Origin of the sequence: Duganella sp. 3397, from assembly GCF_031456625.1 — a bacterium.
In the GTDB taxonomy this organism is placed as follows: Bacteria; Pseudomonadota; Gammaproteobacteria; order Burkholderiales; family Burkholderiaceae_D; genus Rugamonas; species Rugamonas phyllosphaerae.
In genome coordinates, this window is record NZ_JAVDVB010000005.1 from 1 (window position 1) to 55,574 (window position 55,574).

Annotated in this window: 56 protein-coding genes and 2 pseudogenes (1 of these 58 running past the window's edge); 31 read left to right on the plus strand and 27 right to left on the minus strand. The window is 62.6% G+C overall.

From position 1 onward, the window contains the following. The 5 genes from J2X54_RS16385 to J2X54_RS16405 all read right to left on the minus strand — a co-directional run. Positions 1 to 443, minus strand: a 443-nt coding sequence (locus J2X54_RS16385) for a hypothetical protein (RefSeq protein WP_310182098.1), incomplete at its 3' end; no start/stop codon positions are given. Position 444: 1 nt separating this feature from the next. After that, positions 445 to 867, minus strand: coding sequence for a helix-turn-helix domain-containing protein (locus tag J2X54_RS16390; RefSeq protein ID WP_310182099.1), 423 nt, complete (start codon positions 865 to 867; stop codon positions 445 to 447). Positions 868 to 1,188: 321 nt separating this feature from the next. Continuing rightward, complete coding sequence (locus J2X54_RS16395) at positions 1,189 to 2,088, minus strand: hypothetical protein (RefSeq protein ID WP_310182100.1); 900 nt, start codon at positions 2,086 to 2,088, stop codon at positions 1,189 to 1,191. A gap of 39 nt (positions 2,089 to 2,127) precedes the next feature. After that, on the minus strand, positions 2,128 to 3,375 hold the full coding sequence (locus J2X54_RS16400; RefSeq protein ID WP_310182102.1) for a phage integrase central domain-containing protein: 1,248 nt from the start codon (positions 3,373 to 3,375) through the stop codon (positions 2,128 to 2,130). 639 nt (positions 3,376 to 4,014) lie between these two features. After that, positions 4,015 to 4,233 carry a hypothetical protein gene (locus J2X54_RS16405; protein ID WP_310182104.1) on the minus strand — a complete coding sequence of 73 codons (219 nt, stop codon included), beginning with the start codon at positions 4,231 to 4,233 and terminating at the stop codon, positions 4,015 to 4,017. Between the two features lie 61 nt (positions 4,234 to 4,294). Here J2X54_RS16405 and J2X54_RS16410 point away from each other — a divergent pair, with 61 nt between their 5' ends. After that, positions 4,295 to 4,420 carry a hypothetical protein gene (locus J2X54_RS16410; RefSeq protein WP_310182105.1) on the plus strand — a complete coding sequence of 42 codons (126 nt, stop codon included), beginning with the start codon at positions 4,295 to 4,297 and terminating at the stop codon, positions 4,418 to 4,420. A gap of 38 nt (positions 4,421 to 4,458) precedes the next feature. On the opposite strand, the gene J2X54_RS16415 is transcribed toward J2X54_RS16410, so the two are convergent. Continuing rightward, a complete protein-coding gene (locus tag J2X54_RS16415) occupies positions 4,459 to 5,343 on the minus strand; it encodes a hypothetical protein (RefSeq protein ID WP_310182106.1) in 885 nt (294 codons plus the stop codon). 79 nt (positions 5,344 to 5,422) lie between these two features. Here J2X54_RS16415 and J2X54_RS16420 point away from each other — a divergent pair, with 79 nt between their 5' ends. Together J2X54_RS16420 and J2X54_RS16425 are read left to right on the plus strand one after the other, a co-directional pair. Further along, a complete protein-coding gene (locus tag J2X54_RS16420; protein WP_310182107.1) occupies positions 5,423 to 5,620 on the plus strand; it encodes a hypothetical protein in 198 nt (65 codons plus the stop codon). 139 nt (positions 5,621 to 5,759) lie between these two features. After that, entirely contained in the window at positions 5,760 to 6,590 is an 831-nt protein-coding gene (locus J2X54_RS16425; RefSeq protein WP_310182108.1) for a hypothetical protein, read from the plus strand. Positions 6,591 to 6,657: 67 nt separating this feature from the next. On the opposite strand, the pseudogene J2X54_RS25750 reads toward J2X54_RS16425, so the two are convergent. Next, positions 6,658 to 6,816 (minus strand): annotated as a pseudogene (locus tag J2X54_RS25750) (hypothetical protein); the annotation flags it as partial. Then, positions 6,771 to 7,196, minus strand: a complete 426-nt coding sequence (locus J2X54_RS16430) for a hypothetical protein (RefSeq protein WP_310182109.1) — start codon at positions 7,194 to 7,196, stop codon at positions 6,771 to 6,773. The pseudogene J2X54_RS25750 and the gene J2X54_RS16430, both read right to left, overlap by 46 nt. On the opposite strand from J2X54_RS16430, the gene J2X54_RS16435 reads away from it, so the two are divergent. From J2X54_RS16435 to J2X54_RS16460, 6 genes are all read left to right on the plus strand, one after another. After that, entirely contained in the window at positions 7,186 to 7,434 is a 249-nt protein-coding gene (locus J2X54_RS16435) for a hypothetical protein (protein WP_310182110.1), read from the plus strand. The two genes, J2X54_RS16430 and J2X54_RS16435, sit on opposite strands and share 11 nt — an antisense overlap. A gap of 63 nt (positions 7,435 to 7,497) precedes the next feature. Then, positions 7,498 to 7,818 carry a hypothetical protein gene (locus J2X54_RS16440; RefSeq protein ID WP_310182111.1) on the plus strand — a complete coding sequence of 107 codons (321 nt, stop codon included), beginning with the start codon at positions 7,498 to 7,500 and terminating at the stop codon, positions 7,816 to 7,818. Then, a complete protein-coding gene (locus J2X54_RS16445) occupies positions 7,815 to 8,054 on the plus strand; it encodes a hypothetical protein (RefSeq protein ID WP_310182112.1) in 240 nt (79 codons plus the stop codon). Before J2X54_RS16440 ends, J2X54_RS16445 begins: the two co-directional genes overlap by 4 nt. Further along, positions 8,041 to 8,487 (plus strand): glycoside hydrolase family protein, encoded by a 447-nt coding sequence (locus tag J2X54_RS16450; RefSeq protein WP_310182113.1) that lies wholly within the window; start codon positions 8,041 to 8,043, stop codon positions 8,485 to 8,487. The genes J2X54_RS16445 and J2X54_RS16450 overlap by 14 nt, the downstream gene beginning before the upstream one ends. Positions 8,488 to 8,574: 87 nt before the next feature. Next, a complete protein-coding gene (locus J2X54_RS16455) occupies positions 8,575 to 8,904 on the plus strand; it encodes a hypothetical protein (protein WP_310182114.1) in 330 nt (109 codons plus the stop codon). Beyond that, on the plus strand, positions 8,901 to 9,182 hold the full coding sequence (locus J2X54_RS16460; protein WP_310182115.1) for a hypothetical protein: 282 nt from the start codon (positions 8,901 to 8,903) through the stop codon (positions 9,180 to 9,182). The genes J2X54_RS16455 and J2X54_RS16460 overlap by 4 nt, the downstream gene beginning before the upstream one ends. Before the next feature lie 19 nt (positions 9,183 to 9,201). On the opposite strand, the gene J2X54_RS16465 is transcribed toward J2X54_RS16460, so the two are convergent. Further along, entirely contained in the window at positions 9,202 to 9,744 is a 543-nt protein-coding gene (locus J2X54_RS16465) for a hypothetical protein (protein WP_310182116.1), read from the minus strand. Between the two features lie 9 nt (positions 9,745 to 9,753). Beyond that, positions 9,754 to 10,314 carry a hypothetical protein gene (locus J2X54_RS16470; protein WP_310182117.1) on the minus strand — a complete coding sequence of 187 codons (561 nt, stop codon included), beginning with the start codon at positions 10,312 to 10,314 and terminating at the stop codon, positions 9,754 to 9,756. Positions 10,315 to 10,446: 132 nt separating this feature from the next. On the opposite strand from J2X54_RS16470, the gene J2X54_RS16475 reads away from it, so the two are divergent. From J2X54_RS16475 to J2X54_RS16485, 3 genes are all read left to right on the plus strand, one after another. Beyond that, a complete protein-coding gene (locus J2X54_RS16475) occupies positions 10,447 to 11,133 on the plus strand; it encodes a hypothetical protein (protein WP_310182118.1) in 687 nt (228 codons plus the stop codon). 63 nt (positions 11,134 to 11,196) lie between these two features. Continuing rightward, positions 11,197 to 11,982 carry a DNA adenine methylase gene (locus tag J2X54_RS16480; protein WP_310182119.1) on the plus strand — a complete coding sequence of 262 codons (786 nt, stop codon included), beginning with the start codon at positions 11,197 to 11,199 and terminating at the stop codon, positions 11,980 to 11,982. Between the two features lie 215 nt (positions 11,983 to 12,197). Next, a complete protein-coding gene (locus J2X54_RS16485; protein WP_310182121.1) occupies positions 12,198 to 13,085 on the plus strand; it encodes a hypothetical protein in 888 nt (295 codons plus the stop codon). Positions 13,086 to 13,410: 325 nt separating this feature from the next. On the opposite strand, the gene J2X54_RS16490 is transcribed toward J2X54_RS16485, so the two are convergent. The 3 genes from J2X54_RS16490 to J2X54_RS16500 all read right to left on the minus strand — a co-directional run bounded on the left by J2X54_RS16490 (position 13,411) and on the right by J2X54_RS16500 (position 17,703). Then, positions 13,411 to 14,469 (minus strand): NADP-dependent oxidoreductase, encoded by a 1,059-nt coding sequence (locus J2X54_RS16490; RefSeq protein WP_404990927.1) that lies wholly within the window; start codon positions 14,467 to 14,469, stop codon positions 13,411 to 13,413. Positions 14,470 to 14,577: 108 nt separating this feature from the next. Next, entirely contained in the window at positions 14,578 to 16,251 is a 1,674-nt protein-coding gene (locus J2X54_RS16495; protein ID WP_310182124.1) for a phospholipase D-like domain-containing protein, read from the minus strand. A gap of 96 nt (positions 16,252 to 16,347) precedes the next feature. Further along, positions 16,348 to 17,703 carry an MFS transporter gene (locus tag J2X54_RS16500; protein ID WP_404990930.1) on the minus strand — a complete coding sequence of 452 codons (1,356 nt, stop codon included), beginning with the start codon at positions 17,701 to 17,703 and terminating at the stop codon, positions 16,348 to 16,350. Between the two features lie 237 nt (positions 17,704 to 17,940). On the opposite strand from J2X54_RS16500, the gene J2X54_RS16505 reads away from it, so the two are divergent. The 3 genes from J2X54_RS16505 (at position 17,941) to J2X54_RS16515 (ending at position 21,000) form a co-directional block, all read left to right on the plus strand. Further along, the gene (locus J2X54_RS16505) at positions 17,941 to 18,894 is read left to right on the plus strand and encodes a 2-hydroxyacid dehydrogenase (RefSeq protein WP_070247083.1); all 954 of its coding nucleotides are present in this window, start codon (positions 17,941 to 17,943) and stop codon (positions 18,892 to 18,894) included. 84 nt (positions 18,895 to 18,978) lie between these two features. Continuing rightward, complete coding sequence (locus J2X54_RS16510) at positions 18,979 to 19,896, plus strand: LysR family transcriptional regulator (protein ID WP_310182128.1); 918 nt, start codon at positions 18,979 to 18,981, stop codon at positions 19,894 to 19,896. 9 nt (positions 19,897 to 19,905) lie between these two features. After that, complete coding sequence (locus tag J2X54_RS16515) at positions 19,906 to 21,000, plus strand: porin (protein WP_310182130.1); 1,095 nt, start codon at positions 19,906 to 19,908, stop codon at positions 20,998 to 21,000. A 7-nt stretch (positions 21,001 to 21,007) separates the two neighbouring features. Here the strand turns inward: J2X54_RS16515 and J2X54_RS16520 are convergent, their stop codons facing one another. Both J2X54_RS16520 and J2X54_RS16525 read right to left on the minus strand, forming a co-directional pair. After that, entirely contained in the window at positions 21,008 to 22,855 is a 1,848-nt protein-coding gene (locus tag J2X54_RS16520) for a phytase (protein ID WP_310182131.1), read from the minus strand. A 204-nt stretch (positions 22,856 to 23,059) separates the two neighbouring features. Then, positions 23,060 to 25,639 carry a TonB-dependent receptor gene (locus J2X54_RS16525; protein ID WP_310182132.1) on the minus strand — a complete coding sequence of 860 codons (2,580 nt, stop codon included), beginning with the start codon at positions 25,637 to 25,639 and terminating at the stop codon, positions 23,060 to 23,062. Positions 25,640 to 26,021: 382 nt separating this feature from the next. Here J2X54_RS16525 and J2X54_RS16530 point away from each other — a divergent pair, with 382 nt between their 5' ends. Both J2X54_RS16530 and J2X54_RS16535 read left to right on the plus strand, forming a co-directional pair. Next, positions 26,022 to 26,978, plus strand: coding sequence for a GGDEF domain-containing protein (locus J2X54_RS16530; protein ID WP_310182133.1), 957 nt, complete (start codon positions 26,022 to 26,024; stop codon positions 26,976 to 26,978). Beyond that, positions 26,975 to 27,997, plus strand: coding sequence for an AraC family transcriptional regulator ligand-binding domain-containing protein (locus J2X54_RS16535; RefSeq protein WP_310182134.1), 1,023 nt, complete (start codon positions 26,975 to 26,977; stop codon positions 27,995 to 27,997). Before J2X54_RS16530 ends, J2X54_RS16535 begins: the two co-directional genes overlap by 4 nt. Here J2X54_RS16535 and J2X54_RS16540 read toward each other — a convergent pair. Further along, positions 27,972 to 28,907 carry a hypothetical protein gene (locus J2X54_RS16540; protein ID WP_310182136.1) on the minus strand — a complete coding sequence of 312 codons (936 nt, stop codon included), beginning with the start codon at positions 28,905 to 28,907 and terminating at the stop codon, positions 27,972 to 27,974. The two genes, J2X54_RS16535 and J2X54_RS16540, sit on opposite strands and share 26 nt — an antisense overlap. Positions 28,908 to 28,932: 25 nt before the next feature. After that, positions 28,933 to 30,069, minus strand: coding sequence for an aminotransferase class I/II-fold pyridoxal phosphate-dependent enzyme (locus tag J2X54_RS16545; RefSeq protein WP_310182137.1), 1,137 nt, complete (start codon positions 30,067 to 30,069; stop codon positions 28,933 to 28,935). Between the two features lie 194 nt (positions 30,070 to 30,263). Between J2X54_RS16545 and J2X54_RS16550 the strand changes: the two genes are divergently transcribed. From J2X54_RS16550 to J2X54_RS16565, 4 genes are all read left to right on the plus strand, one after another. Next, a complete protein-coding gene (locus J2X54_RS16550) occupies positions 30,264 to 33,788 on the plus strand; it encodes a DUF748 domain-containing protein (RefSeq protein WP_310182139.1) in 3,525 nt (1,174 codons plus the stop codon). 82 nt (positions 33,789 to 33,870) lie between these two features. After that, positions 33,871 to 34,725, plus strand: a complete 855-nt coding sequence (locus J2X54_RS16555) for an EamA family transporter (RefSeq protein WP_310182140.1) — start codon at positions 33,871 to 33,873, stop codon at positions 34,723 to 34,725. A gap of 85 nt (positions 34,726 to 34,810) precedes the next feature. Then, entirely contained in the window at positions 34,811 to 36,010 is a 1,200-nt protein-coding gene (alaC, locus tag J2X54_RS16560) for an alanine transaminase (protein WP_310182141.1), read from the plus strand. A 96-nt stretch (positions 36,011 to 36,106) separates the two neighbouring features. Beyond that, positions 36,107 to 36,685, plus strand: coding sequence for a hypothetical protein (locus tag J2X54_RS16565; RefSeq protein WP_310182142.1), 579 nt, complete (start codon positions 36,107 to 36,109; stop codon positions 36,683 to 36,685). A gap of 30 nt (positions 36,686 to 36,715) precedes the next feature. Here J2X54_RS16565 and J2X54_RS16570 read toward each other — a convergent pair whose 3' ends face one another. Further along, a complete protein-coding gene (locus J2X54_RS16570) occupies positions 36,716 to 37,762 on the minus strand; it encodes a zinc-binding alcohol dehydrogenase family protein (RefSeq protein WP_310182144.1) in 1,047 nt (348 codons plus the stop codon). An 87-nt stretch (positions 37,763 to 37,849) separates the two neighbouring features. On the opposite strand from J2X54_RS16570, the gene J2X54_RS16575 reads away from it, so the two are divergent. Beyond that, positions 37,850 to 38,770: a LysR family transcriptional regulator gene (locus J2X54_RS16575; RefSeq protein WP_310182146.1), complete on the plus strand. Its 921-nt coding sequence runs from the start codon at positions 37,850 to 37,852 to the stop codon at positions 38,768 to 38,770. A gap of 195 nt (positions 38,771 to 38,965) precedes the next feature. On the opposite strand, the gene J2X54_RS16580 is transcribed toward J2X54_RS16575, so the two are convergent. Beyond that, complete coding sequence (locus J2X54_RS16580; protein WP_070247096.1) at positions 38,966 to 39,184, minus strand: hypothetical protein; 219 nt, start codon at positions 39,182 to 39,184, stop codon at positions 38,966 to 38,968. A gap of 173 nt (positions 39,185 to 39,357) precedes the next feature. On the opposite strand from J2X54_RS16580, the gene J2X54_RS16585 reads away from it, so the two are divergent. The 6 genes and pseudogenes from J2X54_RS16585 to J2X54_RS16610 all read left to right on the plus strand — a co-directional run bounded on the left by J2X54_RS16585 (position 39,358) and on the right by J2X54_RS16610 (position 43,939). Next, positions 39,358 to 40,053: a phosphatase PAP2 family protein gene (locus J2X54_RS16585; RefSeq protein ID WP_310182148.1), complete on the plus strand. Its 696-nt coding sequence runs from the start codon at positions 39,358 to 39,360 to the stop codon at positions 40,051 to 40,053. An 8-nt stretch (positions 40,054 to 40,061) separates the two neighbouring features. Further along, positions 40,062 to 40,973, plus strand: a complete 912-nt coding sequence (locus tag J2X54_RS16590; protein ID WP_070247098.1) for a diacylglycerol kinase family protein — start codon at positions 40,062 to 40,064, stop codon at positions 40,971 to 40,973. 1 nt (position 40,974) lies between these two features. Then, complete coding sequence (locus J2X54_RS16595; RefSeq protein ID WP_070247099.1) at positions 40,975 to 41,793, plus strand: metallophosphoesterase; 819 nt, start codon at positions 40,975 to 40,977, stop codon at positions 41,791 to 41,793. A gap of 141 nt (positions 41,794 to 41,934) precedes the next feature. After that, positions 41,935 to 42,212, plus strand: a pseudogene (locus tag J2X54_RS16600) (SDR family oxidoreductase); the annotation flags it as partial. A gap of 70 nt (positions 42,213 to 42,282) precedes the next feature. Further along, complete coding sequence (locus tag J2X54_RS16605; RefSeq protein WP_070247100.1) at positions 42,283 to 43,437, plus strand: zinc-dependent alcohol dehydrogenase; 1,155 nt, start codon at positions 42,283 to 42,285, stop codon at positions 43,435 to 43,437. 10 nt (positions 43,438 to 43,447) lie between these two features. Then, positions 43,448 to 43,939 carry a hypothetical protein gene (locus tag J2X54_RS16610; protein ID WP_310182149.1) on the plus strand — a complete coding sequence of 164 codons (492 nt, stop codon included), beginning with the start codon at positions 43,448 to 43,450 and terminating at the stop codon, positions 43,937 to 43,939. Between the two features lie 3 nt (positions 43,940 to 43,942). On the opposite strand, the gene cls is transcribed toward J2X54_RS16610, so the two are convergent. The 3 genes from cls to J2X54_RS16625 all read right to left on the minus strand — a co-directional run bounded on the left by cls (position 43,943) and on the right by J2X54_RS16625 (position 48,872). After that, the gene (gene cls / locus J2X54_RS16615; protein ID WP_070247102.1) at positions 43,943 to 45,337 is read right to left on the minus strand and encodes a cardiolipin synthase; all 1,395 of its coding nucleotides are present in this window, start codon (positions 45,335 to 45,337) and stop codon (positions 43,943 to 43,945) included. Then, a complete protein-coding gene (locus tag J2X54_RS16620) occupies positions 45,334 to 47,457 on the minus strand; it encodes a site-specific recombinase (protein ID WP_310182150.1) in 2,124 nt (707 codons plus the stop codon). The genes cls and J2X54_RS16620 overlap by 4 nt, the downstream gene beginning before the upstream one ends. A gap of 113 nt (positions 47,458 to 47,570) precedes the next feature. Beyond that, a complete protein-coding gene (locus tag J2X54_RS16625; protein ID WP_070247104.1) occupies positions 47,571 to 48,872 on the minus strand; it encodes an acetyl-CoA hydrolase/transferase family protein in 1,302 nt (433 codons plus the stop codon). Positions 48,873 to 49,011: 139 nt separating this feature from the next. Here J2X54_RS16625 and J2X54_RS16630 point away from each other — a divergent pair, with 139 nt between their 5' ends. Continuing rightward, positions 49,012 to 50,088 (plus strand): porin, encoded by a 1,077-nt coding sequence (locus J2X54_RS16630; protein WP_310182151.1) that lies wholly within the window; start codon positions 49,012 to 49,014, stop codon positions 50,086 to 50,088. On the opposite strand, the gene J2X54_RS16635 is transcribed toward J2X54_RS16630, so the two are convergent. The 3 genes from J2X54_RS16635 to J2X54_RS16645 form a co-directional block, all read right to left on the minus strand. Then, positions 50,085 to 50,621, minus strand: coding sequence for a DUF3617 domain-containing protein (locus J2X54_RS16635; protein WP_310182152.1), 537 nt, complete (start codon positions 50,619 to 50,621; stop codon positions 50,085 to 50,087). The genes J2X54_RS16630 and J2X54_RS16635 overlap by 4 nt on opposite strands. 76 nt (positions 50,622 to 50,697) lie before the next feature. Next, positions 50,698 to 50,844 carry a lmo0937 family membrane protein gene (locus J2X54_RS16640; protein WP_141749448.1) on the minus strand — a complete coding sequence of 49 codons (147 nt, stop codon included), beginning with the start codon at positions 50,842 to 50,844 and terminating at the stop codon, positions 50,698 to 50,700. A 166-nt stretch (positions 50,845 to 51,010) separates the two neighbouring features. Beyond that, positions 51,011 to 51,679, minus strand: a complete 669-nt coding sequence (locus J2X54_RS16645; protein WP_070247107.1) for a glycine zipper 2TM domain-containing protein — start codon at positions 51,677 to 51,679, stop codon at positions 51,011 to 51,013. Between the two features lie 199 nt (positions 51,680 to 51,878). On the opposite strand from J2X54_RS16645, the gene J2X54_RS16650 reads away from it, so the two are divergent. After that, entirely contained in the window at positions 51,879 to 52,628 is a 750-nt protein-coding gene (locus J2X54_RS16650; RefSeq protein WP_070247108.1) for a Crp/Fnr family transcriptional regulator, read from the plus strand. 73 nt (positions 52,629 to 52,701) lie between these two features. Here the strand turns inward: J2X54_RS16650 and J2X54_RS16655 are convergent, their stop codons facing one another. After that, a complete protein-coding gene (locus J2X54_RS16655) occupies positions 52,702 to 52,926 on the minus strand; it encodes a glycine zipper 2TM domain-containing protein (RefSeq protein ID WP_070247109.1) in 225 nt (74 codons plus the stop codon). Positions 52,927 to 53,051: 125 nt separating this feature from the next. Further along, complete coding sequence (locus J2X54_RS16660; RefSeq protein ID WP_310182153.1) at positions 53,052 to 55,010, minus strand: AsmA family protein; 1,959 nt, start codon at positions 55,008 to 55,010, stop codon at positions 53,052 to 53,054. A 259-nt stretch (positions 55,011 to 55,269) separates the two neighbouring features. Here J2X54_RS16660 and J2X54_RS16665 point away from each other — a divergent pair, with 259 nt between their 5' ends. Continuing rightward, positions 55,270 to 55,574: the 5' portion of a DUF4398 domain-containing protein gene (locus tag J2X54_RS16665; RefSeq protein WP_070247111.1), read on the plus strand. Its footprint extends 82 nt past the window's final position; only the first 305 of its 387 coding nucleotides appear in the window; the start codon lies at positions 55,270 to 55,272; its stop codon lies beyond the right edge, outside the window.

Here is a 55,574-nt window from a genome sequence, read left to right on the forward strand (position 1 = left end):
GGGAAAATGTACGTCTTTGCTTGCTCATCAAACACCTCTCCATGGCGAGCATTCTCGCCTAAATTGGTGTCCGGGTACATTAAACCACTACAATCAGACTTCTCACCAATTCGCACGAAGCACCCAGCCAGTCGAGCGCCGGGGATCACTACGTCTTCAAAATTGCCTTGGCTATCGATCACCATTGCCAATACATTGACTGGTTCTTTGGCAGAGTCGTAGATAATCGCCGCTACCGAGTGATCGCAATGCGTTGGACCTACATTGGCTCTGTCAGCGAGGACCTGTACCATCACACCATCCAGTGCGTGTGCAGCCAGATATTTGTGGTTTGCACCGCTGGACGTCATGCCCAGAATGAGCTCGTCCAAAGAGCACTGCGCTGCATCGACCTGCCAGTTGTTGTGGATCAAATGCGACTGGCTGTGGTTGGGCTTATACATTTTAATGGCCCTCCATCGCAGCGGCTGTAACTTGCAGCGCGGGACCAGCGCCGGTTTGGTCGCGTTGAGCAGCTAAGTCCATTACGTACTGATGAATTTCGTGCTCGAAGAAGCGAATTGCGGCGCGACGACCGCTCCCGAATTTCAGTGGCTGGGGCATTGTCTTAGCAGCCACGTGCTCGGTCACAAAAGTACGTTTCACATTCAGGATTTCTTGCACCTCGCTAGAAGTGAGGAGCTGGATGCGTGGCTTACTCAAAACGGTTTGACCTGGCAGTGACGACAAGGTCGCAGTATCAGGGCTTGGGCTGAGTGTTTTGGCGCGCTGGACAGCTGCGCCAGTGGCCATTGGACGTTCCAGTTCCTCGATACGTGAACGAATCGCAGATTTCTGTTTTGCCGGAGTACGTTTAGTAGTGTCCATAAATGATCCTTATCTTTTGCACTTGCGGATGCGAGTGCTCTGGATTCAAATCATATAAAACGAGTGGCTCTCAATTTCCGGAAAATTAATGGCTTTATTTCCAGGATTTGCGGTGTAAGCGAGTTGCGCGTCTACGGTAGTCACTTTTTAAAAGGGTTTTCCGGCTGCGTGATGGGTCGTCTGGATTTTTTTTCATAAAAAAATCCAGATTCTGCTCAACGCCGGATTTTAGTCTGCCCCGATGCGTGCGAGACCGATGCAAGAGATATTTTGAATTTTTACATAAGTGTTGTTTTTTGCGACCTGCGACCTTGCCGATGCTCACACTTGATCGTCGGACTTCAAGTCGATCCACGGCCAAGGATCAAACGCTAGGAGTTGTAAATACTCTCGACAGTAGACGTAGCTGAATGCGCGATCTAACAAATCTCCAACATGGCCCTCGCGTGACTTTTTGGACAATTTCTTATCCGCCAATTGGAGTTCATGTATTGATTTGTACTTTTTGAAGTACGTTTCCGTCACTTCCCCAACCCTCCTTCGGTCCTGGCAAGAAAAGAGGTCGACAATGCGGAGCAAATTCCGGAGTTTTCCACGGCTGGGAGTGCTCGGACGTTTTGCTACGAGATTTCCTTGCATGGCCGCAAGTGCAACAAGGCGCTCTCTGGCAATCTCTAACTGAAGGTCTATGGCCGCAATGCCCGGCGCTAAAGACACGAGATCAAAGATTATCGAAACTTGACTCTCTTGATACTCTAGCCCCGCTGATTGACGCGGTAAATTTTTGGGAAGTGTAAGTCTAGAGAGCATTTCAGTAGCAATCTCCCACTGGACGACTGCGGGCTTGCCGGGCCATTTTTTTTCCACTGTTTCACTTATGTAGTCGCGCGAATAGTGGATCGCATTGGACAAACCTGTTGTGGGTAAACGGTCCTGGCTCGGTTGAAATCCCCATTCAATATCGTCATCCCGATCGTGGCGGCGACGGTTTATTCCATCTTGCTGGCGCTGAAAAAAGCGGTTACGCCGTAAGAATTCCCAAGCGTAATGCCGAAATGGTGTCTCATCTGTGAGTATGCCGTAGCGGCTCGCGTCGCCTGGCTCATTCGGCAAAAAAGCATGTAGCGGAAACTGGTCGGCCACCTCATGGGGGTGAAATTCAGATCGCGGTCGAACATAGACCTTCGTTGAAGAGTGGGGCATGGTGGCTAGTTTTGGCATGTAATTTTTCAATACCTTAGCAGTAATGTCATCCCGAAGTCATGACAGAAGAGGCGGACGGGGCGACGTGCAATAAGCTTCCCAATCGCGCATTAATGCGAAGCGCTTGTCGTATAGGTCGCCCCGCGCGTATGCTGCCACAGTCTGATCCCGCAGACCGTGCGCAAGTGCGGCCTCGGCAACCAAAAATTCGTGCGTGGTGGTCTCGCCGACCCAGTCCCGGAATGTGGAGCGAAACCCATGAACAGTGATCTTATCGTACCCCATGCGACGCAACAGCATTGCCATTCCCATATTCGATAACGGCTTGTTCTTGGTCCCACCGGGAAAAACGAATTGACCTTTGGCGAGCGGTTGGACGTTTTTCAATACGGTTAGCGCACGCTCAGACAGCGGCACTCGATGTTCCTTCCCCGCTTTCATCCGCTCTTTTGGAATGGTCCATAGCTTTTTCTCGTGGTCTATCTCTGCCCACTGAGCTTGGCACACCTCGGTAGTCCGACATGCAGTTAGGATCAAATATTCAAGCGCCCATCTTGTCATCCCTTCCTGAGATTCGAGTGCTCGCATGAATTCCTGAATTTGAGTGTAAGGCAAGGCCGGGTGGTGGCGCTTGACGCGCAAGGATGCCGAGCTTTTAGCCAATAAATGCTCCAAATGGCCTTTCCATCGTGCCGGATTATCGCCGGTTCGCAGGCCATGCACCGTTGCCCAACCGAGGATGGATTCAATTCTTCCTCGAAGGCGAGTCGCTGTTTCGTGCTTGGTGGTCCAGATCGGCGAGAGGATGCGTTTGATATCGGCAACAGTGATGTCTGACGCAGCTTTGTCGCCGATTACTGGCGACGCGTATGTTGAAAGAGTATTTTCCCACTGCTGAGCATGTTTAGCATTTTTCCATTCTGCACGGTGATCCATGATGTATTCGGCGGCGCATTGGTCGAAAGTCTTGACTTCTGACCCCGCCGAGCTTGTGCCGGCAACTAAGGCCTGTTTTTCAGTCGAGGGGTCTCTCCCTTCGGCGCGCTGGGCGCGGTACGCGGCTGCCTTCTCACGTGCTATCCTTAAGGTGACGCCTGGGTATGCGCCAAGGCCAATCGACTTCGGTATGTAGCCGATCTTGTAGCGGAATATCCATGACGCATTCCCACTCGCGCTAATTTGCAGATAGAGTCCGCCTCCATCGCCGACGATCCCGCGTTTTCCAAGGCCACCGCTCGCCGTCTTGCATTGTTTAATTGAACTCTCGATCCGAGTGTCGGACAGCTTATTTGTAGAACCTTGCAAGGCATACTCTCCTTAGGGTGCTTCTGTTTCTGGGAGGGTACACTGACGATAGTGGTTAAGCACACCTGTAATCTCAACATACACCCCTGACACATACCAATATGAAGTATATACGGACGCAGGGGCGCGCAAAGACGATGTAAAAATACACTGGAAGCACGATTGGCGCTATGAGCGCGCACAGCGGCGACCATTGGCGACATCTTGTGTGACTGACACCGCTTCCGCCAGATGAAATGAATAAGCCCTTGATAATCAAGGGCTTTTTTGTTTTCTGACCGCACGCGTCGAGCAGGCCTATGCAGGTGAATTTAACAAATATTTCACAACTTGCGGAAGCGGTTTCCGCAACTCGTGTTATCGGGTGGGCTTGACGCGCTCTCCAACACGGCGATAAACCCGCTTGGTGATGTTCGTGTTGGTGTCCCAGCAGCTTACTGGCGTCATCCAAGCTCTCGATTTCGCTGGCCGCTTTCGGTCGGATGTCACGGAACTGGAATGCCTTGATGCGCTTGGCCAAGTCGGGCGCTCCCGCAGCTTCGGCCTCAGCGGCTGCCGTCGACCGTGCCTTCTCGAAGCGGTCGCGCAGCATCTTTGCGGTGACGTGCGTTCCGCTCGGCGTGCACACTAGGTGGCCACTCATGCACTGCACCGGACGCCCCTTAACTCCTCGATGAACAGGCCGAGATCCGTAAGGCCGGCAGCATTGCGCAGTTGGATGCGCAGCTTCTGGCCGCGCTTGCCTTGCGTTACCATCAACTCGTCGCCGCGCACGTGCTCCTTGCCCATCTTGATGACGTCAGCGGGCCGCTGGCCAGTCAAGTAGTTCAGGTCCATCGCATCATGCAGCTCAATCACGCCGGCGTCGTAGACAGCATCCCTAACGTAGGCCTCCGCGTAGTAGTCGCGCGGAACCTCTTTGTTTTTTCGAACGCCGGTACAGGGGTTTTCGTTCGTCGTGTACACGCCTGGCAAGACCAAGGGCAAGGAAGCCGACGCCCTGCGCATGTTCGACTACCTGATTCGTTCGCCCGGAAATATTTAAGCCTGCCACCTTACGGTCGCGGGCTTTTTTATTTGGTCTCAATCTTTTGGTTTTTCTGATACAGCCACAACTATTTCGCGTATCTCCTCCCAAGCTTCTGCCGCTTCGAAGCGCTGAGGCCCAGGCACGAAGCCAGCCAGAATTTGTTTAAGGATACGACCCTTCTCCAAGTGAAGGTCGGCGTGCAGCTTGGCGAGCCGAAGAAGTACCTGTGGCATGTACTCTGCCACTTGCCGGCATTCTGGACCGGCGCAACTTGGGTCAGGAGGCGCGCCGAGGCGTTGAGTTAAGCTGCACACCTTCGTGTAGGTAGAGAAAATCCGCTCCGCAGTCGAACTATGCGTGGTTGCTAAATCGCTCTGGGGCAATGCGAGCGTTACCCATAGAATCGCAAAAAGAGTGATGGTCCGAACATCTCGGTCGCTAGCGGAGTCTTTATAAAATTGCTGGGCCAACCGGTAGATTACTGCGGTGCTGCATAGATCGGCATCATATTCGGTCGCAAGGCTGAAACGCTGAGAATCTCCAATTTCGATTGAGCATTCATTATGCTTCCTGGAGATGTGCATGTACTCATGCACGAGGCAGAAGGTCAGTGCAAACTGAGGCAGAGGAAGCATTAGATTGTTCGGAAGCTCCAAGGTGCTATGGCAATCTGGAGGTAAAGATATGTCTAGGCATGTGTTTATCAGTCCTTCGCTAAGGTAGATACGACCCGGCATGGCTTCACCATTCGGCGTAAGAGTGCTTCGGATCCAGATCTCCGGAAGCGGATCAGAGGCTCGCTCATAACGGCGGGTCATGTCTAACGCGAGATTTGACACTTCGAACATGGATTTGACTTCTATGCGCCGTGGCATCTCCAATTTCTCTAGATATTCTTCGACGGTGTATCGGTATTGGATATCTGCAAAGCTTATCATCCTGCGTCCCCCTAAAAATTTATTGTGATTATCGCATTTTTTGAAACGCCGGCCATTTTGCGCTTCTGATCGCAAATTTATGAAAAAAATTTACAGAATAGATTTGATCCGCCGTGCTGTCGCAAGCAGCGACGGTGTATTGCTGGACTGTTTGATCGCGCAGTTGGTTGATGCGGAGCGAACGAAAGAGATACTTCGCGTGAAAGATTACGGCACCACCGGCACGTCCGCCAGCGCCATTGCCGCCCAAGTGCCGAACGCACCACGCAAGGATTGATCAATGACCCGCTTACAGACATTCAAGTCTGGACTGTCCAGCCTGCCTGCTCAGCTGAGCACGGTAACCGCTGGCAGCTGGCGTAGCGATAAGAAGAGCAGCACCGCACGCGGCTACGGTTACAAATGGCAACAGGCCCGTGCTGGCTAGCCTTGACGACAAGTTGAAAAAGGCCGAAGAGCGAGTCAAGAAAGCGAAGCTGGCATTTTTTTCGTTCGCTGGGTCGGATGCTGATAAACAGAGCAATCTGGACGCTGCTGAGCGGGACCGCGATAGCCTGCTGAATCAGCGTAAGGTTGCCGCCCTCACTGCCGAGCAAGAAGGTGCAGATCAGCGCCGTAACAAAGCCGCCATCCAGTTTGCCGAACTGGGCGACAAGTACCTGACTCGCCGCCAGCAGATGGAAATGGATATTGCGAAGGCGCGTACCTTGGGCGCGGAAGGAGCGCCGCAGGGTCAGGATCCTGCCGTTACCGAGGAATCGATCCAGAAGCGCATTGCGCAGATCCGCTCCAAATACGTCGACGTCAACAACGCCGGCATGGAGTCGCAAATCGGCGCAGTCGCCCGGCTCGGCGCCATGCAAGAGGAGGTGGCGAAGCGCGCCCGGATCCTACTCGATACTCAGCAGCGGGCTGGGGGCAACCAGGCGCTCGACAAGCGCATCGCCTACGCCGAAGCGATGGCCAAGCTGGACGAGGCCGCGATCCAGCGTGAGAAGTCCGGCGCGCAGCAGCGCTTGGCCATCGCGGGGCGAGAGGCCGTGTCCGAGGACCAGCGCTCTGCTTACCAGGAGAAGCTGGCCGGTCTGCGTGGCCAGATCGCGCTCGCGGACGAGAAGACACTGACCCGGCGCGCTGAGCTGACGAAAGAGCTCTCCTCGGTCGGCGGCACGGCCGCGGGTGCTTCCGTAGCCGGGTGCTCAATAACCTGGCGGTCCCACGTGCGTAGCAGACGAATCCGTAGTTGAACGGATCGAGGCCGTGAGTCGCCATGATCTCGATTGCGCACTGCACGGTTGGGCCGACGTGTTCCCGGGCGTCTGACGACTTCTCGTCAACAGCATCCCGCCAGCGGTAGATCTGCACGGCGCGGGCCAGATCACAGGCCGCCGCGATCTCTGCTGGCGTCAGGTCGCGGAATTGGCATTTCAGTCGGGCATCCGACGTGTTGATGGTGCCGGTGCGTGCGTAGATGGTGCGATACCCTTCGGCACCAACTCGGCCAGAGTCATGGCCAGCTCGGCTGCATGGAACACCTGCGACACGGTGGTCAACACCTTGTAGCCCTTGCTCTGCTCACCGAAGAAGCCAGCGGCAGCGCCGGCCATATCGCCGTAGCTTTGCAGGCGTTCCCGCCCTGCGATCGTATCGAGAATGCTGGCCTCGATCTCTTTGCGTACCGCTGCCTCCTCAACCAAAGTGCGGTTGTAGGCGGCCGCCTGCTCCTTGGTCAGGCCGATCACCGCATTAGCGTCGCGCTGCACCTGTAACTGCTGCTCCAAGGCATCGGCGTCGGCGGTGCGGGCTGAAAGCAATTTGTCCACCGATTCGAATGCAGCGCGATTGCTGTCCACATCCAATTCGGCGAAGCGCGCTGTTCTTGCTAACGACGGATCGATCATCACTCCGGCGGTGTCGGCCGCACCCGGCTGGCCAGCTGTCGAGGTGCGCGACGCCTACACCAAGGTCGTGCGCGAGGCCGGTGACCGCTACGCGTTTCGCTATGCCGAGCTGTCCATGTTCATCGCCGCTGGCCAAGCTGCGCGCCAAGATGCGCTCGAGCAGCGCCTTGCCGCGCTCGAGGCGGCGTAGCAGATCCCCACTCCACCACAACCCGCTCCGGCGGGTTTTTTTACGTCCCACGAAAGGGGAAACATGCCAGCAGATGAGGCAGTAGAAGACGCGCGCCACGCGGACAACCTGCATCGAATCAAGGCGCTCGAGGAAGAGTTGGCAGCGGCAGTAGCGACGATCAATCGCCTCGACGCTCGCGCGCAGGAGACGTTGGACGTGCTGGGCGCCATCAAGGGCCTGATCGGCCAGTTGGACGTTCCGGCGCTGCGCGAGATGGCCGACGCGATGGACACGATGAAGGGCGGTATCCGGGTGCTGGGCTGGCTTGAACGGCCAGCCAAGTGGCTGACGGTAATGGCGGCGCTGGCCGCTTCAATTTATGGACTGTGGAAACTCAAATGAAAAAACTTGAACTGATCGAAGACTGGCGCGCCGTGCTCACGCGCGCGTGGTCCATGAAATTCAGCATCCTCGCTGCCATCCTCGGCGGCCTGGAGGTGGGCGTGCAGCTGGTGCAGCCGGCTGGCATCCCAAACGGCGTGTTCGCTGGCATCGCGTCGGCGGTGTCGCTTTCGGCCGCCGTGGCGCGCCTGGTCGCGCAGCGTGAACTGTCGGGAGGCGCCAATGGCAACGCCTAAGCAACGTACGGCCGCAGCTGCGGCGCTGGCCACCATCATCGCCATCCCTGCCGAGGGCATCCGGCAGTTCGCGTATTACGACCCGCCCGGGATCCTGACCGTGTGCTACGGCCACACCGGCGCTGACGTGGTGGCGAAGCGCAAATACTCGATGGACGAATGCCGCTCGTTGCTGACGACCGACATGCAGAAGGCGGTGGACCACGTCGAGCGGTGCGTACCAGGCGTGCCGGTACCGGTGCCGGCGGCGTTCTCCGACGCCGTGTTCAACCTGGGCCCGGGCCTGGCGTGCAGCCGCGCCACGTCGACGGCAGCGCGCATGCTCTACGCCGGCGACCTGGTCGGCGCGTGCAACCAGCTTCCGCGCTGGGACAAGGCGCGTGCTGGGCGCCATGGTGGCGCTGCCGGGGCTGACCAAGCGCCGCGCCGCTGAGCGCAGCCGGTGCCTGACGGGCGTGCTGTGAGCGCGCTCAGCTTGGCCGGCGGCGCCGTCGTCGCCGGCATCTGGAAAGTCGCGGCCGTGGCGCTAGGCGTCCTGCTGCTGGTGTTGATCACCGGCACGGGCTGGTGGCTGGCGGCGGCAGCGCGCGACAAGGCGCTGGCCAGCCTGGTGGCGGAGCAGGGCGCCAGCGCCGCGCTGCGCGCTTCGATCGGCGTGCAGAACGAGGCGGTGCAGTCCATGCACCGCGCCACCGTGGAGGCCGACGCGCGCGGCCGCGCCGCCCAGGAGCTCGCCGCAGCAAATGGGCGTCGGCTGGGTGCCGCCCAGTCCCGGCTGGCCGGCGCGCGCGCCACCACCTGCGACGAGGCCATGCCGTTCGTGAACCAGCTGTTGGAAAGTGTTCGATGAAACCACAAACCGCACGACAAATCATTTCAAAGATTATTCCGCTGGTGGCCGCCGCACTGCTAGCCGGCTGCGGCACAGCGCCACCGCCAACGCAGACCGTTTACGTGCCGGTGCACACGCCATGCGTGAAGGACAAGCCGCCGGCGCCTGTGTACGAGTTCGACAAGCTGCCGATCGATGCGCTGGCCGGTGCCAAAGTTCTGGCGCTGGCGCGGGACTGGCTGGCAGGGCGGAAATACGAGGGTGCGCTCGAGGCGGCGCTGATCGGTTGTCAATAATCGACGATCGCTTCTCGTTCTAAGATGGTGTTTTGTTTGGAGGGGCGAGCCTGCCGGCTCGCAGATATTTACGGAGATCAGGCAATAGCTTTGCCCAACGTCCCTGTGTGTCGCTAATTGCTTCTTCGCCTACCGCAATACCCATAGCGGTGTAAGCCGCTTTAACATTGTCCCCGTCAATGAAGATAGTATTTGCTGCCATGGGATAACCCACTGCATGTAATGAACCGCTTAGTGCTGTAAAAGACTCCGCGATTTTTTTTCTCAGAACCTCAGTGACTCCGACACAGGACGGTACTTGCTGTTTTAAAACTATCTCTAATATTCCAATGATATTCAAGAATCTTGCATAACCGAAGAGGTGTGTCTTGGGATTGTAATTATTGCTAATGGTGTCGGAATAAATAAGCGAAATAATCATGCCAAAAATATATCTTCTATAATATATTAAACATATTTGTAGGGGGTCGTTTGGTCCGTTGTACTTCTTAACTATCTCAGGCGAAACAACATTCGAAAAATAATCATGAAGAGTGGTTGTTGCGCTAGCGTCAGCATCCATTTCCAATGCTCACTTAGTGCGGTCCACCTCAGCCGGCGTATCGAATTTTCTGAATTCATCCGATTGTTGGAAATCTATATGGCCATGGGCAAAATGAGCGTACTCGTGGGCTATCATGAAAAACAGCGCCGCAAAAGCGCAGTTTAAATCTTCGGCGTAAAATTCGGTTTCAGATAGAATCCAAGAACGCGTGATATCGACAAGACTTGTGGCATTGTAATACTCTTTGATCGGCTGAGTTTTCAAATGTAGAAAATCAGATATGGGGTGCAGGGATTGCAAGTGTGATGCTAATTTGAGTATGTGATAAATTGTCGATTCGGAAATAACTATTATAAATTCTTCCGATGGAGTTTTGAATATCCTCATTGGTTGAAGCATTCTGGCGATGGCAAACGTAGGATTTATTTTATGCGGGAATCGCTCCCTGAGATACAGAAAATATTTATTAATTTCGGGCACTATTCCGAAGCTCTCATCAATTGCTTCTTCGAGAGTTAATATGTAAGCCTTCGGGCCAAACTCTTTGTTTGCCACTTTGATAGTGTCATAGTCCGAATAAGTTTCCAAGTTTTCTCCACTATAGATTTGCGTATGCCTTGACATTAGCAGGTTTGGAAGGTTCTACAAAGGCACGGCGGCCCACCTTCAATTTGCTATACTGTATGCATATACAGTATTGATGGCCAAGGGGGGGGCGGCATGCGGGTTTGGGTTTTGCGCCGACGCGAGGGCGGCGCATATCTGCCGGAGCCGGTCCGGGTAGGCTTTACGCCGGCGCCGTTCGAACTGCTGGTGGTGGAGGTCAAGGACCAGGGCAAGCGGCGGCCGTCGAAGGTCGGCCGCCTCTACGCGCCCGGCACGAAGTCGATCGTGGCCGAGCTGGCCAGCGTGCAGCTGCTGTGGCTGAAAGAATTTGAGTTCGTGCTGTACGGCGTGAACGTCATCGCCAACGAGCGCGGCCCGGTCCACGCGACCCAGTCCTGGATGTGCAAGCTCGACGAACCACTCCACGCGGTCAGCTACCGGATGCGCGGGATCTTCGATCGAGGCCGGCCGCTGCCGCACCGGCAGGTGATGGACCGGCCATCGTACATCAACGAGGGCAAGCTGACGGTCGCCGGGGCACTGGACGAGCGTCTGGGCCGCCACGCCACGCGTGCGGAATTCGGCACGGAATCCCGACTCGCGGGCACGTTGCTCGACTGCGACCTGGAGTGGATGAGCGAAGAGCGATTCCAGCTGTCCGGGTTTGAGCACTACGACGCGTACGGCGACGCACCGGCCCAACTGTTGCGCCAGGGTTGGCTCGTCGAGTTCGACATCAAGACGCCCGAGCAGATCGCCTACGTGCGGTCGTTTGCGAAAGGTCTTCAAGATCGAGGCTGATACCGTATCCGTTCGTCCTCCGCCTTGTTATGCTGTATGTTTATACAGTATTAAGGGTAACTCATGGCAATGCCAATAATTCCATGGATCGGCGGCAAGCGTCGTCTGGCCGATCGCATAGTTCCGCAATTCCCCAAGCACAGCTGCTACGTCGAAGTCTTCGCCGGCGGTGCCGCCCTATACTTCATGCGGCCGCCGGCGGATGTGGAAGTGATTAACGACGTCAACGGCGACCTGGTCAACCTGTATCGGGTGGTGAAAAATCATCTGGAAGAATTCGTGCGCCAGTTCAAATACGCGCTCTCGAGCAGAGACGTTTTTAAGTGGCTCCAAGCTACCCCGCCGCATACGCTCACCGACATCCAGCGCGCCGCGAGATTCTTTTATTTGCAGCAGCAGGCGTTTGGTGGAAAAGTGGACGGGCAGAGCTGGGGGACGGCCACAACCGCGCCGCCAGTGAACCTGCTACGCATCGAAGAGAACCTCTCCGCCGCGCACCTTCGCCTGGCCAGCGCTTATATCGAGAATCTTGACTGGTATGAGTGTATGGAGCGCTATGATAGACCCCATACGCTTTTCTATCTTGATCCCCCATACTGGCAGACGGCCGGCTACGGTGTGGACTTCGAATTCGACCAGTACGAAAAAATGGCCGATTTGATGTCGCGCCTCAAGGGCAAGGCCATTCTTAGCTTGAATGATCACCCTGATATCCGCCGGGTGTTCGCGGCCTTTCAGATGGACACCACCGGCATCAATTACACGGTGGGGGGCGGGAAGGGCGCAGAGCGCAGCGAGCTGATCATCTACAGCTGGGACAGGGACGCTGAGCCCGCTGGTCTGTTCTGACCCGCTGAGGCCGGGTTATTGAGGTAGGTCAAGCATAGTAAAATCAACGATTTACAGAGCAGGTATTCTATGTGAATAACCCATTGTTTGCTCCGCAAGTCTTTGATCTGCAAGGCTAAAGTCTAAAGCGGCTATCTGACTTCTAAGCTGGAAGTCTAATTATCTACTTTACAATTGAATCTTCCTATGCAAGAGTGGTTGCAAAGGAGATACACATGACCGCTGCGGCTGACAAATACGCACTTTATTTTCGAAACTGGAAATTCGTACTTGGCGATTATCCTACGGGCGGTACGCGGGTAACCGCGTCAGAGTACCTCCCAGAAATGGAAGGGCAATTATTTTGTCCTGAGTGCTATGCGCCTCTTTTTCGTTCTCCTAAAAATCGTGATCGTAGCACCGCTGGCAAGGCGGCCTTCTTCGCGCACAGCCGCTCTGTGAGATTGCCTTGCAGCATTCGTACTAAACCGACGGAGGGCCGGCGGTATGAGACTGAAGAGGATGCTCGCAAGGCCATAGAAGATGGGCGCCTTGTCATACTGAGCGAGTTCATGCAGCAGAGACCCGAAGGGACAGGAGTCGAAGCCGGGCAGTATGATCAAGGTCCAGTCGAAGACATTGAAGGACCGCTTGCTTCTGTCCCGATCTCACGCCATCGTGGAGAGTCCTTCTTATTACCGAGCCGTATCTCAACAATCGCCGGCATGTGCCGAAATTTTGACCAGAATTTTGACAAATATTTCGTAATGCCAGGTGCGCAATATGCGGTGCCGCTTAGAGAGCTTCTTTCGAGTGTGCATGAGATAGCTGAACAAAATCCTGTAGCGAGGCTGTATTTTGGAAAGATTGAAGCGTACGACCAATACTGGACGTCAGGAAAGTGGAAAACTACCCTCATGCATAAAGCGCCAGGTGTGGGCGATTTTTGTTTAAAGCTGAGCGGCTCCATGCAGTCTGAGAAGGGCATCTCAAAAGAAAGCATAGGTCGAATTCTGCTGATGTATGGTCCGATATCCATAAATGGGAGTGGACTGTGTCTTGAGAACTTAGGATACGGCGAGTTTGCATTGCTCCCGCAGAAGTATGAGTATTTGCTTGAGTAGGTACCGTTGTAGGTACGGATATGTAGAAGTGGTTCTCGCGTGGCTTGGATGCTGATTATTCGCATTACACCGCTTCCGCCAGATCAGAAAAAAACCGCCATCAGGCGGTAATGCCGTTAAGTTAAGCTCAGCGTGCCCGTCGTACCCGCGAAGGCGGGTACCCAAGTTCTACGAAATTCGTCAAAATGCCCGCCAAATTGGGTCCCCGCCTGCGCGGGGACGACGTTTCGATGCTAAAAAAAATTAAAACTTCAGCTTAACTTAACGGCATTACCATCAGGCGGTTTTTTCTTGTCCGTTGCGTTTTCACGCACAGCCCACTCAATCACTCCCCAATCCGCACCACCAACTTCCCAAAATTCCGCCCCTCCAACAACCCCATGAAAGCCTCCGGCGCCGCATCAAGCCCCTCCACAATATCCTCCCGATACCGAACCTGGCCAGACGAAATCCAGCCTGCCATTTCCTTGTAAAAAGCCGGCCGCTGATCAACAAACTCGCGCTGGATGAAGCCGCGCACGTTCAGGCTGCGACTGAGCACCTCGCGCATGAAGCCAGGAAGACGGTCCGGGCCAGCAGGCGGCGCCGTATCGTTGTATTGCGCGATCAGGCCACACACCGGCACGCGCGCGAATTCGTTCAGCAGCGGGAAAACAGCCTCCCACACGTGGCCACCGACGTTTTCGAAATACACGTCGATACCTTTCGGGCACGCGGCCTTGAGCTGGTCGGCAAAGTCCGGTGCACGGTGATCGACCGCGACATCGAAGCCGAGTTCGTCGCGCAGGAACGCGCACTTGTCGGCGCCGCCGGCGATGCCGACCGCCCGTGCTCCCTTGATCCTGGCAATCTGCCCGACTGCCGAACCCACGGCACCGCTTGCCGCTGCCACCACCACGGTTTCGCCCGGCTTGGGCTGGCCGATCGTCAGCAGGCCCGCGTATGCGGTAAAGCCGGTCATGCCGAGCACGCCGAGCGCGGTGCTGACCGGTGCGACCGACGGGTCGAGCTTGCGCAGGGTGGCGCCGTCGGCGACGGCAAAGTTTTGCCATCCCGAATGTGACAGCACGATATCGCCTTCGGCAAACGCGGGGTCGCGTGACTGGATCACCCGGCCGACCGTGGCGCCTTCCATCACGTCGCCAACTTCCAGCGGCGCGGCATAGGATTTGGCCGCGCTCATGCGGCCGCGCATGTAGGGATCGAGCGAGAGATACAGGATTTTCAGCAGCACCTGGCCGTCGCCCGGCTCGGCTACTGGTACGGTGTCGAACTTGAAATTGTCGGTGGTGGGCTTGCCGTCAGGGCGGCTGGCCAGCAGGATGCGGCGGTTTTGTTCGTTCAAGGTAGGGCCTTTCGATGATGTAGGAGGAATGAAAAGCATCAGCCTTCACGATGAAGGGTACTTGACCTGTGAAGCGGAAAGTTTAACGGTCCCGGCGATTTCAGGTCGCGCGGGACGATGTTGCACGAGATTCGCGGACGGCGTTACCTACACCGCGCTGCGCGAAAAATAGTTGCGCTGCCTGCTGCGAAAGCCGGCGCCGTAGTACGCCTGTGCCCAGCTGCAATCTTCCACCAGCGGGTTGCTGGCAAAGAAGGTGCCGGACGCCATCGCCGAGCGCACCGCGTCGCGGAACGCGTAGTGGGTGTACGACCGCATGAATTCGCCCAGGTAGATGTCGGCCACTTCGTGGTCGCCGGCGATCACCAACATGTTCTCGTCGTTCTGCTTGCTCGATGCCAGGCTGAAATTGGCCGAGCCGCTGATCACCAGCGGCCGCTTGCCCAGCGGGTCGATCAGCATGAACTTGGTGTGGATAAATTGCACGTGTTGGGCCATGGCGTTGCTGCGTTCGAGCAGAAACTGGTCGAGCGCATTGGTGCGCAGGTAGGCGCCCATTGCCACCCGGCCGCTCTCGGTAGCGCGAATGTCCCTGACGATGCGGCCGATCTTTTCCACCTGCTTCTTGTTGCCTTTCAGGCCGTCCATCAGCACGTAGCGCACGCCGCGATGCTCGGGTACGAGCGCTTGCCCCAGCCGGTCGTCGATCGAGAACGCCAGCGTGAGCAGCACCGCCTCCGCGTTATGGATTTCGGCGATGTAGCGGTCGAGCGCATCGCGTTCCTTGCGCGGACTGAAGACCGGCGTGCAACCGTCGGGCCATTGCGCCGGCAACGGGAAAGCGGTGGTGATCGCTGCGCGCAGCGCCACGCTGGCAGGGTCGGCCGCCAGCAATTGCCAGTATGCGAGAAACTGCTGCGCCACCGTGGCGTCCCATACTTCGTGGCCGGTGTTGAGCTGGCCAAAAAAACCGTTTTGCGACCAATTGAGCGAGCCGCCCCACACGGCGTGCGGCGTGCCCTGGGTGGAGAGCACGATAAACTTGTTGTGGGCGATGTAGCCGGGATTTTTCTCGCGCGCGATGCCGATGTCGGCCAGGTGCGCCATGTCGAGCTCGCCGATGTTTTCTTCGCGCGGATAGGCGGGGCTGTCGTCGTCGCCGTTTTCCTTGGCGTCGTAGATGATGCGCACCGCCACGCCGCGTTCGCGCGCCGCGCGCAGGGCGTCGAGCACCGGCGCGTGGCGCGCTTCGTAGATGGCGGCGTGCAGCGCGTCGCCGGCCTGGGCCTGGGCGATAAAGGCGAGCAGGGATTCGAACAGGCCACGGCTGAGCCATTCGAAGGCCTGGTTGTTGGGCACGTCCTCCGGTGCGCGGTTGGCAAAGCGGCGCGCATACTCCTGGGCGGCAATCGCGCCGCGATTGAAGTGGATGGCGTGGCCCGACGCCGTGCGCGTAATCGTGCGCACCGGCACCGCCACCTCGGCCAGCACCGTGAGCGCCGCGGGCGTGCCGCCGAGCGCGACGATGCGGTACGTGTATTCCACGCCGGGGCGCACCGTGTAGTCGGCCCACTGGAAGGTTTGCAGCGGGTGGTTGCGGGTGGAAACGCGCGTGCCTTTACCGGTGCCGGGATCGGTGGTGGCGTAGCGCTTTTGCGCTTCGAGCCAGTCGGCGCGGCCGGTCTCGTGGTCGGTGCGGTGGATGGCGAAGCCTTGCAACTGGCCGGCGCGCGCTTCGGGCCAGTCGAAGCCGAAGAGAATCACGTGGCTACCGGCAATCGCCTGGACATGCAGGCCCCCATCGGTGCGTTGCGCGCGCATGGCTGTCTCCTGACGGATCAGAAAGTGTCAGGTTAGGCCTGCTTGTTCGATGCGGGTTTGGGGTAGCGCACGCTTGGTGCGCCACCCCCGAGGTTGTTACGCTTCCGGCTCCGCCACCGGCTCCACCACGCTGGCCACGAGCACCACGCACAGCAGCGCCGTGCCCACCATGTACATGAACACGCTGCTCCAGCCGAAGTGGTCGAGCAAGATGCCCACCATCAACGGCGCCACTGCGCCGCCGATCTGGCCGAGGAAGTTGACGATGCCGAACGCGGTCGGGTACGTCGATTTGCTCACCAGTCCCATCGCGTACGCCGAATAGCCGGCAAAGCCGATGCCCACCATCAGGCCCGAGATCAGCAGCGTGGCGCCGAGGAACACGGCGCTGTCGGGGGCGTTGATCAGCAGGCACAGCATGAGCGTGGTGCCGATGGCGCCGAGCAGCATCATCGGCTTGCGGCGGCCGTCGAGCAGGCGGTCGGAGATCAGGCCGCCGATCATGTTGCCGGTGACCGCGCCGATGAACGGCGCCGAGGCCAGGAAGCCCATTTTGACCGATTCGAAACCGCGCACCGTCACCAGGTACGTCGGGATCCACGACATGAAGATGTTGGTGATGCCGATCATGCAGCCGTAGCCGAGCGCCACGCCGATGATGTTCCACGACGTGAAGACCTGGCCGATGGTGTGCAGGCGCTCCACGCGGCGGGTGCGGTTGATGGCGTCGAGCAGCGGCATGCTGCGCAGGTGGCGTGGTGCCGGCTTTTTGCCAGCATCGGCTGGCGCGCCTTCGCCACGGATATAGCGCTGCTCGGCTGGCGAGCAGAAACGGCTCTCGCTCGGCGAGTTGGTCACCAGCAGCAGCCATAGAACCGCGAACAGGAAACCGGGCACGGCAAACACGTAGAAAATCTCGCGCCAGCCCCAGATCGCAATCACGATCAGGCACACCGACGGCACCATTAATGGCCCCAGCTTGGAGGCGGCAATCCACAAACCGGTCGCCAGGCCTTTTTCCTGCGGCGGAAACCAGCGGTTGATGACGTTGGTGCAGCCGATGCCGAGCGGTCCTTCGGACAGGCCCAGGCCGATGCGGTACAGCTGGAGCAGCAGCACCGACGTGGTGGTGGCCATCAGCGCGGTAAACAGCGACGTAAACACCATGCACACGGCCAGGAAAATGCCGCTGGCTTTTTCACCGAGGCGGCGGTACAGCATGCCCACCGGAATTTGCACGATGGCGTAGGCGAACGAAAACAGGCTGACGATCAGGCCCGCTTCGGTATTGGTGATATGGAATTCCTTCTTCATGTAGGGCAGGGCGATGCCGAAGTTGGCGCGGTCGGCGCAGGCGATGGCCCAGATGCAGAAAATCAGGCCCATCACCACCCAGCGGTAATTGGTCTTCTTTTCTTCTTGCGGTGCTGCAGTTACAGGTGTTGCCGGCATGCTCGCGGTGGATTGCTGTCGCATAGATGTCTCCAGTGGTGTTTTTTTATTTGGTCACAAATCCTCCCACCCGTACCGAACCGCGTCCAATCTTTTATGGACATGAGGTGATCCGCAAATTGAATCATTCCCGGCCGTGTATCAGTTGATAGCGTTTTGGGATTGGACGCGCAAAAAAAAACATCCCATGATGCGCTCACAACTCGATGCTTGCCATCGCCTAACAGGGAGACCCGATTGAAACCACACGTCCTGCAACTGAACCCGATCCTCGTACCAGCGATTAACGACAAGCTGAACGAACTCTACACCGTACACCGCTTGTTCGAGCAACAGGACAAGACGGCTTACCTGGCCGCGCACGGCGCCAATATCCGGGGCGTGATCACCGGCGGCCACACCGGCATTACCAATGCCATGATCGAGAGCCTGCCGGCGCTGCAAGTGATTGCCGTCAACGGCGTGGGCACCGACGCGGTGGACCTGGAATTTGCCCGCTCACGCAACCTGCCGGTCACCGCCACCTTTGGCGCACTGACCGAAGACGTGGCCGACCTGGCCATCGGCCTGATCCTGGCCTCGTGCCGCGAGATTTGCTCGGGCAATGCGTTTGTGAAGACCGGCAACTGGCAGAAGAACCCGCATCCGGGCGCGATTCCGCTGTCGCGCCGCTTCAGCGGCAAGCGCGTCGGCATCGTTGGCATGGGCAAGGTTGGCCGCGCGATTGCCCAGCGCGCCGCCGCCTTCGACTGCCCGATCTCCTATACCGACCTGCGCCACATCGCCGAGTTGCCATACAACTTCGTGCCCGACCTGCTGCAACTGGCGCGCGACAGCGACATCCTGGTGCTGGCCGCTGCTGCCGACAAGGCGCAGGGCATCATCAACGCCGCCGTGCTCGATGCGCTGGGCAAGGACGGCTACCTGATCAACATCGCCCGCGGCAAGCTGGTGGTGGAAAGCGACCTGGTCGATGCGCTCACGCGCGGCGCCATCGCCGGCGCCGGCCTGGACGTGTTTGTCGATGAACCGAACGTGCCCGAAGCGCTGTTCCCGATGGACCGCGTGGTCTTGCAGGCGCACCGCGCCAGCGCCACCGTCGAGTCGCGCACGGCCATGGGCGAGATGGTGCTGGCCAGCCTGGCAGCGGGCCTGGCAGGGCAGCGTCCGGAAGGCAGCCTGACCACCTGAGACGAAAGGCAGAGGTGGAGCGAACCCGTCCTGGAGCAGTTTCTCGCTATCATGGCTGACTTTTGACGCCATACAGGACACACCATGCTAGACCTGGGACAGGTGCGCTGCTTCGTTGCCGCAGCGACCGAACTGAATTTCCGGCGCGCCGCCGCGCTGCTGAACATGACGCAGCCGCCGCTGTCGCGGCAGATTCAATTGCTCGAACACAGCCTGGGCGTGGAGCTGTTCGACCGGGTGGGGCGCACCGTCAAGCTCACCACTGAAGGCCGGGTATTCCTGGCCGACGCCACCCGCCTGCTGAACCTGGCGGAGCAGGCCGAAACCACGGTGCGCCGCGCCAGCCAGGGCAAGACCGGCAGGGTGCGCATCGGCTTCACCGGCGCGGCCGGCTACGAGCTGATCCCGGGCCTGCTGGCCGCTGCCAAGGTTGCGTTGCCCGAGATCGACGTGGTGTTGTTCGAGCTGATCTCGGTGGCGCAGATCGAGGCGTTTTATGCCAACACCATCGACCTCGGTTTCATGCGCCCGGTGTCGTCGCGCCAGCAGCTGACATTGCAGCTGGTGGAAGAGGAGCCGCTGGTGGTGGCGTTGCCCAAGGGGCACCCGCTGTGCGCGTACGAGCGCATCGCACTCAGGCAGTTGAATGACCAGCCCTTCATCATGCATTCGCCGGTGCAGGGCAAGTATTTTTATGACCGGTTGATGGGCATTTTCTCCAGCAACGATGTGCACGTGCAGATCACGCAGTACATCGACCAGAGCCCGACCATTCTGTCGATGGTGCGGGCCGGGCTGGGGGTGTCGATCTTGCCGGCGTCGGCCCAGCGCTTCCACTACGACAACGTCGAGTTCCGGCATCTCGACAACGTGGTGGCGCAAGCCGAGATGAGCATGGCCTGGCGCGCCGACCAGGAAAACCCCGCCGTCACCGCGTTCCGCCTGCTGGCGATCGAACACTTTGCTGCGCAGCGGCGCGAGGGGGGCGCACACTACAACTAGAGGAGACACATGAATCACAAGCATCTTTCGGCTGCCCTGGCGGTTGCCTCAGCCTTTACTGCAGCCGCACCGGTTCACGCCCAATCGAACGTCACCATTTACGGCATCGCCGATATCGGCATCGTTGGCGAACGCGGCGGCGCCGACGGCAACGTCACCAAGCTCACCAGCGGCCCGGCAGCGGCCTCGCGCATCGGCTTCAAGGGTACCGAAGACCTCGGTGGCGGCCTGTCCGCCTTCTTCATCCTGGAGGCGGGCTACAACCTCGATACTGGCATGCAGGCCTCGAGCACCATGCTGTTCAACCGCCAGGCGCTGGTCGGCCTGAAGAACAGCGCCGGCACCCTGATGCTGGGCCGCCAGACCACGCCTTACCACAACACGCTGGTGGCGGTGGCCGATCCGTTTGCAACCGGCTACGCCGGCTCCATCAAGAACACCTTCCCCGACTGGGGCACCAATGTCCGTACCAACAACACGGTGATGGTTGCGTCGCCCACCGTGCAGGGCTGGAACGGCGACGTTGCCTACAGCTTTGGCGAGCAGGCGGGCAGCGAGTCTGCCGGCCGCCAGGTGGGCACCTCGTTCGGCTACAGCAGCGGCCCGCTGGCCGTGCGCTTTGCCTACAACCACAAGAACAACGACGTGGTGGGCACGCCAACCGCGCCTGCCGTGCTGCGTGGCTCGGCCAGCAACAAGCTGCTGGCGGCCAACTACAACTTCGGTTTCATCAAGCTGTTTGCCGCGGTCGGCATCGACAAGGGTTTTAACGCCGCGCCGCTGGGCAATACGGGCAACCCTTATGGCGGCGTGCCACCGACCGCCTCGACCGATGGCCGCGAAGCGCTGCTCGGCTTTACCATGCCGCTCGCCACCGGCACCGTGATGGCGTCGGTGATGCACAAGGACGACCGCACCGCGTTCAACCAGGACGCCAATACCTGGGGCGTTGGCTATGTGTACCCGGTGTCCAGGCGCACCAGCCTGTACACCGCGTACGGCAGCATTTCCAACCGCAACGGCGCCGGCTACACGGTCGCCAACAACAGCGAATCGGGCAGCGGCGACCGTGCTTACAACCTGGGCTTGCGCCACAATTTTTAACGCGTAATCAGTCGAGCTTGAGCGCCCTGGCGACGTCGTCCCACGCCACCATCTTGAAGTTCTGCGGGCCGTCTGGCAGGCGCTTGTAGCCGTCCTGGATTACCAGCATGCCGTTGCCGTACGGGCCGCCGAAGTTGGCCGAGCTCACTTCCAGGCCGTCGGTCTCCGACGTGCCGTCGATGCCGGCGGCTAGGTTGTAACCGACCCGGAAGCTGCCGCGCACTTTGTAGGGCGCCTTGGCGTCCATCACCAGGTAGCTGTTGTCGCCCTGGCTCGATACCACCAGGTAGTCGGCTTTGGCGCCGTGGTAAATGCCCATGCCTTCCACGTCGGCCACCAGTTGCGGGCCGGCCGGCATGATCATGTCCAGTTTCGCCGGGGCGTCACCGTTGGCCGAAACGGTCCACACGCCGCGCCGCTCTTCGCCGAGGAACAGGCGATGATTGCGGTCGTCGGCCACGCAGCCTTCGGGCTGGGTCTCGACCTTGAAACGGCGCAGCAGCTTGCCACTGACCTTGTCGCCATCGGCCACGATGCGGTATTGCAAAAAAGTGCCGTCCTTGTCGTTGATGAACGCTTCCACGCCGCCATCGGCCGGGCGGTACAAGCACATGCCGTAGATGTTTTTGAGGCCGGTATTGAAGGCGCCGGCGGTGGCCACCGTGCCTTGCGCATCGATGGTGAAGACCATCACGCTGTTGTCGTCGCGCTGGGTGGCCACTGCCACGTCGAGCTGGCGGTTGCCGATCTTGACGTCCTGGCGCACATCGACATTGTTCAGGCGGCCCACTTCCAGCAGTTGCAACTGCTTGCCTTGCAGGTTGTACACCAGCAGGCCCTGCTTCTTGTTGGTGCCGAGGATGCGCGCGCCTTGCGGATCGCTGGCGTTGCGCCAGATGGCCGGATCGTCGGCAGCGTCGCCGGTTCGCGCGACCGGTTCGGTCTGCGCGCGCGGCATGATGATGGCCTTGCCATCGGCCTTGGGCGCGGTGGCGTTCCACGCCGGCGTGCGCACTTGCCAGCCGGCCGCTTCCTCGCCGCCGATGGCCAGTTGCAGCTTGCCGTCGGCGGTCGTGGTGACTGCCAATTGTTCGGCGCCCTTGATGGCGGTGTCGGTGGCGGATACGGCGCTCCACTTGCCGGTCTCGTGGCGCAGCAGGTGCAGCTGCTTGCCCTTGGCGTCGAGCACGGCCACCCCGCCGGGCAGGATGGCCAGTGCGCCCGCGCCTTTTTCCAGCGTGCCGTACGGTTTTTTCAGCAGTACCGCTTCGCGGTGCGGGCCGCCTTCGGCGTCGGCGTTATAGGCCCACAGGCCGGCGCCTTCTTCGCTGATCAGCAGCTGGTGGCTGGTATCGTCCGCGCGGCAGTGCTTGCTGTGTGGCGGCAGGGCCAGCTTGCGCACCGGCAGGCGCTGTTCGCCGTTCATTACCCATTGCTCGGCCTGGCCATCCTTGGCGACCAGGAACAGGTGGTCCAGTTGCTGGGCGTCGCGATACAGGCAGGCGGTTTCGATGCCGAAGGCGGGAGCGGGAAACGGCGCCTGGGCGGTGAGGGTGCCAGCGGCGGTATCGACCAGGATGGGCACGGCTTGCTCGGCGTTGGCATCGACGATCACGGCCAGGGTGTTGTTGCCGAGCGGGCGGGTGTCGAGGTGCTTGGCGCGCACGGTGAGGTGGGCGCGCTCGGTGCCGTCGGCGGCCAGCAGGCGCAGGGCGGTTTTGTCGAGGGCGAGCCAGTTGCCGTTGGGGAGGGCTGCCAGTTCATGGGCGTGGGTGGTGGGGCCGGGGACGGTGGCGGCTTGGGCTGCGGTGGTGAGGGCCAGGGTGATGGCGATTGCGATGAGTGACGGTTTCATTTTTTTGTTGGCGCGTGGGCGCTTGCTCGGTATTGGATCCCCGCCTGCGCAGGGATGACGGCTTTTGGGGCGGCGGCTGGCGGCCGGCGTTGACGGCTGGCGCTGTCCGGCTGCATTGGACTCCCGCTTGCGCGGCGGTCCGCTGTTACGCGATGACGGCTTTACGGTTGGCGGCTCGCGGTGGATTGCGAGCCGCTTCCCGGTTTAGAACAGGCTGACTTTCAAGCTCAGCTTGTAGGTGCGGCCGTATTGTTCGTATTGGGCGTTGTACGCCTTGCTGCCCAGGTAAGTGTAGTACTTTTCGTTGTTCAGGTTGGCCGCTTCCAGGTTCAGTTGCATTTGCCTGGTCAGCTGGTATGACAGCGAAAAATCGACCTGCTTCTGGCTGTCCACGATGCGGTCCTGGCCGGCGTCGAGGATGTCGTCGCCCATTTCCAGCAGGTAAGGCGACTTGTAGTTGACGGCGATGCGGGTGGACAGCGGGCCTTGTTCGTAGCCCAGCATCAGGTTCATCACGCGGTTCGACTGGCCCGGCAGGTGGATGCTGCGTGCACGCATGGCGCCGGCGGCCTGGTCGTAGCGGGCCACGTTGGCTTTCGAGCGGGTCAGGCTGCCGTTGGCGCCGAACACCAGGTTGTTGAATGGCGCCGGCAACATGCGCAGCGGCTGGTTGTACGACAGTTCCAGGCCCCTGACGCTGGCCTGGTCGCCGTTGGCGTAGGTGATCGCCGAAGTGTAGCCGGCCCAGGCGCCGCTGCCGGCCAGGTTGGTGGTGTAGGTGAAGTTCTTGATGTCCTTGTGGAACACATAGGCCGACACCGCGCCATCGTCGCCCAGCACCCGTTCGATGCCGAGGTCGAGATTGGTCGATTTCAGTGGCGCCAGGTCGGGGTTGCCGATGGTCGCTTCGGTGTCGCTCGATTGGCTGATGCCGGGTTTGAGCTGGTCGAAGTTGGCGCGCACTACCGAGTGGGTCCAGGCGCCGCGCACGCTGGTTTTGCCGTCGAGGTCGTAGCGGGCTTGCAGGGTGGGCAGCCAGTCGGTGTACGAGCGCTGGCGCTGCACCGGCGTGAAGCTTTCTTCTTCCTCGTTAACGCTGGTGCCAGCCGCCTTGAAGCGCGTGTGCTCGGCGCGCACGCCGGCCAGCAGGTGCCAGTTGTCGAGGTCGTAGCTGTGTTGCAGGTAGGCGGCGTCGATATCTTCGTGCAGGCCGTAATCGTCCACGGTGGAATCGACCAGCACGCGGGCGTTGGCACGGTTTAAGCCGGCCACCAGTTGGCGGATTGCGCCGGGGTTGATGGCGTTGCCGATGCGGCCCAGTTTGAAGTCAAGCTGGTCGCCGGTAATGTAGCTGGTCAGCGCAGTGCTGGCGCCGCCGATCTGCGAGCTGCTGTACGACCACGCTTCGGTATTGTTGTCCTTTTCGCGGCGGCTCATCTTGGCGCCGAACTTGAACTTGCCGGTGCCTTCGCCGAGGTCGTACTTGCGGCCGAGGTCGAAGCGGAGATGGCGTTCCTTGTCGGTGGCGTCGCCTTGTTTGAGGGCGATCGAGTTGAGCTTGTACTTGCTGGCGTCGTACAGCGACTCAGGGCCGGTCAGGCGGGGGATATCGGTGCCGGTAAAGCCCACGCCGGCAAAGTTGCTGCTGCCACGGAAGCGGGCGTCGTTGATCGACTCGGGCGCGTCGTCGGTGGCGCGGCTGATGCCGCCCGAGACTTCCAGCTTCCAGCGGTCCCACTTCTGCTCGGTACCGACCACGACCGAGCTGATGGTCTGGGTGTACTTGCGCTGGCGCAGGCGGCGTTCGCCACGGGCGGTGGCGGTGGCGCCTTCGGCCACGCTGCCGCCGGCGACATTGCTGATGGTCAGGCGGTCGCGCACTTCGTCGTCGCTGAAGTCGCTGATGAAGCTGCGCAGGAAGTACTTGCTGTGCTCGTCGCCGTGATAGTCGAGATTGATGGCGGCGGCGCGGCGTTCGCGCGTGGGCAGGTAGTCGCGCAGTTCCACGCCGGCCAGTTTACCGGGGTTGTTACCCTCCCAGGCGCCGCCGGTTTCCACGTTGTCGGAACCGAACTCGCGCTTTTCGAAACTGATGCCGCCGGCCACGCCCAGTTTGCCGTCCATGAAGCGGTCGGCGAACAGCACGCTGGCGTTGGGGCTGGTCTTGCCGATGTTCTGGTCGCGGCTGGCGCCGATCGAACCGGACAACAGCTTGCCGGGCAGGTCGAACGCCGACAGGGTTTTCACCTCGACGGTGCCGCCCAGCGAGTTGGCGTCCTGGTCGGGCGTCAAGGTCTTGCTCACTTCCAGCGAACGGATCAGGCCGGCCGGCAGCACGTCCAGCGCCACCGCGCGCCGGCCCGCTTCGGGTGACGGCACCAGCGCGCCGTTGATGGTGACGGCATTCAGGTCGGGACCGAGGCCGCGCACGCTCACGTAGCGGCCTTCGCCCTGGTCGCGCTGCACCGACACGCCCGGCAGGCGCGCCAGTGCTTCGGCGGCATTCTTGTCCGGCAGTCCGCCAATGTCGTCGCTGCTGATCACGCTCACGATATTGTCTGCCTTCTCTTGCGCGGCGATGGCGTTGCGCAAGCTCGAGCGCTGACCGGCGATGACCACGCTGTTGGCGGCGGTTACCAGCGCAGCATTGGCGCCGTTGGCGCCGTCGAGTGGCACGGCGGTCTGGGCGCTGGCGCAGCTCAGGCCGGCCAGCATGGCCAGCACGCCGAGCGTCAGGGCATTCAGGCGGGGAAGGGGGGAGAGGTGAGGAGCAGTGGTTGTCATGGCGTACCGTGGATTGGATTGCGTGGATGAGTGAACGCTGCGGATTCTAGGGATGCTTTATGTCACTTGCATGACAGGCCGCGACGGGCCGGGCGCAAAAGCGCCGCCATGGCGCGCGCGGCGGCGCCGGGTGAGCTCGATTGACCTGCCGCAGATTGCGCTGGTTTGCGCTCGCCGCCTGTCGCAGCCTGCTGATGATGGGTAATCTATCCGTGCGTGCTGCAGGTCTTGGCCCGCGACCTTCGCCATCGGGCAACCGGTGAGCCGTAATGACCTATCCCCGCTGCGGTGTTGTGTATTTGCCCATCTGCAGCCTTGTCACACGGCGGTCATGTGCGGGCGCTAAGCTGCCGCCGCAGTACCCACGTTCCGGTAAAACCCCATGCTGCAATTGCACCGCTCCACCCTGATCGCTTCCTGCCTGGCGCTGGTCGCTTGCCTGGTCCTGTATGCCACCCTGGGCATCGCCAAGCCGTTCTACATGTGGAAGTGGACCGACATCGTCAGCGAAGGCGGCACCGCCGTCATGGCCGGCAGCTGGGTGTTGTTTACCCTGAGCAGCCGCCCCGGCGGCCTGGTCACGCGGTTGCTGGCCGGCGGCCTGGCGATGATCATGGTTGGCTCGTTTGCCGACTGCATGGACGAATTTTTTGCCATCAGCAAGGCGGCCCGGTGGGACCACTGGCTCGAGATGCTGGTGCCGCTGGGCATGCTGGTGCTGACCTGCGGCATGTATTACTGGCGCCACGAGCAGTTCCGCCTCAACGAGCATTTGCAAAAGCGCGAGCGCCTGTTCCGCGACCACCGCGCGTTCGATCGCATCACCCAGCTGGCCAATGCCGACTACCTGCGCCGCCAGATCCGCCTCGAACAGGCGCAGCGGCCAGGCCGGCCCTGCGCGCTGGTGCTGCTCGATATCGACGGCTTCCACCTGATCAACCGTGAATTCGGCCAGCGCGAAGGCGACCGCGTATTGCAGGCGGTGGGCCACATGCTGCTGCTCAACCTGCGCAACGACGACCTGCTGTGCCGCTACGCCGGCGACCGCTTTGCGCTGCTGCTGCCCGACACCGGCGTGGCCGAGGCCGAAGCGATGGCGCGCCACCTGGCGGCGATGGTGGGGCAGATGCGCCACCACGCCAAGGATGGGCAAGTTGCAATCAGCGTGCGCCATGCCTGCGCCAGCGCGGAGGCCGATGCCGACGTGCTGCTGGCGGAACTGGGGCGAATGTTGGCGGCGTCGGCGCAGGCTGTGCCAGCATCGTCGGCGCAGTCCGATCAGTGGCAGCAGTCGCCTCTATCGACACACGCGGCCGCTGTCGCTGGCGCTTCAGCGTGATCGCCTACCGCCAGGTCGGCGAGTCGTTCATCGTCGCGCGCCACCAGCCGGCGCTGCTGCTCGACTACGCGCGCAGCCAGGACCTGGGCGGTGAGCAACTGCTGCGCGGCACCGGCCTGCCCGACGACGACCCGCCGGCCGCGCACGTGCTGCTGGCGCCGCAGCAATACCTGCAATTGCTGGCCAACGTGATGCGCGGCCTGGCCAGCAGCGACACCAGTTTTATGCTGGGCCAGCAAATGCTGCCCGGCCACTACGGTGCGCTCAGCCACGCCTTGCTACAGGCGCAGAACCTGCGCCAGGCACTCGATATCCTGTGCGCCGGCCATGCACGCCTGTGCCCGCTGCTGACGCCGCGCTGGCGCGAACAAAGCAGCATGGCCGTGCTGTACTGGACCGACAGCTTCGGCGCGCCAAGCCAGTTGCCGGCGCTGGTGGAAATGCACATGACCGCCGTCACGGCCATGTGCCGCTGGCTTGGCGGCGAGCGCCTGCCTTGGCGCTACTGCATCAATCGCAGCGCGCCGGCGCACGTGGAACAGCACCAGGCGCACCTGGGCAGCGACCTGCGCTTCAACTGCCAGTTCGACGCCATGCTGATCGATCCGCTGTGGCTCGATCGGCCGTGGCCCCGCGGCAATGCGCTGGCGGCAGCCACGGCGTTGCAGGATGTGGCGGGCGAGGCGCCGGCACTGGTGCCGAGCCTGCTGACGGCGCTGTACGACTACCTGCTCGATAACATTCGGCTGGGGCCGACATTGGAGGGCAGTGCGGCCGCGTTCGGCGTCAGTCCGGCCACCTTCAAGCGCCACTTGGCGCGCCACGGCAGCCACTTCCAGGCCGAGCTGGACCAGGTGCGCGCGCACGTGGCGATCCACCTGTTCCAGGTGCGCGGCTATGACAACGAGGCGGTCGCGCAGTACCTGGGCTTCCACGACGCCACCAACTTCCGCCGCTCGTTCAAGCGCTGGACCGGGTTGGTGCCGAGCTTGCTCAGGGATGCGTTGTTGCGGGGGTGACCTCGCCCTCGAGGTGGTACAGCGCTTCCTGGCTCAGGTCCGGCTCGAGCGACTCGGGCGGCAATGACACCAGGGGGCGGTCCAACGGCATGGGGAACGGTTTTGGCGCTGGCACAGGCCGGGCCGCCACCAGTGGTTTCGGCGCCGGTTCGCCGTTGAGCTCGAACGTGATGAGGGTATCGTCGGGCCACTTGCCGTCGCCGAGCGGGGCGTTGAATTCCAGGTCCTTGCCATTGCCAGCGTTGACCTGCTGGCGCGAGCCGGCCGTGTAGGTGATGCGGTCGTACGGCGCGGGGGCGTCGAACACCTTGCCCTCGTCGCGCTCGCATGGGCCCTTTTCGAACCAGCTCTTGGCGTCGAGCATCAAGCGTTCGCGCAACATGTCTTTTTTCAGGATCCTGACTTGGACTTCGCACGCCAGCCGCAGGTCGCCCAGGCGCAGCACGTTGGGCGGCAGGTCGGGCGTGCGCACGTAGACGATCGGGTGCTGGTACAGGCCTGACGGAAAGCGCCGGCTCATCACCACGTACGCGCCGTCGGACCGGGCGCGCTCGTTCGGTGGCAGCACAAAGCTCAGGTCGGGCGCCAGCGGCAGCGGCACCGACCAGCCCTTGACGGCGATGGCGGCGCTGGAGTCTTCGGTCACGCCATCCTTGACCTTGGGCGGCAGCATGCCCTTGGGCATCTTGTAGCGCATGGTAGCGCCCGGCGCCAGTCGCGAGCTGAGGCGCTCGAACGTGTCGACACCGGCTTCCAGCCCCTTGTAGCTCCAGGCCATCTGGACGGTGCCGGACTGCAGCGGACCGATGACCGTGACGGCGGCGTCGCCGAGCGGGGAGGGGGCTTGCGCGCCGGCGCCCTGGTGTACCAGGAGCAGCGCGGCCAGGGTGATAGTCGTTAGATTATGCATTGTTACGCATTGTTTTTATCAGATTTTAGCGGGCAGCCTGCGCCGCAAACCACGGCTGCAGGCGGGCGATGGTATCGACGATTTGCGGTGTGGACACGGCAAAACTCATGCGGAAGAAATGGCGGCCGTCTACCGGGTCGAAGTCGATGCCCGGGGCGGTGGCCACGCCGGTGTCCTGCAACAGGCGCTGGCAAAAGTCCAGGCTGTCGTCGGTCAGGTGGGCGATGCTGGCATAAATATAGAACGCGCCGTCGGGCGGGGCGATGGCGCGCAGGCCCAGGTCGGGCAGCGCGGCCAGCAGCAGGCGGCGGTTTTCCGCGTACACGTGCAGGTGGCTGTCGAGTTCGGCCAGGTCGTCGAAGGCGGCCAGCTCCGCGTGCTGGCTCAGCGACGGCGCAGTCAGGAACAGGTTGCCGCAGTACGCCTGCGCACGGGCCACGTGGTCCGGCGGCACCAGCAGCCAGCCCAGGCGCCAGCCGGCCATGCTGAAGTACTTGGAAAAACTGCTCACCACCAGCGCCTCCGGCGCATAGGCCAGGATGGTCTGGGCCGGCGCCACGTAGCTCAGGCCGTGGTAGATCTCGTCCGAGATGATGCGGATGCCGCGTTCGCGGCACACCTCGGCAATCGCGGCCAGTTCCTCGGCGGCGATCAGGGTGCCGGTGGGATTGGCCGGGCTGGCGATGATCACGGCGGCGGGCGCCGGTTCGAGCGCGGCCAGCGCGGCGGCGGTGAGCTGGTAGCGCACTTCGGGACCGCAGGCGATTTCCACCGGTTGCAGGTGCAACGCTTTCAGGGCATTGCGGTAGGCCACGTAGCCGGGCCGCGTCAGCGCCACGCGGTCGCCGGGAGAAAACAGCGAATTCAATGCCAGCACCAGTGCCGGCGACGCGCCGCAAGTGAGCACGAAGCGTTCGGCATCGACCGTCACGCCGTAGCGCTCCTGGTAGTGGCGCGCCAGGCGCTGCTTGAGCGGCGCGCTTTCCCAGTAGCCCATGGCGTCGTCGTCCAGCACCGCGTGCGCGCGGGCAATCGCCGCCGGCGGCGCGCCTGTGGACGGCTGGCCGAATTCCATGTGGATAATGGAACGGCCCTGCGCCTTGAGGGCGTGGGCCAGGCGGCTGATGGCGATGGCGTGGAACGGTTCGAGTTGGGCTTGCATACTGTTGCTTTTTACGTCACGAGTCGGCGATTTTCGTATTGTAAGCCCTGCGCGAATTACTTGGCGGACTCGGCGGGCGCTACGGTGCCAGTCATCACGTCGCTCTCGCCCCCCGTGCCAGCGGCCTGCTGGTCGATCGCGCCAGGCAGGGAATATAATGCCGGCTGTTGCAACTTTGTATAGATGAGCGGGCGATGGGCAAAAGGTGGAAGCGGTGGAGCTTGGGCGTGGCTGGCGCGGTGGGGCTGTACGCGGCGGCGGGCGGCTGGGTGCTGCCGCAGGTGCTCAAGGCGCAGTTGCCCAAGCTGGCCGAAAGCCGACTCGAGCGCAAGGCCAGCGTGGGCGCACTGCGTTTCAATCCATTCACCTTGCGCCTCGAAGCGCAGGACCTGGTGCTGACCGAAGCCGATGGCGCGCCGCTGTTCGCGGTGGGTGCGCTGGCGGTGGAGTTGCAATGGCGCTCGCTGCTGCGCCGGGCCTGGACCCTGGCCGAGGTGCGCATCGTGGCGCCTTCGGCGCAACTGGCGATCGACAAGAATGGCTCGTTCAATCTCGCGCGCCTGATCGACACCCTCAACCGCGACCGCACCGAAGAGCCGCCTGCACCAGCGCCGCGCCTGGTGATCGAGCACTTCGTGCTGGAGCAGGGCAAGCTGGCGCTGCACGACCGCCATGCCGGCTACGACGACACTTTCACGCCGATCGCCTTCGAACTGCACAACCTGAGCACGCTGCCGAACCAGCACGGCGACTACACGCTGAGCGCCGATGCCGGGCGCGGCGGCAAGCTGCACTGGCAGGGTCGGGCCAGTCTTGCTCCCTTGAGCGGCAGCGGCGCGCTGGTGCTGCGCAATGTCGCCTTGCCGGGGCTGGCGCCGTATCTGCAAACGTTGGCGGGGGTAACGCTGGCACAGGGGCGGCTGTCGGCTACCTTGCCCTACCACTACGCCTACGCCGACGGCAAGCTCGACGCCCGCCTGCCCGGCGCTTCGATCACGCTTGACCGGGTGGCGCTGGGACTGGCCGGCAGGCCGGCGCTGAAGATGGACGCGCACCGTATCAAGCTGGGCCTTGGCCTGCACGTGCGTACTGCCGCCAGCGGCGTGCAGCTCGACATCGATCAGGCTGGCCTGGTCGTGGAACAGCTGGCGCTGGCCAACGGCGCGGCTGCGCCGGTAACGGTGGCGCGGCTCGGTATCGAGGACGGCGCGCTCGACCTGGCGGCACGGCGCGCCAGCGTCGGACGTTTTTACGCGGAAGGCGGCGAGCTCGATTTGTCGCGGGACGCGGCTGGCAGGTTGCGTTTGCTGGAGGGTTGGCAGACAGACGCCCGTGATACTGGTCGCGGCGATGGCGTCAACCCTGGCAACCCCGCTCATGACGGCGGTGGCAACAGTGTCACTGTCGCCGAGGTTGACGGCGGCAGCAACGTTACCAACGGCAGCAACGGTAGCAACGGCACCAACGGTACCGACCGCCGCAGCGGCAACGGCAGCAGCGGCCACACCGGCGCCAAGACTGGCGTCGCGCGCTCGGCGCCGGCCGGCAAGCCCTGGGCCGCCGTAATCGAGTCGGTGCAAGTGCGGGGTTTCGGCGCGCTGGTCGATGATGCCGCCAGCGGCGTCAAGGTCCACCTGGAAGATTTTTTCCTGAACCTGGCGCACGCCGGCACCGACCTCGAGCGTCCGGTCGTGTTCGACGGCGGCGTTGGCCTGCGCGAGGGCGGCCAGTTGACCGCCAGCGGATCGTTCGTGCCGGCCGGCGCCGTGGTCGATGCCACGCTGGCCTTGAACGGTTTGGCGCTGGCGCCGTTGCAGCCGCTGCTCGACAAACACGTCAAGCTCCAGGTGGCCGATGGCAGCGTGTCGGCCGCCGGCCGCCTGCGCACCGGCGCCAGTGGCGGCAGTGGCCCAAGTGGCCCAAGTGGCCCAAGTGGCGCCGACCAGGTCGCGCCGGCGCTGCGCTACGACGGCTGGCTCGAGGTGGCGCGGCTGGCGCTCAACGAACACGATGGCGATCACTTCGCGCACTGGAAATCGGTGCGCGCCGACCAGGTGGCGTTCACGCTGGGCCCGGACCGGCTCGAAGTGGCCGAGCTGCGCGTGGTCGAACCGAACGCCATCCTGATCATCAACAGCGACCGCAGCCTCAACGCCCAGCGCCTGCTGGTGCAGCGGCCGGTAGTCGCGCCGACGACTTCATCGCCGGCAGCTGGCGTACCAGCCGCCGTCTCAGCAACAGCCGCTGCGCCAACAGCCGCGCCAACAGCCGCGCCAACAGCCGCGCCAGCAGGAGCGGCCACATCGGTGGCTGGTGCTCCGGTGACCGTGCGGCCGGTTGGGTTCCCTGCAACGCGTACCGAAGCCATCGCAGAACCGTTCCCGGTGCGGGTGCGCCGCGTGCGCGTTGAAAACGCCAAGCTCGACTTCACCGACCTCAGCCTGCGACCGCAGTTTGCCGCCACGGTGGTGGAGTTGAACGGCGTCGTCTCCGGCCTGTCCACCCGGCCCGGCGTCCGCGCCCAGATCGAGCTCGACGGCCGGGTGGACGATTACGGCCTGGCGCGCATACGCGGCCAGTTGAATCCCTTTGCGCTGACCGACCACACCGACGTGCAAGTGATGTTCAAGAATCTCGACCTGGTATCGGCCTCGCCATACAGCATGAAGTTTGCCGGCTACAAGATCGCCCAAGGCAAGGTTTCGCTCGATCTCGACTACCAGGTGCGGCATGGCGCGCTGCAAGGCAGCAACCGCATGGTGCTCGACCAGCTGACCCTGGGCGAACGGATCGACAGTCCCGACGCGCTCAAGCTGCCGCTGGAACTGGCGCTGGCGCTGCTCAAGGACGCCGACGGCCGCATCGATCTCGGGGTGCCCGTTTCGGGCAACCTCGACGATCCGCAGTTCAGCTATGGCGCGGTGCTGTGGAAGGCTGTCGGCAACATCATGACGCGGGCGGTGACGGCGCCGTTCAGCGCGCTGGGCCGTTTATTCGGTGTCGATGGCGAGCGTTTGCAGGCAGTGGAGTTCGATGCCGGCAGCGACCGCCTGCTGCCGCCCGAGCGCGAAAAATTGCAGCAGGTGGCGCAACTGCTGGCGAAAAAGCCGGAACTGGCGCTGGCCGTGCCGGCCCGCTACAGCCAAACGGCTGACGGCCTGGCCCTGCGCACCCAGGCGCTGCGCCGCACGGTGCTGGCGCGCGCCGGCGTGCGGGTCGAAGCCGATGAGCAGCCCGGCCCGCTTGACCTCGGCGGCCGCAAGCTGCGCGCCGCCTTGCGCGACCTGTATGCCGAACGCTTTGGCAAGGACGCGCTGGCGCAGCAGAAGCTGGCGGCGGAGCAGGCGGGCGGTGGCGGCGCTGCCGATCGTGGCCCGGTTGCCGGTAACGGGGCGGTCTCTGCTTCTGCCTCTGCCGCTGCCGGCGGCGCATCAGGCAAGCTGCCGCTGCTGCAGCGGCTTGGCAAGCTGGTGCAGGGCGAACCGCAGGTGGCCGATCCGTCCGCCTTCTACGCAGCCTTGCAGGCGCAACTGGTCGAACGGCAGGAGCTGGCGGCAGACGCCTTGCCGCAACTGGCTGCGCGCCGCGCCGCCGCCATCGTCGCCCAGCTCAAGCTGGCTGGTGCCGGTACCGTGGCGGTCAAGGCCGGTGCGCCTGAAGATGTGAAGGTGGCGCCGGGCGGGCCGGTCGCGCTGGCGCTGGAATTGTCGGCCAGATGATGACGATCAATCATGCAACCGGGCCCGCTGCCTCCGGCAGGGCGCGCCTGCACCGCTGGACGCACGCAACAGGCGAAAACCGATGACGACAGAAAAATCCATCACCCCCGGCAGCCCGGTGCTGGCCGGCCTGGCGCTGCTGGCCAGCCAGGTCTCGCTCAACGCCGGCGCGGCCGTGGCCAAGTACCTGTTTCCGCTGGTCGGCGTCGAGGGCGTGACCGCGTACCGGATCGGCTTTGCCGCCGTGCTGATGATGGCGATCTTCCGGCCGTGGCGGGTGCCGCTCACCTGGCGCCAGGCCGGCAACGTCGCAGTGTACGGCAGCGTGATCGGCCTGATGAATTTGCTGATCTACCGGTCGTTCAGCCATATTCCGATGGGCATTGCGGTGGCCATCGAAGTGTCCGGGCCGCTGGCGGTGGCGGTGTGGACCTCGCGCCGGCCGCGCGACCTGGCGGCGGTGGCGCTGGCGGTGCTGGGCCTGTACTTCCTGTTGCCGATCCACGGCAAGGTCGATCAGCTCGACCCGGTCGGCGTGGCGTATGCGGCCGGGGCGGCCGTGTGCTGGGCGCTGTACATTGTGTTCGGCAAGCGCGTGTCGGTGATGCACGGCGGCCAGGCGGTGGCCTGGGGCATGACGGCCGGCGCGCTGTTCATCGTGCCGCTCGGCGCATGGACGTCGGGCGCGGTGCTGCTCACGCCAACCTTCATGGCAGTGGGGCTGGCAATCGCGGTGATGTCGAGCGCCTTGCCGTACACGCTGGAGATGTTGTCGATGCGCAGCCTGTCGTCGCGCACCTTCAGCATGTTCAGCAGCGCGGCGCCGGCGCTCAGCGCACTGGCCGGCATGGTACTGCTGGGCGAGCACCTGACGCCCACCCAGTGGCTGGCGATTGGCAGCATTGTTGCAGCCTCGGCACTGACTACCTTGCGTTGAACTTCAGAATTCGGCTAGTATGGATTCCGGTGCAACATTGCATCGACGTCGCTCGGACGGTTCCGGGCGCTTACGTGAGACTTCCATGACTGACACCCAAACTCCGCGCAAATTTTCGCGCATCGATCGCCTGCCTCCCTATGTTTTCAATGTCACCGCCGAGCTCAAGCTGGCGGCGCGCCGCCGTGGCGAAGACATCATCGACATGTCGATGGGTAATCCTGATGGCGCCACGCCGTCGCACATCGTCGACAAGCTGGTCGATACCGTGCGCCGGCCCGACACCCATGGCTACTCCGCCTCCAAGGGCATTCCGCGCCTGCGCCGGGCGATTACCAGGTGGTACCAGACCCGCTACGCCGTCGAGTTCGATCCCGACTCGGAAGCGATCGTCACCATCGGCTCCAAGGAGGGCCTGGCGCACCTGATGCTGGCCACGCTCGACGCTGGCGACACCGTGCTGGTGCCCAACCCCAGCTACCCGATCCACATCTGGGGCGCGGTGATCGCCGGCGCCAATATCCGCTCGGTGCGCATGACGCCCGGCGTCGATTTCTTCGAGGAGCTCGAGCGCGCGGTGCGCGAGAGCTACCCCAAGCCGAAGATGATGATCCTCGGCTTCCCGTCCAACCCCACCGCGCAGTGCGTGGAACTGGAGTTCTTCGAACGGGTGGTGGCGCTGGCCCGCCAGCACGATATCCTGGTGGTGCACGACCTCGCTTACGCCGACATCACCTACGACGGCTGGCTGGCGCCGTCGATCATGCAGGTGCCGGGCGCACGCGACGTGGCCGTGGAATTTTTCACCATGAGCAAAAGCTACAATATGGCCGGCTGGCGCATCGGCTTCATGGTCGGCAACAAGGAGCTGGTGGCGGCGCTGGCGCGCATCAAGAGCTACCATGACTACGGCAGTTTCACGCCGGTGCAGGTGGCCGCGATTGCCGCGCTCGAAGGCGACCAGGGCTGCGTGGAAGAGATCCGCGCCATGTACCAGGGCCGCCGCGACGTGCTGCACAAGGGCTTGTGCGAGGCGGGGTGGCCGGTGGATAAACCGAAGGCCTCGATGTACATCTGGGCCCGCATACCGGAAGCGTACCGGCACCTGGGCTCGCTGGAATTTTCCAAGCTGCTGCTGGCCGAGGCCAAGGTGTGCGTCTCGCCCGGCATCGGCTTCGGCGAATACGGCGACGACTACGTGCGCTTCGCGCTGATCGAAAACGAGGCGCGCATTCGCCAGGGACTGCGTGGTATCAAAGCCATGTTGCGCAAAAAAGCCATGTAGCTGCCGTGTAAATTTGCGCAAAGTTTAATCGGTATCAAATAGATTGTTTGATCAGACGGCTATGGTGGGGTTTCGTTTGCTATCGGAGCCACAACCATGACCACCGTTCCTGTCGGCGACAGCACCCGCCACCTGATTGCCGCCGTTAAAAAACTCGAACACTCGCTGCACACGTCCGGCCTGCCGCGCTGGATGTCGCGCCTGCCGGTCTGGTGGCTGAGCTGGCACTACTGCCGCATGCTCGACCATAAAATCGCCCGCATGCGGCGCATCGCGCGCAAGTTCGAGTCGTGGCTGCCGGCCATCCGCGCAGCCGACCAGGACTCGCGCACCCGGCTCGAGTTCATCGACCTGGACCACGCCATGCACGACGACATCGACGCCACCCGCCAGACCATGTGGGAGCTGCGTGCCTACTGCATCGACATCGCCACCATGTTCGGCCAGCTGGGCTACCAGTCGGCGCAGCTGAACCGGCGCCAACGCCTGTTCCTGTCGGTGATCGAGCAAACCTGTGTGCAGGCCGCCACCATGCAAGAGACGCTGGTGGCGCACGATACCCGGGTGCTGGCGCTGTTGCAGCAGTCTCAGCAGTCGCGGCCGGAGCAAAGCCCGCACAGCCAACCGGGGTCGGATCCCGCCGGGGTCCGACCCCAAGAGGCGAGGGCGGCTTAACGCCGCCAGTGTGGTTCCGGGCTCAGCCTCTTAAAACCCTTCCAGCACGATCTTGCCCTTGGCGCGGTTGCTCTCGATCAGCGCGTGCGCGCGCTTGAGATTGGCCGCGTTGATGGCGCCGTACCGTTCACCCAGCGTGGTCTTGAGCACGCCCGAATCGACCAGTTGCGCCACGTCGTTCAGCAGTTGATGCTGTTGCGCCATGTCGTCGGTCTGGAACATCGAGCGGGTGAACATGAATTCCCAGTGCAGCGATACGCTTTTGCGCTTGAGCAGGCGCACGTCGATGGCAGCCGGGTCGTCGATCAGCGCTACCTTGCCCTGCGGCGCCACCAGTTCGGCAATCGCCGGCCAGTGGTGGTCGGTCTGGTTCAGGCCGGCTACATAGGTCACCGGCGGCAGGCCCAGGCGGGCGATTTCTTCATTCAGCGGCTTGCTGTGGTCGATCACGTGGTGGGCGCCCAGTTCGGTCACCCACTGCGCCGTGTCGTCGCGCGAAGCGGTGCCGATCACGGTCAGGCCGGTCAGCTGGCGCGCCAGTTGCACCAGGATCGAACCGACCCCGCCGGCCGCGCCGATCACCAGCAGCGATTGGCCGGTGACGCCGGTGACACCCATGACACCTTTGTCCCCGTTGTCACCGTTGCGGCTGACCTGCAGCCGCTCGAACAGCAATTCCCACGCAGTGATGGCGGTCAGCGGCAGCGCGGCCGCCTGTGCAAAGTCGAGCGTGCGCGGCTTGTGGCCGACGATGCGCTCGTCCACCAGGTGCAGTTCGCTGTTGGTGCCGGGGCGGGTGAGGTCGCCTGCGTACCAGACTTCGTCGCCGGGCTTGAACATGGTGACGTCGGGGCCGACCGCCTGCACCACGCCGGCCGCATCCCAGCCGATCACCTTGGCGGCGCCATCGGCAGGCGGGGCGTTGGCGCGGATTTTGACATCTACCGGGTTGACCGAAATGGCCTTGACCGCCACCAGCAGGTCGCGCCCCTGCGCTTGCGGGGCGGGCAGGTCGATATCGAGCAGGGCGTTGGCGTCGGTAATGGGCAGGGACTGGCGGTAGGCGATGGCTTTCATGGGAACTCCGTTGAGATTAAGTCAGCGTATGATCATTTATTTCGCGGACGCGAAAAAGAGCCATTTGGCTGAAACACTTTCAAGGAAATGAAGATAGTGCTGCGACTCGACGATTTGATGGTGTTTGTGCGCACGGCCGAGCGGGGCAGCCTGTCGGCGGCGGCGCGCGAGCTGGAGATTTCGCCGGCGCTGGCCAGCGCAGCGGTCAAACGGCTGGAAGGTGAGCTTGGCATACGCCTGTTCGCCCGCACCACGCGCTCACTGCGCCTGACCGACGAAGGCGAACGCTACCTGCGCCACGCACGCGCAGCGCTGCGCGCGCTGCAGGACGGCCACGATGCTGTCATCGAAGGCAAGGAAACCCTCGGTGGCGTGCTGAAAATCTCGATGCCGTCCGATCTGGGCCGCAATATGCTGGTGGGCTGGCTAGACCAGTTCCAGGCCTTGTATCCCAAGGTGAGTTACCAGCTCAGCGTAGGCGACCGCCTGTCGGATTTGTACCGTCAGCCGGTGGACATCGCCATCCGCTACGGCGTGCAGGACGACTCCAACCTGATCGCGCTGCCGCTGGCGCCCGACAACCGCCGGGTGCTGGTGGCGTCGCCCGACTACGTGCGGCGCCACGGCGCCTTGGCCGACCTGCGCGACCTGTCGCGCCATAACTGCCTGCGCTTCATGCTCGACGACGTGATCCATGACCGCTGGAATTTCTATCCGGCCCACGGCGCGCCCGCCAAGGGGACGCCGGTGGCGGTGCAGGTCCACGGCGACCGCAGTGCCGACGATGCCGACCTGGTGCGGCGCTGGGCCGTGGCCGGGGTGGGCGTCGCCTACAAATCCCGGCTGGACGTGAGCATTGATATCCGCGCCGGGCGGCTGGTGGTGCTGATGCCGGACGTGGCCGGCGAGCCGACGCCGCTGCACATGGTGTGCATGCACCGGTCGCAGGTGTCGCCGACGGTGCTGGCCTTGCGGGATTTTCTGCGTGAACAGTGCGGCAAGGCTTAGAAGACCATTAAGCCGGGGCGAGCTGTACTGTGCTGCGCGGAAAAACAGTTAACATGGATGCAGTGTTTCACTTAGGCGTTTGACGGTGGGCCAGTTGCCAGATCCAGGTGAGGAGCGCCTGGGAGCTGGCGGCATCTGCCGGGCTATCGGGCGACTGGATCGGGCAACTGGTACCGACAACTGCTAGAGCAACCATTAGTGCGCCTTCGACATGATGAGCAGCCAGCGGCGGCACAGCAGGATCTCGAGGTGGCCGGCTTGCACGCCGGTGTCGCACTCGATGACCGGGTTGACCGCATAGAAGCGCTTGCGGAAGTCACGACAGACCAGCAATTCGCGCTTGCCCATGCGAACCGTGAACGAGGTTGGCATGTATTCGAGACCGAAACGGGAGCTGAGGCTGCTGTTGATCATGACATTTCCTTTAGGGCGATGTGTTTAACGAGGAGTTCAGAATAGCATAACTACTGTATGGATAAACAGGTACTGTGTAAATAAACAGTAAATTCGTTGTTTTGTGATTTTTACGCCAACTTCTACGGCGACCCACGCGGAGGCACCAAATTTTTAGCAAACTCTTACGTTTTATGGGGGCAAGACTGACTCCGGGCGGCCAGTTCGGCCTGCACCTGACCCTGGGCGTGCTGATCATGATCGTCTCGGTCGCCATCTTCGGCCAGATCACCGACGAGGTGACTGACCAGGACGCCATCACGGTCTTGGACTTGCAAATCGCCCATTGGTTCAATGCCAACCACGTCGAGCCGTACACCAGCTTCATGCTGTTCATTTCCTTCGTGCACAAGGTGGGCGGCATGATCGTGCTGGTGGGCGCTTTCGGTTATTACCTGTGGCGCCGCCAGCAGCGTTACTGGCTGCTGGCGCTGGGCGTGACTGTTTTGCCGGGCATGATCCTGAACGTGGTGCTCAAGCAGGTGTTCCAGCGCAGCCGGCCGTTCTTCGAGGAGCCGCTGGTCACGCTGTCCACCTACAGCTTCCCCAGCGGACACACGGCGGCGGCCACGCTGTTCTACGGCGTGCTGGCCTGCTACATCATGATCGCTTGCAAGGGCTGGAGTGTGCGTTTGGCAACAGCGGCATTCTGCATGCTGATGATATTCTTGGTGGCATTCAGTCGCGTGTACCTCGGCGCGCACTATTTGAGCGATGTGCTGGCCGCGATGGCAAGCAGCGCAGCCTGGTTGACGATCTGTATTACCGCCATCTCCACGCTGCGCCGCCGTAGCGAAGCGCGTTCGCTTGCAGCCAACGGAATTATGTAAGGAACTGCGTGCTCAATTCGATAGTCGTCATCATCAACGCCAGCGCCGGTCTCGGCTACTGCGGCGGCTGGTCCGCTGCGCTGGCGGAAAAATTCCGTCGCCACGGTGTCGAGCCGGACATCCTGCTGGCCAAGAGCGGTGCGGAGATGATCGAGCGCGCGCGCCGCGCCGTGGCAGACAAGGTGACGGTCGTGGTGGCAGGCGGGGGCGACGGCACCATCAATTGCGTGGCCTCGCAGCTGGTGGGCACCGACACCCACCTGGGCGTGCTGGCGCTCGGCACCCTCAACCATTTCGCCAAGGATCTCGATATCCCGCTCGACCTCGACGAGGCCGTGGCCCACGCGGTCACCGGCAAGCCGTTGCGGGTGGACGTGGGCGAGGTCAATGGCCGCATCTTCCTCAACAATTCCAGCCTTGGCATCTACCCGGACCTGGTGCGCGACCGCGAGGAGCAGCAAAAAAAACTCGGCCGCAGCAAGTGGCACGCATTCGGCCGCGCGCTGTTCGTGGTGCTGCGCCGCTTTCCGTTCATGCGGGTGCGGCTGACCATCAATGGCGAAGAACACCTGCGCCGCACGCCCTTCGTTTTCATCGGCAACAACGAGTACCTGCAAGGCTTCACCATGGGCGCGCGCGAGCGGCTCGACAGCGGCAAGCTGGTCATGTACGTGGCGCAAAAGCCCACCCGGCTGGCGCTGTTTCGCTACGCCATCCACGCGCTGTTCAACCGCCTGTCCGAGGCGCGCGATTTCGACGTGCTGACCGCCACCGAGCTGGAAATCGACACCCGCCACCGCCACCTGCGCGTGGCCACCGACGGCGAAGTCACTGAAATGAAGCCACCGCTCAAGTACCGCTCGCGCGCCGGCGCGCTGAGCGTGATCGCGCCCGGCCGCACCATCACGCGAGGAAATTGATATGCGCACCATCGTTCATTTATCCGACCTGCATTTCGGCCGCGTCGATCAGCAACTGCTGGACCCGTTGCGCACGCTGGTGGCCTCGCTGGCACCGGACGTGCTGGTGGTTTCCGGCGACCTGACCCAGCGCGCCAAGACCGAAGAATTCATCGCCGCGCGGGCCTTTCTCGATACCTTGCCCGGCCCGCAGATCGTCGTGCCCGGCAACCACGACATCCCGCTCTACAACGTCGCCAGCCGTTTTTTAACGCCGCTGCGACGGTACCTGCGCTACGTCACGCTGGACCTGACGCCCGAATATGTCGATGACGAGATCGCCGTACTGGGGCTGAACACGGCGCGCTCGCTCACCATCAAGGACGGCCGCGTCAACCCGGAGCAGGTGGCCTTGATCCGCCAGCGCATGAGCGCGGTGCCGAAGGATGTCACCCGCATCGTCGTTACGCACCACCCGTTCGACCTGCCGCAGACCTTCGACAAGGACGACCTGGTCAACCGCGCGCCGATGGCGATGCGGGCGTTTTCCGAGTGCGGCGTCGACCTGCTGCTGGCCGGCCACTTCCATGCCAGCAGCGCCGGCCTGAGCACCGATCGCTACAAGCTGCCCGGCTATGCCGCGCTGGTGGTGCAGGCCGGCACGGCCACGTCCACCCGGGGCCGCGGCGAGTCGAACTCGTTCAACGTCATCCGCGTGCACAGCGACAAGATCGAAGTGGTGCGCTACAGCTGGGTCGATGGCACGGCCACGTTCGAGCCGGCGCAAACCGAAATTTTCGAGCGCATCGGCGAGGCCTGGCATACCACGGCGGTGGCCTGAGCCTCCAGTGCTGCAAACAATGGCAACACCATTGAGCCCCGGCGTTGCTGCAAACAGCGCGGCGATGAAATCGCTGAACACGGTCGCGCACCGTGGCACCATTCTTTGCATCGGGTACACGGCATTGACCGGCGAGGGCGGGGTTCGTCGGTGATCCTGACCGGCTCGACCGCAGCCAGTGGTGGCACCGAGGCGTTCAGCGTGTATGCGGCGTCCAAGGCAGCCGTGCGCGCCTTCGCCCGCACTGGATCCGCGATCACCTGGCCAGCGTGATTCCGTGCGGCCGCGTGGCGGAGCCGGACGAGATCGCCAAGGCCGCAGTGTTCCTGGCCTTGGACGACGCCAGCTTTGTCAACGGCATCGAACTGTTTGTCGATGGCGGCCAGCGCCAGATCCAGGCAATCGGGCATTCAATGTGAAATGGCTAACAGATGCGGTCACCACGATTGTGAAACCATGGGTCCAATATGTGAACTTTACGGAGGTTCCATGCTGGCCATGAATTATCGCGGTCCCTATCGCATCCGCGCCGCCCACAAGCCCGACCCGGAGATCGAGCACCCCGGTGACGCCATCGTGCGCGTTACCCGGTCCTGCATTTGCGGATCGGACTTGCACCTGTACCACGGCCTGGTGCCCGATACCCGGGTCGGTTCCACCTTCGGCCACGAGTTCGTTGGCGAAGTGGTGGAGATCGGCAGCGCGGTGCGCAAGCTCAAGATCGGCGACCGCGTGCTGGTGCCGTTCAATATCTTTTGCGGCAGCTGCTATTTTTGCGAGCGCGAGCTGTACGGCAATTGCCACAACGTGAACCCGGAAGCGACCGCCGTGGGCGGCATCTACGGCTACTCGCACACCGCCGGCGGCTACGATGGCGGCCAGGCCGAATTCGTGCGCGTGCCCATGGCCGACGTGGGTCCCATGGTAATCCCCGACGACATCGACCATGACGACGCGGTGCTGCTGACCGACGCAGTGCCTACCGGCTACCAGGCTGCCGAGATGGGCGATATCAGCGCCGGCGACACGGTCGTGGTGTTCGGCGCCGGCCCGGTCGGCATCTTTGCCGCCAAGTCTGCCTGGCTGATGGGGGCGGGCAGGGTGATCGTGGTCGATCACGTCGATTACCGGCTCGACTTCGTGCGCCGCTATGCCCAGTGCGAGGTGGTCAATTTCAAGGACGTCAAGGACATGGCCTTGCACATCAAGAAGATGACCGACTGGCTCGGCGCCGATGTGTGCATCGATGCGGTTGGCTGCGAAGCGGCAGGCAACGCCATGCAGTCGCTGACCGGCCGCTACACCATGCTGCAAGCCGGCTCGGCAACGGTGCTGCACTGGGCCATCAACTCGGTGCGCAAGGGCGGCAACGTCTCGATCGTCGGCGTGTATGGTCCCACCTTCAATGCGGTCCCGATCGGCAATGCACTCAACAAGGGGCTGACCTTGCGCATGAACCAGGCCAGCGTCAGGCGCCATCTGCCCCGCTTGCTCGAGCATATCCGCGCCGGTCATCTCGATCCCAAGCAGATCATTACCCACCGGGTGCCGCTGGCCGACGTGGCCGATGCCTACCAGATCTTTTCCAGCAAATTGGACAACTGCATCAAGACGGTCCTGATACCGTCCGGTGCTACCAGCTAAGGAGCGACTCATGCCTGATCAACTTTTGGAAAGTACCGTGATGCGGCGCGATGACATTCCCGGCTGGGGCAGCGACCTCGATCGTGCCAACCGGCCAGCGGTGCCGATGGAACGCATGCCGGCCCGCCTCGACGGCCCGGTGTCACCGCCTGTGCAACAACACGGCGCGACAGAAGTGCTGGTATCGCCCGAACGGCCGGCGATCACCCCGGTGTATGGCACCACTGCGCCGCCACGCGGCGTGAGCGGCGCGATCCGCCGCAGCGCATTCGGCCGCACCGAGAACGACCTGCGGCACTGGCTGCTGTTGTTGCTGGCCGATCGGGTGGATGCCGTGGAAGGCATCGTCGAAGACTTGCGCGACGGTCACGTGCCCAACCTGCTGCGCGAAACGGGCTTGCCGGCGGCATGGCGCCATAATCCGCGCGGCGTGGTGCGCAAGGCCGCAGTCAGCGCGGCGGTGCTGGGGATCGCCTGGTGGTGGCTGAAAAAACGCTCGTAGCGTTTACAGCCAGTAATTGGTCCACTGCGCCGCCCACTCCTGCATGCGGTCGAGCCATGGCCGGTCGCGCCATTTTTCCAGCGTGATCTGCACCGAGTCGCGGATGTCTTCCTGGAACGCGCGCTCCATCTCGTTGCCGAACGCCTCGCCCAGCACCACCACGTTCAATTCGCTGTTGTGCAGGAAGCTGCGGGTATCCATATTGGTCGAACCGACCGTGGACCATTTGCCGTCGATCACCGCTGTCTTGGCGTGCAGCACGGACAGCTTGAGCTGGTAGATCTTCACGCCCGATGCCAGCAGTTCATCGTAAAAACTGCGTCCTGCGTGAAACACCAGGCCGCTGTCCGACACGCCCGGCAGCACCAGCTTGACATCGACGCCGCGCTTGGCGGCAGCCTTGAGCGCTTCGACGGTCTGCTTGTCCGGCACGAAGTAGGCAGACGTGATGTGAATGGTCTTTTTCGCTTCCTGCATCGCCAGGTTGTAGGCCTTGAAAATTTCGAACTGGCCGCCCGGGTCGCTGCCGAGCACGCGCACCACCTTGTCGCCGGCGATGAAGGGAGTGGGGAAGAAGTCGGCGTCGATCAGGTCGGCGCGGTCTTGCGCGGTCCATTGGCGCACGAACAGGTACTGGAACGCTTGCACCGCAGGTCCCTCGACCTTGATGTGGGTATCGCGCCAGCCGACGTCGTTTTCACTTTTGGACGATTTGTTACGCGAACGGAACAGCGAGCTCTTGGAATAAGTGCCGCTGATGTTGATGCCGCCCGTGAACGCGATGCGGCCATCGACGATCAGCACCTTGCGGTGGTCGCGGCTGTTGAGTTTCCAGCTTTCGCCGGACAGCTTGGCCGGATTGACCGGATTGAATTCCAGCAGGCTGATACCGGCGTCGCGCATGCGCTGGAAGAATTCCTTCGGCACGCCGAGGGTGCCCACGCTGTCGTAGATGATGTTGACCGCCACCCCGGCCTGGCGCCGTTCGATCAGGGCGTCGGCGAACTTCATGCCCATGCCGTCCTGGTCGAAGATATAGGTTTCCAAGTTGATGCTGTTCTTCGCGCCCTGGATGGCCTTGAGCATTTCGCTCATGGTCTGCGGGCCGTCGAACAGCAGCGTGGTCTTGTTGCCGGCGATGAGCGGCACGCCGGTGGCCGCTTCCTCGAGCGCGGCCTGCTGTTGCAGGTCGAGCGTGTTCTTCGCGTAGCGCTTGGCGAACAGGGCCTTGGTACGGGCAGCGCTCAGCTCACCATTTTTGCCGTGCACGCTCGGCGTGTCGGCGGTGTCGAGCCGCGCGCCCAGTTCATTGACATTGGGGAGCGACGCGCAAGCGCCCAGCAAACCCCAGCACATCAGGCAGGCGGGAAGCCAGAGTCGCAAGCTGGTCGCTTTCATTTTGGTGTTTTCTCCAGTAACTGCGGTTCATCGAACGTTAAAGCGGGGACTGCCCTGGCACCGATGAGGAAAGTCACCGGTCCCCGGAAAAAACGTTTGACCAACGCCTTGGTCAGGCGCCAGCCATGGGTAAAGCGCACCTGCCGCGAACGCAGCGCCACCCACAGCGCCAGGCCGAAACTGACCATCAGGTTGACCACGCCGATCGCCAGGAAGCCTGCTACCGAAGTGACAACCAGTTGCCAACTGACATGATAATCGAGTCCAACCATTGCTGTCGCGAAGTTGGCCGACGAGAAAGTCACGTGGCGGATATCGAGCGGCAGGCCCAGCAAAAATCCCAGCAGCGGCATCACGCCGAGCATGATGCCAAAGCAGAAGTTCCCCATCAGCCCGCCCAGGTTGTTCTCCATGTAGGTGCCAAAGCGCTGCAGCCGCGCCGGACCGAGCAGCCAGCGCAGGCCGCGCAGTTGGGCAATGCGCTGCGCCCAGCGCGTGTACAGCGCCTTGTTGTCGTAGTAGCCCGAAATCAGGCCGGCCAGGAACAGGCAGACGCCGGCCACGGCCGCGTACAGCAGGTTGGGGCCGTGGATCGGGTCGATGTCGGCCAGCAGGTGCATCGCCTTGCCCTGGCTCACCAGGTGGTGGCCGGTCAGGTATGGCCACGCCATGGCGATCAGCCAGGCGGTGGGAATCGCCGTGGCCAGGTTGCCCAGCACGGCCATGATCTGGGTGCGCAAGACCTTGTTGCATAGCTCTACCATGCTGTCGAGGTCAATGTTCCGGCCATCTTTACTTTGCAGTCCGGCCGCAATGCGCGAGGCGGTCATGGCCGGCTGCTTGGTCGCCACCGTGAAATGCAGCAGGTGGATGAAGACGAAGCCCAGCGAATAGTTCATGCTGAACAAAAAGGTTTCAACCAGCGGCGCTGCGCGCAGGTACGAGAACAGGATCTTGAACAGCGCCATGAAGCCGATGATCAGGCCGGCGCCGGCCGCTTGCAGGAACATGGCGAACAGCGCGGTGCGCGATTCGGCCACGTAATGTTCGCCCGTGTGGCTGGCGTTTTCGGTAACGTTGCGGGCCAGCAGGTTGATGTTGTCGCGCATCAGGTCGCTGACCATGTACTTGTTGTTGTGCGCGGTCACCAGTTCCAGCGCCAGGTCCACGGCCGCGGCCTGGCGCCGGTCCGGGCCCCGCTGTTGCAAGCCCGGCTGTGGCACTGGCTGCACGAACTGGGTGTCCGAGGCCGTGGCAGCCTGGGGCAGGATGGCGTTGGCGTCGGGCGCCAGCTCGCCGCTGGTATCGACCAGGTACAGCAGCTTGCGCAGGCGGTTGATGCTTTGCGTGAGCGTCACCAGCAAGTAGGTCAGCGCAATGCTGGTGCCCTGGCTCAGCGCCTTCTTGCGAATTTTCATGACCACGGTTTCGCACTGGTCGAGCATGACCAGCAGGTGGCGCGCGTCTTCCATCGCCACCTCGTCGCCGGCCAGCTGGCGCTTGTAGGCAGCCAGGTAGGCATTGACTTCGATGTTCTGGCCGGTGAATGGCGACTCGTAAGTCTCCATCTCGGTATGGAAATTGGTGAGCTTGGGCTCCAGGCCGATCGCGCACACGCGGTAGGACAGGGTCTGGATCGCGTCGAGCAGGCCCGGCAGCATCAGGTTGGAGCCCTGGCGCGTGGCGGTGCCGGCGCCGGTGTGGATGACGTCGATCAAAGCCAGCCAGTCGGCAGCCGGCACTGCGCTCATCCAGATGTAGTCGGTGCGTTTATACAGCACCTGGTCGATGGCGTCGCTCAGGTATTCGTTGCCCAGCGCGGGCGGCAGGATGCGCGAAGCGATCCGGTGCTTCAGTTCGGTAAAAAAGCCGTCGTTGGAGAGTACGCCGATCTCGGTGTACAGGCTGGCATGGCGGCGCGCGGCCAGCAGGTTGCGTGCATAGCCGCGCAGGGCCAGTGCATGGGCGGGATCGCCCTTCAGTAACTGGGTGAGGGTACGGACGTTGGCCGTGGCGCGCGCGCCATCGGTAGGACGCTTGGGACGCAGCGTGGCGAATAACTCGACCATGAGGCCGATATCGTTGCTGTTGGCGTCCAGGCGTTGGAGAATCTCGAGCATGCATCGGGCGGCACAAGCCGCAGTAAACTAAAAACGAAGTATACCCGGTCGGCCCCGGCCGGGTATGTACGTTCTCGAACGCTAGTTTCTGAGGTGAAAGGAATTCGGTTGCGTCAACACAACATAATCTTGTGCGCGGCCTGGCGCAATTCGTGGCGAAAGTCGGGGTGGGCGATGGCAATCAATGCCTCGGCGCGCTGGTGGGCGGTCTTGCCGCGCAGCTGGGCCACGCCGTACTCGGTCACCACGTAGTTGACGTCGTTCTTGCCGGTGGTGACATGGGTGCCGGGCGTAAGCATGGGCACGATGCGCGACACGGTGCCGGCCTTGGCCGTGGACGGCAGTACGATGAAGGCCTTGCCGCCGCGCGAGCGGTTGGCCGCGCGGACGAAATCGACCTGGCCGCCGGTGCCGGAATAGGGCAGGTGGGCCAGGCTTTCGGAGCCGCACTGGCCCAGCAAATCGACTTGCAGGCTGGCGTTGATCGCCACCATGTTGGCGTTTTGACCGGCCAGGTAGGGATCGTTGGTGAAATTGACCGGGTGCATTTCCAGCATCGGGTTGTCGTGCATGAAGTCGTAGAGCTTGCGCGAGCCGAGCGCAAACGTCGCCACCATCTTGCCCGGCATGAAGGTCTTGCGGCTGTTGTTGACCGCGCCGCATTCCACCAGTTTCAAGATGCCGTCGCCGATCATCTCGGTGTGGATGCCCAGGTCTTTCTTGCTGGTGAGCTGCATCACCACTGCGTCGGGAATGCCGCCGTAGCCGATCTGCAGGGTGGAGCCGTCGTCGATCAGGTCGGCCACCAGTTTACCGATCGCCTCCTGCACCGGGCCGATGGCAGGCAGGCCCACTTCGATCACCGGCTCGTTGCTTTCCACCAGCGCGGTGATCTGCGAGATGTGGACGATGCAGTTGCCGTGCGCGGTGGGCACGTTGGGATTGACTTCCAGCACGATCACGCGCGCCTTGAGGATGGCGGCCATGGTGTAATCGGCGCCCAGGCTCAGCGCGAAGTTGCCGTATTCGTCCATCGGCGAAGCCAGTGAGAACACCACGTCGGCCGGCACCAGGTCGCGCTCGATCAGGCTGGGAAGTTCGGAAAAATAGGCAGGCACGAAATCGGCCCAGCCGGCTTGCCCCGCCGCGCGCGAGGCGCCGCCGAAGAACAGCGCCACGTGGCGCACGTGCTGAACCGTATCGCAATCGAAGTAGCCGTATTTGCGCATCGCCAGGATTTGCGCCACCTTGATGTCGCGAAACCGGGTGCGCTGGGCCGACAGCGCATGCAGGAGGGACGGCGGTTCGCCGGCGCCGGTGGGCACGATGATGGTGTCGCCATCATTCAACCAGTCGAGTGCCTGTTCGGGTGTGCATCGTTTGCTGTCGTAGTGCGAGTGCAAGTGCGCATGCATGGCGGTGGCCTTTCACATGATGAAATTCCACTATAAACCAACTAACGGTCGAAGTGCTGGCTTACGTGGCGGTCCGCACAGAACGATCGACATGCCCGGCCTATTATGAACTTACTAATCCACTCTTTCATCGCTCATCATGAAACCGACTATCCTTGCGCTGTCCCTGATTGCGCCCCTGACCGTCGCGGCGCAAACGTCGCCGGTCGAGGTGTATGGTCTGCTCGATGCCGGTGTAGTGGTCGAGCGCGGTTGCCAGGGCGACTGCGCCCGCTCCCGCCTCGACAGCGGTATCGCTTCCGGTTCGCGCCTCGGCATTCGTGGCCGCGAAGCGCTGGGTCGTGGCACTTCGGCCGTGTACACGCTGGAAGCGGGGGTGAAGAACGACACCGGCGCCAACGAGCACGAGGGCAAGCTGTTCGGCCGCCAGGCTTTCGTCGGTCTCGACGGCCCACTGGGCATGGTCACCATGGGCCGCCAGTACAACCTGGTGTACGAAGCGCTGACCGACGTGGCCGATCCCTTCCATGGCGGCATGGCCGGCAATGCGGGCAACCTGGTCGGTTATACCACCAAGCGTTACGATAATTCGATCAAGTACCAGTCGCCGCGCAGCCGCAGTGGCCTGATCGGCTCGGTCATTTACAGCTTCGGCGAGTCGCAGTTCAACAGCAAGATCAACCGCGCGTATGGCGCCACCATCGGCTATGCCAAGGGGCCGGTCAACGTCAGCATCAGCCACCAGCGCAAGAACAATATGCTCGACGCCACCGGCACCACGCCGGCGGTGGACCAGTCGGCGCGCAACTCGCTGATCGCCGCCAATGTCGATTTCGGCGGCGCGGTCGGCTATGCCGCCTACGGCCACAGCCGGGGCGAGGGCAGCAACCACTGGGACATGTCCAATCCGTACGGCGCCATGGCGCAAACCCTGCCCACCGACCGCAGCCGCGACGCCCTGTTCGGCGTCTCGGTGCCAATGGGCGCCACCACCTTGCTGGCCTCGTACATCCGCAAGGACGACCAGGGCCTGGCCAACCGCGACGCCGACCAGCTGGCCGTGGGCGCCAGCTACTCGATGTCCAGGCGTACCGATTTTTACGCCGCGCTGGCCAAGATCAAGAACCGCAACGGCGCCGGCTACGGCGTTGGCACCGCCACCACGCGTGGCCGTGGCGACCACGCGATCAATGTCGGCTTACGCCATTCCTTTTAAGGCTTGGCCGGGCAGGTCGAGGAAATCCACCTGCCGGTCGAGTTGATCTTGACGTCTTGCTGGCTGCCGGTGGCAGTCGTGCTTACATCCATCGCCATCGTGTAATTTTTGTCGTCCACAAACTTCACGGTTCCGCGTCCGCTCGAGGCCGGATTCTTGCACGAGAACGCCACATCGTAGCCGCCGGCAATCGGCGTGCTGGTGGACGTGCACTCACCTTTCTGATTCAACGGCAATTCCTTCCTGGCCGCCATCTCGGGCGTAACGCAGGCGCGCACGGCAATGGTGCCGTCGCGGCTCACGGCGGGCGAGGAGGCGCCGTTCTTGGCCAGGAAAGCATCCATCTGGGCCTTTTGCGCCGGCGGCAAATTGCCCAGCTGTTGCATGGCCATGTCCAGCGCAGCACTGGTCTGGACGTCGGCGCTGGAGACCTTGCTGCTGGTCTCCCAGGTGCCTGGCTTGATGGTCGGTGCCGTTTGGGCGTTGGCCGACAGTGCAGCCAGGGCGGTGAGCATGATCGCGATGTGCTTCATGGTGATCCTTTCAGAATAAAAAAAAGCGGCGCACCACCGTCAGGTGGGGCGCCGCTCATTCTAAGCGGGTGACGTACTAGACGCCGCGACCGCTGATCAGGCGCAGCAGAATCATGATGATGGCAACAACCAGCAGCACGTGGATGAAACCGCCGATGGTGTACGAGGTGACCAGGCCCAGCAGCCACAGGATAAGCAGAACTACAGCGATGGTATAGAGCATGATTCTCTCCTTTAGTAATGTTGTGACGTCCGCAGTGGGCATCGAAGCGATGTCGAACTGTTTCGTTCGTATCTTGGAATCTATTATCTTTCTATACAGCCCAGTCTTCTGTACGCTGCCCCACGTAAATGGCCCACTGCTATCTTAAAAGCACATTAATCTGCAATTAATTTGCCGAACGCAGCTTGCCGTCGACGATACGCACGTCATTACCCTCGCGCCAGGCCGGTTGCGAGTTGTAATTGAAGGTACGTTTTTTGCCGTTATCGAGGCGCACCGTCACTTGCCAGCTGTGGGTGGTCTTGATATGGCCTTCGATCTGGTTGCCGGCCACGGCGCCGCCCACCGCGCCTGCCACGGTCGCCAGTTGACGGCCATGGCCGCCACCGACCTGGTTACCGAGGATGCCGCCCAGGATGGCGCCGCCGGCCGCACCGACGCCACTGCCTTGCGGGCGATGCTCGATGGTGCGCACCGACTCGACCACGCCGCAGCTGTTGCAGACGGCAGCCGCTTGCTGTGCTGGCGCCGCTGCCGGTAATCGGTCGGGAGCCTGTTCCGGCGCGCGGTCGTAGCCGCGATCGGCTTCGCGCGCTGGCAGGTTGGCCGAGGCCAGCTGCAGCGGCGCCGCCTGCGCCGCAGCTTGCGCATTGGCTGGCTCGCCCGGCGCCAGTTGGCCTGCCACGGCCGGCGGCAAGTCCGCATTGGCGTTGGACTTGGGCAGCCAGCCCATGATGGCGGCGGTGCCGACCGCGCAGAACAGGATCACCGCAATCGCAGCGATCAGCAGCATCGGGTGCAAGGCAGGCTTGGTGGAGTGGACGGGTGGTGTCATGACGGTTCCTTGGTTTCTTGTTGGTGACTTATGGTGTTGTTCAGGCGTGGTACAGGTGCTGTACAGGTGTTGTTTTTGCCTGTTCTATTGCAGCTCATTTGCGTCAATGTGCAGCACCGCACATTGTCTCGTCGGGCCGGCTTTGCTTCCGTGCGTCAGCGTACATACGACCCAAATCATTGCCGTTACGCTAAGCCCCATGCATACCCATCACAACCACCTTGCCGAAGACGACAGGAGCCCAGCGCGCGCGCTGGTTAATCGTTTATTGTCCAGTTTGCCCGACGATGAGCAAGGCGAACTGGCGCGGCTGGGGGAAACGGTAAAGGTCGAAGTGGGCGATGTACTTTACGAGCCGGGCCAGACCGTGCGTCACGTGTATTTCCCCATCGATTGCCTGTTGTCGCTGCTGGCCGTCGCTGAAGGGCGCATGACGCTCGAGGTCGGTTCCGTGGGCCGCGAAGGCATGATCGGCGCACCGGTGGTGCTCGGCCACGAAATGGCGCAGGTACGCGCCGTGGTACAACGGGCCGGTCGTGCCGTGCGCATCGATGCTGCCGAATTCCGCCTGGTGTACGCGCGCACGGAGCCGTTGCAGCGCCTGCTGCACCGCTATACCGATACCTTGCTGGCGCAGGCGATCCAGATCGCCGTCTGCAGCCGCTTCCACGTGCTCGAGGCGCGCCTGGCGCGCTCGCTGTTGATTACCCGCGACCGCTTGCAGTCCGATAAATTTCACTTGACCCACGAGTTCCTGGCCCACGCGCTCGGTGTGCGGCGGGTTGGCGTGACCAAGGCGGCCAGCGCCTTGCAGAACCAGAAACTGATTTCCTATAGCCGCGGCAATATCGAGATCCTCGATGCAGCAGGGCTGGAGGCGGTGTCGTGCCGCTGCTATGAGCTGGTGAAGGACGAGGGGCTGATCGGCATTTCCAACGTATTTGTTTGATCAAGCTGCCGCCAAAATAAAATCCGTCATTCCTGCCTGCGCGGGAATGACGGATCTCGTGGTTTGCTGGTGATTAACGCGACGGCTTTTGTACCTGGTTGCCGATCACGCCACCCACTGCCGCGCCGCCTACTGCGCCCACAGCGCTGCCGCCGGTCAGCACCGAGCCGGCCACTGCGCCAACACCGGCGCCCACGGCCGTGTTACGGTCCTGGTTGGACATGCCGGCGCAAGCCGTCAGGCTCAGGGTTGCCACCACTACTGCAGCTGCCGAAGCAACACGTTTGATCGTATTCATTGTTTTCTCCTCAGGTCGCTCATGAAGGCGCGGTCTCATCCGCACCGATGACTGAAGAATACTTCTTGCCGAATCGAATCTCCGTTCGGCAGCGCACCTTGAAACACCTTGTTACCCTTGTTACCCTATTTTCCCGCTCGCTTGCCTGGTCCGGGACCGCGTGCCAGCAGCGCCTGGCATTGCGTGGCCGGCGTCGGGCCGGACCCGGTGGACACCAGCGGCGCGATGGCGGCCACCGGGGCCACCAGGGCCAGCGCCACGGCGCTGCCGGCGCGCAGCGCCATGCTGCCCTTGTCGATGGTTACCTCGGTATCCTTGAAGGTGCCGCGCACGTAAATCGGCGAGCGCAGCGACAGGATGCGCATGCTCTTCGCATCAGGCTTGAGCGTAAGGTCGAGCTTTTCGTTGGCCAGGTTGACGGTGCCGCTGGCATTGATGACCGCTTCGGCCGTGTCCACCACGAACAGGCGCGAACGCATCAGGCCGTCACGTACGCCGAAATCGGCCACCAGGCAGTTGAGCTTGACCTGCTCGTCGCCGAACAGGCGCGTGACCACCACGCTGCCGAGGTTCAGTCCCATTTCCTCGAGCATCAGCTTGCTCACGCTGCCGCCGCTGACCGCGCCCTTGAAGTCGCCACTGGACGAACCGAGCAAATCGGCCACGGAGTTGCCGCTGGCGGTCAACGCCACGTCGGCATTGACTTCGCCCACGGTGGCGCGCATGCCGTTGATGTCGGGGAACAGCTGCTTGAGTTGCAGTCGGCGCAGGTCGGCCTTGAGCTCGGCGCGGATGGCGCGCGGATCGACCTTGCCGCTGCCGTCGAGCACGATATTCGACGCGAATCGCCCGCCGGCGATATCGAAGTTGAGCGGCTTGAGCGACAGCACGCCATCTTTCATGTGCAGCAGGGTTTCGACGTTTTGCACCGGCAGGCCCTGGCCGCGCGTGATGCGCTGCGCTTGCAGCTTGACGTCGGCGTCGAGCGTGGTCCAGCGGTCTTTGCGGAACGCTTCCACCGGCAGCACCTTGTTGCGCGGCTGGACGGTTACCACCCCGCGCGCCTCGCGGCTGGCGTTGGAGTCGGCGCCCACCAGCGGCCCCAGGTCGGACAATTGCAGCAGGGTCGAGGTCACCGTGCCGGTCAGCAGCGGGCGCGGCGTGGCCGAGCGGTAATCGAGCGTGCCGGCAATGTCGCTGCTGCCCACGCGCCCGGTAAAGTCCTGGTAGCGCCAGTGGCTGCCGGCGCGGTCGATGCTGCCGGTGAGCCGTCCCTCGGTAGTAAACGGCGGCGTCTCGGGCAGCAGCACGCCGGTGATGCCGTACAGGCGCGCCATGCTGGGGCCGGACATGTTGAGTTTCAGGTCGAGCGCGGTGAGGGCAGCGGGGCGGGTGAGCGTGCCCTCGGCGGCAATGCGGGTGCCGCCCACGTCGAGGGTGGCTGCCAGCGGGTAGGGCGCGGCGTGCTCCTGCAAGCCCAGCACGGCGCCCGACTTGCCGCTGCCGCTGATGGCCTGCTCGTTCCACTTGCCCTTGAGCGTCCATGCCACGCCGTACAGCCTGTCATTGGCCAGGGTATCGACCGTGGCCACCGCATCGACATGGGTGGACGCGTCGCGGTAGTTGACGATGCCGCGCGCCAGCACCACGCGCTGCACCGCCAGTTGCCACGAGGGCTGCTGGTCCTCCTTGTGAAAAGTCCAGTTGTTGCGGCCCGCTTCATCGCGCAACAGCCACAGTTGTGGCTGGTCGAAGCGCAGCAGCGGCACCACGATGCGCTGGCGCAGCAGCGGCAGCAGTTCCACCGCGAAGGCGAACTGGCCCACGCTGGCAAACTCGCCGCCGGCCTCGATCGACGCCGGCTGGCCGATATGGACGTCGCGCGCCACCAGGTGCGGCAACGGTAGATAGTCGCGCCAAGTGCGGTCGGCGCCGGCGCCCTGCTGGCGCCAGGCCAGCGTGAGCGAGCCACGGATCGCAAACGGCCGGTCGATGGCCGCGCCGATGCGCTGGCTGATCCACGGCCGCGCGCTGTTCCAGTCGTAGGTGGCCAGCGCGATCGCGGCGGCGGCGGTGGCAAGCATGCCTGCCCCGGCCACCACGAGGACAACACGAACGGAGCGGCGGCGGAGCAGGGCAGGAGGCATCGTGAAAGTAGGGAGCTGGCAGGTTGCAACATTCTACACAGGACCGCGTTGGCGGCCTGTCCGGGTGCGCCAGCGCACGTACGGCGCGTACCGGCAGCGGGGTGTCGGCCCTATGTGCGGCACCGAACTGAGCGAGCCAGGGCATGCGCCTATAACGTTACTTGTCAGTTCAATATTTTCACAAGGAGAACAATAAATGAACACAGTTCAGCATAAAGTCAAAGTAATCTGCGGCGCTCTGGCGCTGTTGGGCCTGGCAGCGTGCGCCAGCGAGAAGACCCCGGCTACTGCCGACGTCGCCGTCTCGCGCGCTGCTGTCGCCAACGCCACCTCGGCCGGCGCTGCCGACCTGGCGCCGGAAGAGATGAAATCGGCCCGTGAAAAGATGATGCGCGCCAACCAGGCGCTGGCCGCCAAGGACTACAAGCTGGCCCAGGACCTCGCCGCGCAAGCGCAGGCCGACGCCCAGCTGGCGCAAAGCAAGGCCAACTCGGCCAAGGC

Bases quoted from the DNA above. Each gene is read 5' to 3' on its own strand.
- J2X54_RS16570 (WP_310182144.1), bottom strand. From the start codon at position 37,762: ATGAAAGCCATCGCCTACCGCCAGTCCCTGCCCATTACCGACGCCAAC.
- J2X54_RS16545 (WP_310182137.1), bottom strand. From the start codon at position 30,069: ATGCAAGCCCAACTCGAACCGTTCCACGCCATCGCCATCAGCCGCCTG.
- J2X54_RS16550 (WP_310182139.1), top strand. From the start codon at position 30,264: ATGGGCAAAAGGTGGAAGCGGTGGAGCTTGGGCGTGGCTGGCGCGGTG.
- J2X54_RS16540 (WP_310182136.1), bottom strand. From the start codon at position 28,907: ATGCATAATCTAACGACTATCACCCTGGCCGCGCTGCTCCTGGTACAC.
- J2X54_RS16475 (WP_310182118.1), top strand. From the start codon at position 10,447: ATGCGGGTTTGGGTTTTGCGCCGACGCGAGGGCGGCGCATATCTGCCG.
- J2X54_RS16390 (WP_310182099.1), bottom strand. From the start codon at position 867: ATGGACACTACTAAACGTACTCCGGCAAAACAGAAATCTGCGATTCGT.
- J2X54_RS16490 (WP_404990927.1), bottom strand. From the start codon at position 14,469: ATGCTTTTCATTCCTCCTACATCATCGAAAGGCCCTACCTTGAACGAA.
- J2X54_RS16655 (WP_070247109.1), bottom strand. From the start codon at position 52,926: ATGAATACGATCAAACGTGTTGCTTCGGCAGCTGCAGTAGTGGTGGCA.
- J2X54_RS16510 (WP_310182128.1), top strand. From the start codon at position 18,979: ATGCTAGACCTGGGACAGGTGCGCTGCTTCGTTGCCGCAGCGACCGAA.
- J2X54_RS16445 (WP_310182112.1), top strand. From the start codon at position 7,815: ATGAAAAAACTTGAACTGATCGAAGACTGGCGCGCCGTGCTCACGCGC.
- J2X54_RS16650 (WP_070247108.1), top strand. From the start codon at position 51,879: ATGCATACCCATCACAACCACCTTGCCGAAGACGACAGGAGCCCAGCG.
- J2X54_RS16625 (WP_070247104.1), bottom strand. From the start codon at position 48,872: ATGCATGCGCACTTGCACTCGCACTACGACAGCAAACGATGCACACCC.
- J2X54_RS16635 (WP_310182152.1), bottom strand. From the start codon at position 50,621: ATGAAGCACATCGCGATCATGCTCACCGCCCTGGCTGCACTGTCGGCC.
- J2X54_RS16415 (WP_310182106.1), bottom strand. From the start codon at position 5,343: ATGATAAGCTTTGCAGATATCCAATACCGATACACCGTCGAAGAATAT.
- J2X54_RS16465 (WP_310182116.1), bottom strand. From the start codon at position 9,744: ATGGATGCTGACGCTAGCGCAACAACCACTCTTCATGATTATTTTTCG.
- alaC (WP_310182141.1), top strand. From the start codon at position 34,811: ATGACTGACACCCAAACTCCGCGCAAATTTTCGCGCATCGATCGCCTG.
- J2X54_RS16640 (WP_141749448.1), bottom strand. From the start codon at position 50,844: ATGCTCTATACCATCGCTGTAGTTCTGCTTATCCTGTGGCTGCTGGGC.
- J2X54_RS16460 (WP_310182115.1), top strand. From the start codon at position 8,901: ATGAAACCACAAACCGCACGACAAATCATTTCAAAGATTATTCCGCTG.
- J2X54_RS16500 (WP_404990930.1), bottom strand. From the start codon at position 17,703: ATGCCGGCAACACCTGTAACTGCAGCACCGCAAGAAGAAAAGAAGACC.
- J2X54_RS16610 (WP_310182149.1), top strand. From the start codon at position 43,448: ATGCCTGATCAACTTTTGGAAAGTACCGTGATGCGGCGCGATGACATT.
- J2X54_RS16485 (WP_310182121.1), top strand. From the start codon at position 12,198: ATGACCGCTGCGGCTGACAAATACGCACTTTATTTTCGAAACTGGAAA.
- J2X54_RS16585 (WP_310182148.1), top strand. From the start codon at position 39,358: ATGGGGGCAAGACTGACTCCGGGCGGCCAGTTCGGCCTGCACCTGACC.
- J2X54_RS16520 (WP_310182131.1), bottom strand. From the start codon at position 22,855: ATGAAACCGTCACTCATCGCAATCGCCATCACCCTGGCCCTCACCACC.
- J2X54_RS16555 (WP_310182140.1), top strand. From the start codon at position 33,871: ATGACGACAGAAAAATCCATCACCCCCGGCAGCCCGGTGCTGGCCGGC.
- J2X54_RS16480 (WP_310182119.1), top strand. From the start codon at position 11,197: ATGGCAATGCCAATAATTCCATGGATCGGCGGCAAGCGTCGTCTGGCC.
- J2X54_RS16395 (WP_310182100.1), bottom strand. From the start codon at position 2,088: ATGCCAAAACTAGCCACCATGCCCCACTCTTCAACGAAGGTCTATGTT.
- J2X54_RS16450 (WP_310182113.1), top strand. From the start codon at position 8,041: ATGGCAACGCCTAAGCAACGTACGGCCGCAGCTGCGGCGCTGGCCACC.
- J2X54_RS16645 (WP_070247107.1), bottom strand. From the start codon at position 51,679: ATGACACCACCCGTCCACTCCACCAAGCCTGCCTTGCACCCGATGCTG.
- J2X54_RS16530 (WP_310182133.1), top strand. From the start codon at position 26,022: ATGCTGCAATTGCACCGCTCCACCCTGATCGCTTCCTGCCTGGCGCTG.
- J2X54_RS16630 (WP_310182151.1), top strand. From the start codon at position 49,012: ATGAAACCGACTATCCTTGCGCTGTCCCTGATTGCGCCCCTGACCGTC.
- J2X54_RS16420 (WP_310182107.1), top strand. From the start codon at position 5,423: ATGAAAAAAATTTACAGAATAGATTTGATCCGCCGTGCTGTCGCAAGC.
- J2X54_RS16525 (WP_310182132.1), bottom strand. From the start codon at position 25,639: ATGACAACCACTGCTCCTCACCTCTCCCCCCTTCCCCGCCTGAATGCC.
- J2X54_RS16660 (WP_310182153.1), bottom strand. From the start codon at position 55,010: ATGCTTGCCACCGCCGCCGCCGCGATCGCGCTGGCCACCTACGACTGG.
- J2X54_RS16605 (WP_070247100.1), top strand. From the start codon at position 42,283: ATGCTGGCCATGAATTATCGCGGTCCCTATCGCATCCGCGCCGCCCAC.
- J2X54_RS16595 (WP_070247099.1), top strand. From the start codon at position 40,975: ATGCGCACCATCGTTCATTTATCCGACCTGCATTTCGGCCGCGTCGAT.
- J2X54_RS16580 (WP_070247096.1), bottom strand. From the start codon at position 39,184: ATGATCAACAGCAGCCTCAGCTCCCGTTTCGGTCTCGAATACATGCCA.
- J2X54_RS16495 (WP_310182124.1), bottom strand. From the start codon at position 16,251: ATGCGCGCGCAACGCACCGATGGGGGCCTGCATGTCCAGGCGATTGCC.
- J2X54_RS16515 (WP_310182130.1), top strand. From the start codon at position 19,906: ATGAATCACAAGCATCTTTCGGCTGCCCTGGCGGTTGCCTCAGCCTTT.
- J2X54_RS16440 (WP_310182111.1), top strand. From the start codon at position 7,498: ATGCCAGCAGATGAGGCAGTAGAAGACGCGCGCCACGCGGACAACCTG.
- J2X54_RS16620 (WP_310182150.1), bottom strand. From the start codon at position 47,457: ATGCTCGAGATTCTCCAACGCCTGGACGCCAACAGCAACGATATCGGC.
- J2X54_RS16575 (WP_310182146.1), top strand. From the start codon at position 37,850: ATGAAGATAGTGCTGCGACTCGACGATTTGATGGTGTTTGTGCGCACG.
- J2X54_RS16565 (WP_310182142.1), top strand. From the start codon at position 36,107: ATGACCACCGTTCCTGTCGGCGACAGCACCCGCCACCTGATTGCCGCC.
- cls (WP_070247102.1), bottom strand. From the start codon at position 45,337: ATGAAAGCGACCAGCTTGCGACTCTGGCTTCCCGCCTGCCTGATGTGC.